The organism is Thioclava sp. JE_KL1, from assembly GCF_009296265.1.
Taxonomy (GTDB): Bacteria; Pseudomonadota; Alphaproteobacteria; order Rhodobacterales; family Rhodobacteraceae; genus Thioclava.
Map to the genome: position 1 here is coordinate 167,528 of NZ_WBJS01000007.1, position 56,351 is coordinate 223,878.

The 56,351-nt window shown below is 64.1% G+C and carries 54 protein-coding genes (2 of these 54 running past the window's edge); 30 read left to right on the plus strand and 24 right to left on the minus strand.

Going from position 1 to position 56,351, the window contains the following annotated elements; translation table 11 throughout:
- The 12 genes from tolB to F8R15_RS14930 form a co-directional block, all read left to right on the plus strand.
- Window positions 1-314, plus strand: the end of a protein-coding gene (gene tolB / locus F8R15_RS14875) for a Tol-Pal system beta propeller repeat protein TolB (protein WP_152845116.1). 1,009 nt of this gene lie to the left of the window's left edge; the window shows 314 of its 1,323 coding nt (coding positions 1,010-1,323); its start codon lies off the left edge, out of view; its stop codon occupies window positions 312-314.
- Between the two features lie 71 nt (window positions 315-385).
- Entirely contained in the window at window positions 386-919 is a 534-nt protein-coding gene (pal, locus tag F8R15_RS14880) for a peptidoglycan-associated lipoprotein Pal (RefSeq protein ID WP_078545208.1), read from the plus strand.
- A 5-nt stretch (window positions 920-924) separates the two neighbouring features.
- Window positions 925-1,758 carry a tol-pal system protein YbgF gene (gene ybgF, locus F8R15_RS14885; protein ID WP_306461405.1) on the plus strand — a complete coding sequence of 278 codons (834 nt, stop codon included), beginning with the start codon at window positions 925-927 and terminating at the stop codon, window positions 1,756-1,758.
- A 10-nt stretch (window positions 1,759-1,768) separates the two neighbouring features.
- Window positions 1,769-2,992 (plus strand): tRNA lysidine(34) synthetase TilS, encoded by a 1,224-nt coding sequence (gene tilS / locus F8R15_RS14890; protein ID WP_368731059.1) that lies wholly within the window; start codon window positions 1,769-1,771, stop codon window positions 2,990-2,992.
- Window positions 2,993-3,074: 82 nt separating this feature from the next.
- Entirely contained in the window at window positions 3,075-4,988 is a 1,914-nt protein-coding gene (gene ftsH / locus F8R15_RS14895) for an ATP-dependent zinc metalloprotease FtsH (RefSeq protein WP_078521918.1), read from the plus strand.
- A gap of 18 nt (window positions 4,989-5,006) precedes the next feature.
- The gene (locus tag F8R15_RS14900) at window positions 5,007-5,816 is read left to right on the plus strand and encodes a methyltransferase domain-containing protein (RefSeq protein WP_152845117.1); all 810 of its coding nucleotides are present in this window, start codon (window positions 5,007-5,009) and stop codon (window positions 5,814-5,816) included.
- Window positions 5,816-6,406 carry a sulfurase gene (locus F8R15_RS14905; RefSeq protein WP_078545210.1) on the plus strand — a complete coding sequence of 197 codons (591 nt, stop codon included), beginning with the start codon at window positions 5,816-5,818 and terminating at the stop codon, window positions 6,404-6,406. Before F8R15_RS14900 ends, F8R15_RS14905 begins: the two co-directional genes overlap by 1 nt.
- 81 nt (window positions 6,407-6,487) lie before the next feature.
- Window positions 6,488-8,155: a formate--tetrahydrofolate ligase gene (locus tag F8R15_RS14910; RefSeq protein WP_152845118.1), complete on the plus strand. Its 1,668-nt coding sequence runs from the start codon at window positions 6,488-6,490 to the stop codon at window positions 8,153-8,155.
- A 67-nt stretch (window positions 8,156-8,222) separates the two neighbouring features.
- Window positions 8,223-8,543 carry a chorismate mutase gene (locus tag F8R15_RS14915; protein WP_152845119.1) on the plus strand — a complete coding sequence of 107 codons (321 nt, stop codon included), beginning with the start codon at window positions 8,223-8,225 and terminating at the stop codon, window positions 8,541-8,543.
- Window positions 8,524-9,402, plus strand: coding sequence for a bifunctional 5,10-methylenetetrahydrofolate dehydrogenase/5,10-methenyltetrahydrofolate cyclohydrolase (locus tag F8R15_RS14920; protein ID WP_152845120.1), 879 nt, complete (start codon window positions 8,524-8,526; stop codon window positions 9,400-9,402). The genes F8R15_RS14915 and F8R15_RS14920 overlap by 20 nt, the downstream gene beginning before the upstream one ends.
- A 12-nt stretch (window positions 9,403-9,414) precedes the next feature.
- On the plus strand, window positions 9,415-10,317 hold the full coding sequence (gene folD, locus F8R15_RS14925; protein WP_078540244.1) for a bifunctional methylenetetrahydrofolate dehydrogenase/methenyltetrahydrofolate cyclohydrolase FolD: 903 nt from the start codon (window positions 9,415-9,417) through the stop codon (window positions 10,315-10,317).
- Between the two features lie 105 nt (window positions 10,318-10,422).
- Window positions 10,423-11,277 carry a LytTR family DNA-binding domain-containing protein gene (locus tag F8R15_RS14930; protein ID WP_152845121.1) on the plus strand — a complete coding sequence of 285 codons (855 nt, stop codon included), beginning with the start codon at window positions 10,423-10,425 and terminating at the stop codon, window positions 11,275-11,277.
- Between the two features lie 5 nt (window positions 11,278-11,282).
- Here the strand turns inward: F8R15_RS14930 and F8R15_RS14935 are convergent, their stop codons facing one another.
- From F8R15_RS14935 to F8R15_RS14995, 13 genes are all read right to left on the minus strand, one after another.
- Entirely contained in the window at window positions 11,283-12,593 is a 1,311-nt protein-coding gene (locus F8R15_RS14935) for an ATPase (RefSeq protein ID WP_078604314.1), read from the minus strand.
- A gap of 142 nt (window positions 12,594-12,735) precedes the next feature.
- The gene (locus F8R15_RS14940; RefSeq protein ID WP_078545220.1) at window positions 12,736-13,236 is read right to left on the minus strand and encodes a prepilin peptidase; all 501 of its coding nucleotides are present in this window, start codon (window positions 13,234-13,236) and stop codon (window positions 12,736-12,738) included.
- A 4-nt stretch (window positions 13,237-13,240) separates the two neighbouring features.
- The gene (locus F8R15_RS14945) at window positions 13,241-14,113 is read right to left on the minus strand and encodes a lipopolysaccharide assembly protein LapB (RefSeq protein ID WP_152845122.1); all 873 of its coding nucleotides are present in this window, start codon (window positions 14,111-14,113) and stop codon (window positions 13,241-13,243) included.
- A gap of 27 nt (window positions 14,114-14,140) precedes the next feature.
- Window positions 14,141-14,710: a tetratricopeptide repeat protein gene (locus tag F8R15_RS14950; protein WP_152845123.1), complete on the minus strand. Its 570-nt coding sequence runs from the start codon at window positions 14,708-14,710 to the stop codon at window positions 14,141-14,143.
- A gap of 4 nt (window positions 14,711-14,714) precedes the next feature.
- Window positions 14,715-15,722: a type II secretion system F family protein gene (locus tag F8R15_RS14955; RefSeq protein WP_152845124.1), complete on the minus strand. Its 1,008-nt coding sequence runs from the start codon at window positions 15,720-15,722 to the stop codon at window positions 14,715-14,717.
- A gap of 10 nt (window positions 15,723-15,732) precedes the next feature.
- A complete protein-coding gene (locus F8R15_RS14960) occupies window positions 15,733-16,692 on the minus strand; it encodes a type II secretion system F family protein (protein ID WP_078521894.1) in 960 nt (319 codons plus the stop codon).
- A gap of 12 nt (window positions 16,693-16,704) precedes the next feature.
- The gene (locus F8R15_RS14965) at window positions 16,705-18,159 is read right to left on the minus strand and encodes a CpaF family protein (protein ID WP_078540238.1); all 1,455 of its coding nucleotides are present in this window, start codon (window positions 18,157-18,159) and stop codon (window positions 16,705-16,707) included.
- A 19-nt stretch (window positions 18,160-18,178) separates the two neighbouring features.
- Window positions 18,179-19,450, minus strand: coding sequence for an AAA family ATPase (locus F8R15_RS14970; protein WP_152845125.1), 1,272 nt, complete (start codon window positions 19,448-19,450; stop codon window positions 18,179-18,181).
- Between the two features lie 261 nt (window positions 19,451-19,711).
- Window positions 19,712-20,341 carry an OmpA family protein gene (locus F8R15_RS14975; RefSeq protein ID WP_078545228.1) on the minus strand — a complete coding sequence of 210 codons (630 nt, stop codon included), beginning with the start codon at window positions 20,339-20,341 and terminating at the stop codon, window positions 19,712-19,714.
- 17 nt (window positions 20,342-20,358) lie between these two features.
- Complete coding sequence (locus F8R15_RS14980; RefSeq protein WP_152845126.1) at window positions 20,359-21,750, minus strand: type II and III secretion system protein family protein; 1,392 nt, start codon at window positions 21,748-21,750, stop codon at window positions 20,359-20,361.
- Between the two features lie 210 nt (window positions 21,751-21,960).
- A complete protein-coding gene (gene cpaB, locus F8R15_RS14985) occupies window positions 21,961-22,830 on the minus strand; it encodes a Flp pilus assembly protein CpaB (protein WP_152845127.1) in 870 nt (289 codons plus the stop codon).
- Window positions 22,831-22,945: 115 nt separating this feature from the next.
- The gene (locus tag F8R15_RS14990) at window positions 22,946-23,167 is read right to left on the minus strand and encodes a hypothetical protein (RefSeq protein ID WP_143595147.1); all 222 of its coding nucleotides are present in this window, start codon (window positions 23,165-23,167) and stop codon (window positions 22,946-22,948) included.
- Window positions 23,168-23,361: 194 nt separating this feature from the next.
- Window positions 23,362-23,631: a hypothetical protein gene (locus tag F8R15_RS14995; RefSeq protein ID WP_152845128.1), complete on the minus strand. Its 270-nt coding sequence runs from the start codon at window positions 23,629-23,631 to the stop codon at window positions 23,362-23,364.
- A gap of 354 nt (window positions 23,632-23,985) precedes the next feature.
- Between F8R15_RS14995 and F8R15_RS15000 the strand changes: the two genes are divergently transcribed.
- Window positions 23,986-24,876, plus strand: coding sequence for a lytic transglycosylase domain-containing protein (locus F8R15_RS15000; RefSeq protein WP_253732642.1), 891 nt, complete (start codon window positions 23,986-23,988; stop codon window positions 24,874-24,876).
- A 37-nt stretch (window positions 24,877-24,913) separates the two neighbouring features.
- Here the strand turns inward: F8R15_RS15000 and F8R15_RS15005 are convergent, their stop codons facing one another.
- The 5 genes from F8R15_RS15005 to tldD all read right to left on the minus strand — a co-directional run bounded on the left by F8R15_RS15005 (window position 24,914) and on the right by tldD (window position 31,940).
- Window positions 24,914-25,543 (minus strand): CoA transferase subunit B, encoded by a 630-nt coding sequence (locus tag F8R15_RS15005; protein WP_152845129.1) that lies wholly within the window; start codon window positions 25,541-25,543, stop codon window positions 24,914-24,916.
- 3 nt (window positions 25,544-25,546) lie between these two features.
- Window positions 25,547-26,251, minus strand: coding sequence for a CoA transferase subunit A (locus F8R15_RS15010; protein ID WP_078521876.1), 705 nt, complete (start codon window positions 26,249-26,251; stop codon window positions 25,547-25,549).
- Between the two features lie 232 nt (window positions 26,252-26,483).
- Window positions 26,484-29,087, minus strand: coding sequence for a type I DNA topoisomerase (gene topA / locus F8R15_RS15015; protein ID WP_152845130.1), 2,604 nt, complete (start codon window positions 29,085-29,087; stop codon window positions 26,484-26,486).
- 102 nt (window positions 29,088-29,189) lie between these two features.
- Window positions 29,190-30,320, minus strand: coding sequence for a DNA-processing protein DprA (gene dprA / locus F8R15_RS15020; protein ID WP_152845131.1), 1,131 nt, complete (start codon window positions 30,318-30,320; stop codon window positions 29,190-29,192).
- Window positions 30,321-30,515: 195 nt separating this feature from the next.
- Window positions 30,516-31,940, minus strand: coding sequence for a metalloprotease TldD (tldD, locus tag F8R15_RS15025; RefSeq protein ID WP_078540231.1), 1,425 nt, complete (start codon window positions 31,938-31,940; stop codon window positions 30,516-30,518).
- A 261-nt stretch (window positions 31,941-32,201) separates the two neighbouring features.
- Here tldD and coxB point away from each other — a divergent pair, with 261 nt between their 5' ends.
- From coxB to F8R15_RS15075, 10 genes are all read left to right on the plus strand, one after another.
- Window positions 32,202-32,987: a cytochrome c oxidase subunit II gene (coxB, locus tag F8R15_RS15030; protein WP_253732673.1), complete on the plus strand. Its 786-nt coding sequence runs from the start codon at window positions 32,202-32,204 to the stop codon at window positions 32,985-32,987.
- Window positions 32,988-33,021: 34 nt separating this feature from the next.
- Complete coding sequence (cyoE, locus tag F8R15_RS15035) at window positions 33,022-33,957, plus strand: heme o synthase (RefSeq protein WP_078540230.1); 936 nt, start codon at window positions 33,022-33,024, stop codon at window positions 33,955-33,957.
- Window positions 33,958-33,960: 3 nt separating this feature from the next.
- Window positions 33,961-34,155: a hypothetical protein gene (locus F8R15_RS15040; RefSeq protein ID WP_078540229.1), complete on the plus strand. Its 195-nt coding sequence runs from the start codon at window positions 33,961-33,963 to the stop codon at window positions 34,153-34,155.
- Entirely contained in the window at window positions 34,152-34,745 is a 594-nt protein-coding gene (locus F8R15_RS15045; RefSeq protein ID WP_078521866.1) for a cytochrome c oxidase assembly protein, read from the plus strand. Before F8R15_RS15040 ends, F8R15_RS15045 begins: the two co-directional genes overlap by 4 nt.
- Window positions 34,746-34,762: 17 nt before the next feature.
- Complete coding sequence (locus F8R15_RS15050) at window positions 34,763-35,566, plus strand: cytochrome c oxidase subunit 3 (RefSeq protein ID WP_078604304.1); 804 nt, start codon at window positions 34,763-34,765, stop codon at window positions 35,564-35,566.
- 72 nt (window positions 35,567-35,638) lie between these two features.
- Window positions 35,639-36,319, plus strand: coding sequence for an SURF1 family protein (locus tag F8R15_RS15055; RefSeq protein ID WP_172976238.1), 681 nt, complete (start codon window positions 35,639-35,641; stop codon window positions 36,317-36,319).
- A gap of 9 nt (window positions 36,320-36,328) precedes the next feature.
- The gene (gene thrC / locus F8R15_RS15060) at window positions 36,329-37,726 is read left to right on the plus strand and encodes a threonine synthase (protein ID WP_152845134.1); all 1,398 of its coding nucleotides are present in this window, start codon (window positions 36,329-36,331) and stop codon (window positions 37,724-37,726) included.
- Window positions 37,723-38,982, plus strand: coding sequence for a pitrilysin family protein (locus tag F8R15_RS15065; protein WP_078540225.1), 1,260 nt, complete (start codon window positions 37,723-37,725; stop codon window positions 38,980-38,982). Before thrC ends, F8R15_RS15065 begins: the two co-directional genes overlap by 4 nt.
- Complete coding sequence (locus F8R15_RS15070) at window positions 38,982-39,566, plus strand: GNAT family N-acetyltransferase (RefSeq protein WP_078604300.1); 585 nt, start codon at window positions 38,982-38,984, stop codon at window positions 39,564-39,566. The genes F8R15_RS15065 and F8R15_RS15070 overlap by 1 nt, the downstream gene beginning before the upstream one ends.
- 110 nt (window positions 39,567-39,676) lie before the next feature.
- Entirely contained in the window at window positions 39,677-41,080 is a 1,404-nt protein-coding gene (locus tag F8R15_RS15075; RefSeq protein WP_152845135.1) for an FAD-binding oxidoreductase, read from the plus strand.
- A gap of 123 nt (window positions 41,081-41,203) precedes the next feature.
- Here the strand turns inward: F8R15_RS15075 and F8R15_RS15080 are convergent, their stop codons facing one another.
- From F8R15_RS15080 to F8R15_RS15090, 3 genes are read right to left on the minus strand one after another with little or no spacing between them, the layout of a single operon-like run.
- Window positions 41,204-41,626: an NUDIX hydrolase gene (locus tag F8R15_RS15080; protein WP_368731062.1), complete on the minus strand. Its 423-nt coding sequence runs from the start codon at window positions 41,624-41,626 to the stop codon at window positions 41,204-41,206.
- Window positions 41,623-42,153, minus strand: a complete 531-nt coding sequence (locus tag F8R15_RS15085; RefSeq protein WP_152845136.1) for an adenine phosphoribosyltransferase — start codon at window positions 42,151-42,153, stop codon at window positions 41,623-41,625. The genes F8R15_RS15080 and F8R15_RS15085 overlap by 4 nt, the downstream gene beginning before the upstream one ends.
- A 7-nt stretch (window positions 42,154-42,160) precedes the next feature.
- Entirely contained in the window at window positions 42,161-43,033 is an 873-nt protein-coding gene (locus tag F8R15_RS15090; RefSeq protein ID WP_152845137.1) for an S-methyl-5'-thioadenosine phosphorylase, read from the minus strand.
- 137 nt (window positions 43,034-43,170) lie between these two features.
- Between F8R15_RS15090 and F8R15_RS15095 the strand changes: the two genes are divergently transcribed.
- A complete protein-coding gene (locus tag F8R15_RS15095) occupies window positions 43,171-44,049 on the plus strand; it encodes a DMT family transporter (RefSeq protein WP_152845138.1) in 879 nt (292 codons plus the stop codon).
- Here F8R15_RS15095 and F8R15_RS15100 read toward each other — a convergent pair.
- Complete coding sequence (locus tag F8R15_RS15100; RefSeq protein ID WP_152845139.1) at window positions 44,039-44,638, minus strand: flavin reductase family protein; 600 nt, start codon at window positions 44,636-44,638, stop codon at window positions 44,039-44,041. The two genes, F8R15_RS15095 and F8R15_RS15100, sit on opposite strands and share 11 nt — an antisense overlap.
- Before the next feature lie 77 nt (window positions 44,639-44,715).
- Here F8R15_RS15100 and F8R15_RS15105 point away from each other — a divergent pair, with 77 nt between their 5' ends.
- Both F8R15_RS15105 and F8R15_RS15110 read left to right on the plus strand, forming a co-directional pair.
- Entirely contained in the window at window positions 44,716-45,198 is a 483-nt protein-coding gene (locus F8R15_RS15105; RefSeq protein ID WP_078540219.1) for a GNAT family N-acetyltransferase, read from the plus strand.
- A gap of 48 nt (window positions 45,199-45,246) precedes the next feature.
- The gene (locus F8R15_RS15110; RefSeq protein ID WP_078545270.1) at window positions 45,247-46,002 is read left to right on the plus strand and encodes an EcsC family protein; all 756 of its coding nucleotides are present in this window, start codon (window positions 45,247-45,249) and stop codon (window positions 46,000-46,002) included.
- A 139-nt stretch (window positions 46,003-46,141) separates the two neighbouring features.
- Here the strand turns inward: F8R15_RS15110 and F8R15_RS15115 are convergent, their stop codons facing one another.
- Window positions 46,142-47,737 carry a GMC family oxidoreductase gene (locus F8R15_RS15115; protein ID WP_152845140.1) on the minus strand — a complete coding sequence of 532 codons (1,596 nt, stop codon included), beginning with the start codon at window positions 47,735-47,737 and terminating at the stop codon, window positions 46,142-46,144.
- Between the two features lie 168 nt (window positions 47,738-47,905).
- Here F8R15_RS15115 and F8R15_RS15120 point away from each other — a divergent pair, with 168 nt between their 5' ends.
- From F8R15_RS15120 to ptsP, 4 genes are all read left to right on the plus strand, one after another.
- The gene (locus tag F8R15_RS15120) at window positions 47,906-49,114 is read left to right on the plus strand and encodes a 3-deoxy-D-manno-octulosonic acid transferase (RefSeq protein WP_172976239.1); all 1,209 of its coding nucleotides are present in this window, start codon (window positions 47,906-47,908) and stop codon (window positions 49,112-49,114) included.
- A gap of 67 nt (window positions 49,115-49,181) precedes the next feature.
- Entirely contained in the window at window positions 49,182-49,616 is a 435-nt protein-coding gene (locus F8R15_RS15125; protein WP_078545274.1) for a DUF1178 family protein, read from the plus strand.
- Between the two features lie 156 nt (window positions 49,617-49,772).
- Window positions 49,773-51,026 (plus strand): aspartate kinase, encoded by a 1,254-nt coding sequence (locus F8R15_RS15130; RefSeq protein ID WP_078521836.1) that lies wholly within the window; start codon window positions 49,773-49,775, stop codon window positions 51,024-51,026.
- Window positions 51,027-51,066: 40 nt separating this feature from the next.
- Window positions 51,067-53,310: a phosphoenolpyruvate--protein phosphotransferase gene (gene ptsP, locus F8R15_RS15135; protein ID WP_152845142.1), complete on the plus strand. Its 2,244-nt coding sequence runs from the start codon at window positions 51,067-51,069 to the stop codon at window positions 53,308-53,310.
- 143 nt (window positions 53,311-53,453) lie between these two features.
- Here the strand turns inward: ptsP and F8R15_RS15140 are convergent, their stop codons facing one another.
- Window positions 53,454-56,351 carry the 3' portion of an efflux RND transporter permease subunit gene (locus tag F8R15_RS15140; RefSeq protein WP_152845143.1) on the minus strand. It continues 171 nt past the right edge of the window, so the window shows 2,898 of its 3,069 coding nt (coding positions 172-3,069); its start codon lies off the right edge, out of view — the gene reads right to left on this strand; the stop codon is at window positions 53,454-53,456.

The window sequence follows — 56,351 nt, forward strand, 5'->3', positions numbered from 1 at the left end:
GCGACGGGCGCTATTCGACCCCCGTTTGGTCGCCGCGCGGCGACATGATCGCCTTCACCAAGCAGAACCAGGGCCGTTTCCATATCGGCGTGATGCGTACCGACGGCTCGGAAGAGCGCCTGCTGACCTCGTCCTTCCTCGACGAGGGCCCGACCTGGTCGCCCAATGGCCGCGTGATCATGTTTACCCGGGAGAGCCCCGGCGCCGAAGGTTCGGCCTCGCTCTATTCGGTCGACATCTCCGGGCGCAACCTGAAGAAAGTCTCCACGCCGGGCGCCGCATCGGACCCGGCCTGGTCGCCGCTTCTGCCCTGAGGGCGGATTAACAAGCGTTAGAGAAACTGGTAGGCTCGCCCGCAATGGGCAGATCAACAAAGGCGGAACCAATGAATTTTGCAGTGAAGGCCGTGTTGGCCATCTCGATGCTGGGCCTCGCGGCCTGTTCGAACCCCGATCAATACGGCTCCGGCGCGACCGGTCCCGGCGGCGCGCTCGGCCCGGGCGGCGCTGGCATGGACGGCGTAAGCCAAGGCGGGATCAACGACCCGAACTCGCCGGCCTATTTCAGCCAGACCATCGGCGACATGGTGCACTTCATGGTTGACCAGTCGACCCTGACCGACACCGCCCGCGGCATCCTGACCCAGCAGGCAAGCTGGCTGGTGAGCCATCCGAGCTACACTGCAATCATCGAAGGCCACGCCGACGAGCAGGGCACCCGCGAATACAACCTCGCGCTCGGCGCACGCCGTGCCTCGGCCGTACAGGAATACCTGATCAGCCAGGGCGTGGCCGGCAACCGTCTGCGCACGGTCTCCTACGGCAAGGAACGCCCCCTGGCGATCTGCTCCACTGAGGAGTGCTACCAGAAAAACCGTCGCGCGGTGACGGTGATCTCGCAATCGGCGGTCGGGAGCTGATCGCGATGCTGAGAGCTTTGCTTCTCGGCGCGGCTGTTCTGGCAGCCGCGCCCGCGCTGGCTCAGGACGCGAACCGCGCCCAGACGCTGGCGGATATCAAGACCGAACTGGGTCAGCTTCAGACCGAGATCGACAGCCTGCGCCAAGAGCTGAAATCCTCTGGCCAGGCTGGGCTGCAGAAAGCGGGTGGCGATTCCGCTCTGCAGCGCATGGACTCGATGGAGCTGTCGCTGACGCATATGACCGACCGCGTCGAAGAACTGGAAAACAAGATCAACCGCGTCGTCGCCGATGGCACGAAGCGGATCGGCGATCTGAATTTCCGGGTCTGCGAGATGGAAGAGAACTGCGACATCTCGAAGCTGGGCATGGCCAAGCCGCTGGGAGGCGACGCACCGACCAATGCGCCCTCGGTCACCGGCCCTGCGCCGGATTCGACGCCCGGCCCCGATCTCGCGATCAACGAGAAATCGGATTTCGAAGCGGGCAAGAAAGCCTATGAGGATGGCGATTACGCCTCGGCGGCCGATCTTCTCACGACCTTCCGGCAGACCTATCCCGGTTCTCCGTTGACCAGCGACGCGATGTATTATCGCGGTCTCGCGCTGCAAAAGCAGGGCGACGAGGCGGGTGCTGCACGGGCATGGCTCGACGGGTTCTCCGCCGATCCGAAAGGGTCGCGGGCGGCGGACAACCTGCTGTCGCTCGGCAAGGCGCTGGGGCAGCTCGGTCAGCAGAGCGAGGCCTGCACCACGCTGGGTCAGGTGAGCGCACGCTTCCCGGGCTCATCGGCGGCGGGCGAGGCGCAGAGCGCGCAGCAATCGCTGGGATGCCAGTGAGCGCGCTCCGGTGACGCTGGACGACATCGCAAGACACGGTTTTGACCCCGATGCGCCCCGGCGCGTCGGGGTTGCCGTTTCCGGGGGCTCGGATTCGATGGCGACGCTGGTGCTGCTGGCTGAGCATTTCGACGTCGCCGCGGTGACGGTGGATCACGGGCTGCGCCCCGAGGCCGCCGACGAGGCTGCCTTTGTCGGGCGGTTCTGTGAGACACGTGGTATTACACACTCAGTTCTCCGCTGGGACGGCACCACCGCCGAGGGCAACCTGATGGATGCTGCGCGCCGGGCGCGTCTGCGGCTGATCGGCGCTTGGGCACGCGAAAACGGGATTGCCCATGTCGCGCTGGGGCATACCGCCAACGATCAGGCCGAGACCTTCCTGATGCGGCTCGCCCGCGAGGCGGGGTTGGAGGGGCTGTCAGGCATGCGTCCGCGGTTCGAGGCCGAGGGCGTAACATGGCATCGTCCGTTTCTTTGCCAGACACGCAAGTCGTTGCGCGACCATCTGCGCGCGGAAGGCATCATGTGGATCGACGACCCCTCCAACGCGAATGACCGCTTCGACCGGGTCAAGGCGCGTCAGGCGCTCGGGGTGCTCGCGCCTTTGGGCGTCGATGCGCAGGCGATCGCCGGGGTCACGGCGAACCTCTCGGCTGCGAATGCGGCACTGCACCGGCTGCTGTTGGCGGAGGTCGCACGTCACGTCTCCGAGCTGTCGGGCGATCTGCTGATCGATGCCACCGGCTTCGCCGCGATGGATCCGGAATTGCAACGTCGCCTGATCGTGGCGGCGCTGCGCTGGGTCTCGGGGGCGGAGTATGCGCCACGCGCGGCGAAGGTGCAGAGCCTGCTCTCGGAGATCGCACTGCCCGGCGACCGCACCCTGCATGGCTGCCGCATCACTTCCGGCAAAGACGCGATCCGCATCACCCGCGAGGCGCAGGCCGTGGCCGATCTGCACGTGGCTGTCGAAGCTGGCGCCGCGCTTTGGGACCGTTGGGAGCTCACCGGGCCCGCAGCCGACGTGGCGGAAGTCGCGGCGCTGGAGGAGGCGGGATTGCGCCAATGCCCCGACTGGCGCGACACCGGCCTTCCGCGTGCCTCGCTTGCCGCAAGCCCCGCCATTTGGCGCGGCGAGACGCTTGTCGCGGCGCCGATCGCGGGCTTTGGCGCAGGCTGGCGGGCGCGGATTTCCCGCGACGCATTCGCCACTTGGCTAATTCGACGTTGAACCCCGGCGCGTAATGCCTATTTTCACTGAGGAAGAGGCGGCGACCGCAGGTCAGCCGCCCGATACGATTGGAGGATATTCCTTGGGTAATGCGCGCAATCTGGCCTTTTGGGCGGTGCTGTTCCTGCTGATTTTAGCCCTGTTCAACCTTTTCGGTGATGGGCAATCTTCGATGAACTCGTCCCAAGCGACCTACTCGGAGTTCATGGACGCCGTCGATAAAGGCGAGGTGAAGAACGTTCGCCTCGATGGCGAAGAGGTGCGCTACCAGCTCGCCGATGGAACAAGCTTCACCACCATCAAGCCGATGGAAGATCAGATCGCAGAGAAGCTGATCGACAAGGGCATCGCGGTGAGCGTCGTAAAACAGCAGCAGTCGGGCTTCATGTCGCTGCTGGGTGTCTGGCTTCCCTTCCTCGTGCTGATCGGCATCTGGATCTTCTTCATGAACCGGATGCAGGGCGGCGGCAAAGGCGGCGCGATGGGCTTCGGCAAGTCCAAGGCGAAGCTCCTGACCGAGAAACATGGCCGCGTGACGTTCGACGACGTGGCGGGTATCGACGAAGCCAAGGAAGAGCTTGAAGAGATCGTGGAATTCCTGCGCAACCCGCAGAAATTCTCGCGCCTCGGCGGCAAGATTCCGAAAGGCGCGCTGCTGGTCGGCCCTCCGGGTACCGGTAAGACGCTTCTGGCCCGCGCCATTGCGGGCGAGGCGGGCGTGCCTTTCTTCACCATCTCGGGCTCCGACTTCGTCGAGATGTTCGTGGGTGTGGGTGCATCCCGTGTCCGCGACATGTTCGAGCAGGCCAAGAAGAACGCGCCCTGTATCGTCTTCATCGACGAGATCGACGCGGTGGGTCGTGCCCGCGGTGTCGGCATCGGCGGCGGCAATGACGAGCGCGAACAGACCCTCAACCAGCTTCTGGTCGAGATGGACGGCTTCGAGGCCAATGAAGGCATCATCATCATCGCGGCGACGAACCGTAAAGACGTGCTCGACCCCGCGCTGCTGCGTCCGGGCCGCTTCGACCGTCAGATCCACGTCCCGAACCCCGACATCAAGGGCCGTGAGAAGATCCTGACGGTTCACTCGCGCAAGGTTCCGGTGGGGCCGGATGTCGACCTGCGCACCATCGCGCGTGGTACGCCGGGCTTCTCGGGCGCCGACCTGATGAACCTCGTGAACGAAGCCGCGCTGATGGCGGCCCGCGTCGGGCGTCGTTTCGTCTCGATGGAAGATTTCGAGAACGCCAAGGACAAGGTGATGCTGGGTGTCGAGCGCCGCTCGATGGTGCTCACCCCCGAGCAGAAGGAAATGACCGCCTATCACGAGGCCGGTCACGCCATCGTCGGCCTGTCGCTGCCGAAATGCGATCCAGTCTACAAGGCCACGATCATTCCGCGCGGTCAGGCCTTGGGTATGGTCGTCTCGCTGCCCGAGATGGACAAGCTCAACTACCACAAGGACGAGGCCAAGCAGAAGATCACCATGACCATGGCAGGCAAGGCAGCCGAGATCCTGAAATGGGGCGAAGAGCATGTCTCGAACGGCCCCGCGGGCGACATTCAGCAGGCGTCGGCGATTGCCCGCGCCATGGTGATGCGCTGGGGCATGTCCGAGAAAGTCGGCAATATCGACTATGCCGAGGCACATGAGGGCTATCAGGGCAACACCGCTGGCTTCTCGGTTTCGACCAAGACGAAAGAGCTGATTGAGGAAGAGGTGCGCGGCCTCATTGAAGACGGCTACCAGGAAGCGCGCCGCATCCTGACCGAGCGGATCGAGGACTGGGAACGTCTGGCGCAAGGCCTTCTGGAATACGAAACCCTCACCGGCGACGAGATCAAGAAGGTCCTCTCCGGAGAGCCGCTGGGCGGCGACGACGATGACAGCTCCTCGGGGAGCCTGCCGTCGGTGACCGCGCTGCCCAAAACGTCCAAGAAAAAGGATCAGGGCGACGGCGGGGCGGAAACCACCCCCGAGCCTTCGGCCTGACCGCGAAGGTTCGCGAGAATGGTCACGCGTGACGCTTCAGTGCCGGGCGCAGCCGATTGGGACCCAGACGCTTATGCGCGGTTCCGCAATCTGAGGCTGCGCCCGGCACTCGACCTTCTGGCCCGGGTGCCGCACCTGCCCGAGCGCGGCAAGATCATCGATCTGGGCTGCGGCAACGGCGCGGTGGCCGAGGCGCTGAACCACCACTACCCGAAGCGCAAGATCGTGGGTGTCGACAATTCCGAGGCGATGCTGAAGCGCGCCGCGGCGACCGGCGCCTATCACCACTGCGATCTGGTCGACATTTCCGAATGGGTGCCCAACAAGCCGCCGGCGATGATCTTCTCCAACGCGGCGCTGCATTGGCTGCCCGATCATGCAACGCTCTTCCCGCGTCTTGCCGGAGAACTGCGCGAGGGCGGCGTTCTGGCGGTGCAGATGCCCGCCCAGCATGGCGCGCCGTCGCATCGCATCCTGCGCGAGCTGTCGCAGGAGATGTTCCCCGACCGGTTCAACTTCGCGGGCTGGGTGCCGCCCGTGGCCCCTGCGGTGGATTACGCGAAGATGCTCAGCCCCTTGGGCGAGGTCGACATCTGGCACACAGAATATCTGCAGGAGTTGGAACCCACGCCGGGCGCGCATCCGGTGCGCCGCTTCACGGAAAGCACGGCGATGCGTCCTTTCCTGCGACTCCTAGGCGACACTGAAGCGCAGGTTCTCATCGAACGCTATGAAACCGCGCTCGAGACGGTTTATCCTCTGCGGGACGATGGCAGCGTCTTTTTCCCGTTCCGTCGTCTGTTTGTCGTCTTGTCAAAGAGGGGCTGATGGCCGCGCTGAAACCCACGCAGTATCAAGGGGAGGTCGTCTGGCTCGGCCTGGTGACCACCGAGGGACAACTGACCTCGACCCCGGTCGAAGAGATCGACTTCACCTTCGACGGTCCCGTGGGAGAACTGCATGGCGGGCGCACGCGCCCTTCCTGCTCGCGGGTGACCGATCAGCATCCCAAGGGCACCGAGATCGCCAATGTCCGCCAGCTGACGATCCTCTCGGCGGAGGAACTGGCCGAGACCGCCTTCGCGATGGGCGTTCCGGAGATCGATCCCTCTTGGGTCGGCGCGACGATCGTGCTGCGCGGTTTGCCGGACCTGACCCATATCCCGCCCTCGGCGCGGCTGCAGAACGAGACCGGGCTGACCTTCGTGGTGGATATGGAGAACCGCCCCTGTGTCCTGCCGGGCCGGGTGATCGAAGAGCACCATCCCGAGAAGGGCAAGCGCTACAAACCGGCCGCCCAAGGTCGGCGCGGCGTCACCGCTTGGGTGGAGCGTCCCGGCCGTCTGGTCGTGGGCGAAACCCTGCGGCTGCATATTCCCGATCAGCGCGCCTGGGAGCTGATGGACGAGGTCCGCTGAGGCGATTTAATCCCGCAACGGTCGCTTCTTTCCCTTTCGCCCCGCCGTCAAATGGCTACCCTCCCTCAGCAGGAGGCCCAGATGACCAGTGACTTAGAGATTGCCCGTGCCGCGACGCTGCGCCCGATGCCGGAAATCGCGGCGAAGCTGGATATCCCCGAAGAGGCGCTGATCCCCTATGGCCGCGACAAGGCGAAGCTGGAGGCGGAGTTCATCGCTGGGCTGGACGCGCGCGAGACCGGCAAGCTGATCCTCGTCACCGCGATCTCGCCAACCCCGGCGGGCGAGGGCAAGACGACGACGACCGTAGGTCTGGGCGACGGGCTGTCCCGGATCGGCAAACGCGCCGCGATCTGCCTGCGCGAAGCCTCGCTCGGTCCGAATTTCGGGATGAAGGGCGGGGCCGCGGGCGGCGGTTACGCGCAGGTCGTGCCGATGGAGTCGATGAACCTCCATTTCACCGGCGATTTCCACGCGGTCGGGGCGGCGCATAACCTGCTCTCGGCGATGATCGACAACCATATCCATTGGGGCAACGCGCTCGAGATCGACGCGCGCCGGATCACATGGCGGCGCGTGCTCGACATGAACGACCGGGCGCTGCGCGACATCGTCGTCAGCCTTGGCGGCGTCTCGAACGGCTTTCCGCGCCAGACCGGCTTCGACATTACGGTGGCCTCGGAGGTCATGGCCTGCCTCTGCCTTAGTCGCGATCTGACGGATTTGCAGGAGCGGCTGGGTCGGATCGTCGTAGGCTATCGCCGCGACCGCTCGCCCGTGACCTGCGCCGAGATCGGGGCCGATGGTGCGATGGTGGTGCTGCTGAAAGACGCGCTGCAGCCCAATCTCGTGCAGACGCTGGAGGGCACGCCCGCCTTCGTGCATGGCGGGCCTTTCGCCAATATCGCGCATGGCTGCAACTCGGTGATCGCGACGCAAAGCGCGCTCAAGCTGGCCGATTACGTCGTGACCGAAGCGGGCTTCGGGGCCGATCTGGGAGCGGAGAAGTTCTTCGACATCAAATGCCGCAAGGCCGGGCTGAGCCCGAATGCTGCGGTGGTCGTGGCGACAGTGCGGGCGCTGAAGATGAATGGCGGTGTCGCGAAAGCGGATCTCGGCGCGGAGAACGTGGCCGCCGTCGAGGCGGGCTGTGCCAATCTCGCGCGTCACATCGCGAATATGAAGAAATTCGGCGTGCCGGTCGTGGTCGCGATCAACCGCTTCACCGCCGATACCGAGGACGAGATCGCTGCGGTGCGCGCCGCCGCCGAGGCGCAGGGCGTGGAGGCGGTCCTGTGCACCCATTGGGCCGATGGCGGCGCAGGCACCGAGGCGCTGGCGGAGAAGATCGTCGCGCTGACCGAGCGCCCGTCGCAATTCGCACCGCTCTATCCCGATGACATGCCGCTACTGGAAAAGATCGAGACCATCGCAACGCGCATCTACCACGCGAGCGACGTCTATGCCGATCAGAAGATCCTCAACCAGCTGCGTGACTGGGAAGCGGCGGGCTATGGAAACCTGCCGATCTGCGTGGCCAAGACGCAGTATTCCTTCAGCGCGGACCCGACGCTGCGCGGGGCGCCCTCGGGCCATACGCTGCCGATCCGCGAAGTGCGGCTCTCGGCGGGGGCGGGGTTCGTCGTGGTGATCTGCGGTGAAATCATGACCATGCCGGGCCTTCCCCGGCACCCGGCTGCGGAGACGATCGGCCTCGATGCCGAAGGCCGCATCACGGGTTTGTTCTAGGGGCGCGGTCTTGAGCTTGTTGGGCCAAGCTGCGATAGGGGGCGCGAGTGTTCCGGGAGCCTTGTCGATGAAATCTCCGTCAGACCTGCACACGATGGAAGAGCTGCGCGTCGCGATCGATGCGCTCGACCGGGAGCTGGTCGAGATGCTCGGTGCGCGCACCCGGCTGATCGCCCGTGCGGCGGAACTCAAACAAGAAAATGGCTGGCCGGCACGCATCCCCGACCGGGTCGAGGATGTGGTGGCAAAGGTACGCGCCGCCGCCGGTCCTGCCGGGCTCGATCCCGATCTCGCCGACCGTCTGTGGCGCGAGATGATCGAGCATTTCATCGCGCAGGAAGAACAGGTTCTGGGCAAGGGAGACCCCGATGAGCGCCACGATCATTGACGGAAAGGCGCTTGCGCAGGTCAAGCTGGACGAGACCTTTGCCGAGGCACAGAGGCTGTCGGAGGCGGGCTGGGCGCCGTGCCTCGTCTCGATCTCTGTCGGCGATGTCGCCGCCGCCGAACTCTATGTGCGCAACCAGAAGAAATACGCCGAGAAAGCCGGCGTGGCCTTCGAGGTGCGCAACTACCCCGAGACGATCAGCCTCGAACAGCTTCAGGGCGTGCTGGCCGGTCTGAACGCGGATCCGCGCGTCAACGGCATCATCATCCAGCGCCCGCTGCCCGCCCATATCCCGGTCAAGGTTCTGCAGAAGGCGGTGCATCCGCTCAAGGACGTGGAGGGGATGCACCCGTCCTCGATCGGCAACATCGTCTATAACGAGCTGGAACTGGGCCCCTGCACGGCCGTCGCGGCGGTGGAGATCCTGAAATCCCTGCCGCTCCAGACCGAAGGGCTCAATGTCTGCGTGATCGGCCACTCGGAGATCGTGGGCAAGCCGATCGCCTTCCTGATGATGGGGCTCGGGGCCACCGTCACCGTGTGCCACCACATGACGCGGCAGGTCTCGGTGCATTCGCGCGCCGCCGATGCCGTGTTCGTCGCGGTCGGTAAGCCGGGGCTGGTCCATGGCGAGATGCTCAAACCCGGTGCGGCGCTGATCGATATCGGCATCAACCGGGTCGAGGGGCGCACCGTGGGCGACGCAGATTTCGACAGCTGCGCCGAGGTGGCGGGCTGGATCACGCCCGTGCCGGGCGGGGTGGGGCCGGTCACGGTCTCGACGCTGATGAACAACGCGGTCCGCGCGACCCGCATGCAGATGGACCATTACCGCACGACCTTCGCGGCGGCGGAGTGACGGAGGAATGAAATGACGGCGACGATCATCGACGGGAAGGCCTTCGCAGCGAGCGTGCGCGAGAAAGTGGCCGAGCATGTCACCCGGCTGCAAGAGGAACACGGCATCACGCCGGGGCTCGCAGTGGTGCTGGTGGGCGAAGACCCGGCCAGCCAAGTCTATGTGCGCAACAAGGGCAAGCAGACGCTCGAAGCCGGGATGAACTCCTACGAGCACAAGCTGCCCGCGGAGACCTCCGAGGCCGATCTGCTGGCGCTGGTCGAGAAGCTCAACGCCGATCCGGCGGTGCATGGCATCCTCGTGCAGCTGCCGTTGCCCGATCACATCGACGAGGAGAAGGTGATCAACTCGATTACCCCCGCGAAGGATGTCGATGGCTTCCATATCCTCAATGTGGGCCTTCTGGGCACCGGGCAGAAGTCGATGGTGCCCTGCACGCCGTTGGGCTGCCTGATGATGCTGCGCGACCAACTGGGCAGCCTCTCGGGGCTGAATGCCGTCGTGGTGGGCCGCTCGAACATCGTCGGCAAGCCGATGGCGCAACTGCTGCTGCGCGACAGCTGCACCGTCACCATCGCGCATAGCCGCACCAAGGATCTCGCCGATGTCTGCCGGGGCGCCGATATCCTCGTGGCCGCCGTGGGCCGCCCGCGCATGATCCCGGGCGACTGGGTGAAGCCCGGCGCGACCGTGATCGATGTCGGTATCAACCGGATCGACGCGCCCGAGAAGGGCGAGGGCAAGACCCGGCTGGTGGGCGATGTCGATTTCGACAGCGCCAAGGAGGTCGCGGGCGCGATCACCCCGGTGCCGGGCGGCGTCGGCCCGATGACCATCGCCTGCCTTCTGGCCAACACGGTCACCGCCTGCTGCCGCGCGAACAACCTGCCCGAACCTGAGGGTTTGACTGCCTGACAAAGGTAGGTAAGGATTTCCACAGGTTGGGTGGGGTAAGCGGCCTTTGCCGTTGTCGGAACCGTAACGCTTGCGTTACCCAGGCGTCATTGGGGCGTGACGGCAATGGCAGGTTTCTGGAAAATATATTGGCGGGCATTGAAGATCCCGGCTCTGCCGGTGATCTGGGTCGTGGCATCGCTATTCGGCATCGTGGCCGGCCCGTTCAACACTCTCGAATCCATGTCGCTCGGTGCGCGCGTGATTTTCTGGCCGCTCAGTGTCGCGGTCGGCATCCTGATTGGCGCGGCGATCCGCATTTTTGTGCGGCGGAAGCTGGGTTTGCGCCGGTTCCGCTACGAGGCGCCCACGCTTGCCGGCCTTTCCGCTTTGGTACTGACTGTGCCGCTTTACCTGCTCGTTCTGCTGCTTGCGGCGAAGCCCAACTTCCGGGGGTTCGAGATATTCCACATGGCGGGCTATATCCTCGGCCTCTCAATGGCAGGCTCCACACTGCGGCACTGGATGGCGCCTCAGCAGGGGCGCCCGAAGCGGACGCAGGAGGCTTCAGTGGACGCTGCGGAGAAGCAGGCCCGCCGGGACGTTGAGGCAGCGGGTAAGGGGGCTCTGTCTTCGCCCACGCCGCGTTTGCTGTATCGGCTCGAGCCTGACCTGCGCGCACCGCTGATCCGCCTCGCGGTGAATGACCACTATGTCGACGTGGTGACCGAAGCCGGGGAGACGAGCCTGCTGATCCGGCTTGCCGATGCGATTGCCGAGACCGAGGGCGCGCCGGGCCTGCAGGTCCATCGCTCGCATTGGGTCGCGCGTGATGCGGTGCGCGGCATGCGCAAGGAGAAGGGGCGCGTCTTCCTGCAGATGGCCGATGGCGTAGAGGTGCCCGTCTCGCGCACCTACCAGCCACAGGTCGAGGCGGCGCGGTTCCGCGCGCCCGATACCGATGGGATGGCCGCCCAGTAGCGCCTTTAGTGGACGATCACCTCGTCTCTGACGAACATGTTGTCCCAGGCGCGATCCACCAGCTCCGGCGTCATCTGATAGGGGATGCCCTCGAATTCGCAGATCGAAATCATCTGGTCGATCAGGAAGACCGGCTGATAGTTCGCGTAGATATTGTCGATGGTGGGGTACTTCACCTTCAGCAGATGCAGCAGCGCCTTCTCGTCGAGCGGCATGTTGCGCTTCTTCGCCATCATCTGGAAAATTTTGAGATAGTCGGACTGGTTCGGCCCGTCGATCTTGATCTTGAAGAAGATACGACGCAGCGCCGCCTTATCGAAGATCTCGTTCGGGTGGAAGTTGGTCGAGAAGATCACGAGCGTGTCGAAGGGCACCTCGAATTTCTCGCCCGATTGCAGCGAGAGGATATCGCGGTTCTCTTCCAGCGGAACGATCCAGCGGTTCACGAGCTTCTGCGGCGGCTCGGCCTGACGGCCAAGGTCGTCCACGATGAAGACGCCGCCAGCCGATTTGAACTGCAGCGGCGCGGTATAGGTGCGCGCAGTTGCGTTGTATTTCAGGTCGAGCATGTCGAGCGAAAGTTCACCGCCGGTGATCACGGTCGGGCGCTCGCAATAGACGTAGCGCTGATCGAACTGCATCCCGCGCTTGCGCAGCGAAGTCGGGTCGTCTTCCTCGACCGGGACGGGGGTGTGTACGATCGGGTCGTAGACGGTGATGATCTGGCCCGCATATTCGATGGCGCGGGGGATGAAGATATTGTCGCCGATCGCGTCGCGGATGCCGTTAGAGATCGAGGATTTCCCGTTGCCGGGCGGGCCATACATCAGGATCGAGCGCCCCGAGGAGACCGCCGGGCCAAGCTGGCCGATCAGGTCGGGCGGCAGGATCAGGTGGCCCATCGCACCCAGAAGCTGCTGGCGAGTGAGCTGGATGTTGCGGATCGACTGGCGCTTCACCTGTTCGCGATAGACGGTCAGCGGCACCGGCATCGCGCCGTAATATTCCGACTGCGCAAGCGCATCGAGCGCGCGCGCCTTGCCGGTGTCCGACAGCTGGAAGCCCATCTCGCCGCCGGAATTGGCGTGCAGCGTGCCCATCGCCTCCAACAGGCCCTGCTTGCGGCACATGTCGATCAGGTCCTGCACCATCGTCATCGGCAGGCAGAGCAGCTTGGACAGCGCAGAGGCCGTGTCCGTATTGGTGCGGAACATCGTCTTGAGCAGGATGTCCCGCATCATCACGACGTTCAGCCCGGTTTCCTCCAGCGCGCGCGGCGGGGCCGGGGCGATGACATTCGAGGTCATCATGTTCATCTGGCGCGTCCTCTCGGCTGTGCACCCCGCTTTGGTCCTGCGCGGGGGCTAAGATCGGTCCGGGCCAATCTTGCCGGTGATTGTGGCCAAATGTTGGAAAAACCGGGTAATCGCCGCGATACCCGATCGGGAGGCTGAACAATCAGCCCAGCGCCACGAGCAGCAGATACGCCCAGAGCGTGCCGACCAGCGCCAGCCCCATCGGGAAGTCCTTGCGCTTCCAGCTCACCCAGTCGGGCGTGGCGTTCACCACGGCGGGGATTGCGCGAAAGATCCGGTGCGCGGCGAAGGCCGCAAGCAGGAAGGCGCAGAGCAGGAACATCGTCAACTGCACGTCGAACAGCTCATGCGAGAAGAACGGCGCGGCTGCGGCTGCGAATTTCGCGTCGCCCGCACCGAAATGCGCGATCTGGTTCAGGATGTAACCGATCACGAAGACGACCAGCGCATGGCTCCACCGCCAGGCATAGACGTCGATCGGCAAGAGGAACGGTCCCGCGAAAGCGAAGATCACCAGAAGCGCCAGCACTGCCTTGTTGCGGATTTTCATGTATTTGAGATCGGTGAAGACCACCCAGGCGCAAACCGGGGTGATCAGCACCAGAAAGATCAGCGCCGACAGGGGCGGGGCGAGACCGAGCATCCTCTTAGCCTTTCAGTGCGCTCGACGATCCCTGATCGAGCGCCTTAAGCGCCCGGTCGGCCTCCGCGAAATATTGCGGATTGGTGTCGATCGCGTCTTGCAACAGCGTCTTGCCGATATTGACGTCGCCGCGCTTCACCGCGGCCAGACCCGCCGTATACAGAAGCTGCGCGCGTTCCGTCTGGGTCATGTCGATAACGGGCAGGTCGTATTTGCCCTGGCTGGCCCGCGCGAGCACGAGGTTGTTCTTCGTGGTGAAGCGGGTCGGATCGTAGGTGAGCGCTTCCTTGAACAGCTTCTCGGCGCCTGCGGCATCGCCGCGGCTGAGCTTGGAGAAGCCCCAGTTGTTGTAGATGCCCGCGGGCTTCGTGGTCAGGCCCGCCGCGGTCTCGTAGAAGCTGTCGGCCTTCTTCCACTGTTTCTCGCTATCGGCCACCATCGCTTCGAGCCGGTAGCGATCATAGGTCTCGTGGGTCGGCGGCACGGTGTCCAGCGTGGCCTTCGCCCCGGACCAGTCATTGGAGCGGATCTGCGCCTCGGCCATCGACACGCGGTCGTCATTGGTCGCGCCCGGCATGGCGAGAACCTCTTGCCAGACCTTCACGGCCTGCACGGGCTTTTGCGCGCGCACCAGCGATTTCGCGAGGCCGCGCTTGGCGTCGATCCGATCGGGGTGGTCGTTGGACAGCCGCGTGAAATAGGTCACGGCCTCGTTCGGATCGGCGACCGTCAGCATGATGTCGGTGAGGTTGGTCTCATCAACGGCATTCACGCTTTTCATCGCGCGCGCGACTTCGGCGTCGCTGTTATTGCCCATACAGCCGGAGAGAGTCATCGCGCAGCCAGCCAAGGCTGCCAGAAAGATCGGGTGGCGCATGTTACCTGCGTCCTTTTTGCTCGAGCCTCAGTGCTTCGTCAGCAGCAGGTAGTCACCGACCCCTTTCCTGACGAGCGTGAACTGCTTGTCCTGTGGCGCAGCGTAACCCGGCTCTTCTATTTTTGCGAGCGCCCGCTTGAGGTTTTGCTTGATCGCGTCCGATTGGCCACTGTCCAGCGCGAAGGCGAGTTTGAAGACGCGCGCGGCTTCGGCGTATTTGCCGCGCTCCATCAGAACGACGCCAAGGTTATTCCATGCCGGCACGAAGGTCTGATCGGCCTCGGTCGCACGGCGCAGCATCTGTTCGGCTTGGTTCAGGCGTCCCAGTTTCAGGTCGGCCGAACCGATGCCCGAGAGGATTTCCGCCGTCGCGCCATGCTGGCCCGCCGCGCGGTAATAGGCCTTGAGCGCAAGCTCGTATTCGCCCGCGTCCATCAGCCGGTGACCGACGAGAAGCCCGTCGACCGCCTCCGCACCGGGTTTGGTGCCGGGGGCGAAAGCGCCCCGTTTCTCAGCCGAAAGGCCGCCCGGGTTGCAGGCGGCCAGTGTGCTTACTGTCAGCGCGGCCAGTATCAGGCCGCGGCGCTTTGGGGTCATACCGTCAAATGCCCATATTCCTGAAGTTCTCAAGCATATCATGGATCGACGGACCAACAAGAATGATCAGAAGCGGCGGCACGGTGAACATCATCGTGCCCAGCGTCATCTTGGTGGGGATCTTGTTGGCGGCTTCCTCGGCGCGCATGATCCGCTTGTCGCGCATGTCGGCGGCATAGAGGCGCAGGGCCTCGGCGATCGAGGTGCCGAATTGCTGCGACTGGATCATCACGGTCACGAAGCTCGCGATATCCGGCACGCCAGAACGTTCGCCGAAATTGCGTAGCACGGTCGACTTGTCGAGACCGGCCTTGATCTCGTGGGCGACCATCGCGAATTCCTCGGACAGGGCCGGGTAGGATTTGTTCAGCTCTTTCGAGACCCGGATGATCCCCTGATCGAGCGACTGGCCCGCCTCGACGCAGACGAGCAGCATGTCGAGCGAGTCCGGGAAACCGTTTTGCATCTCGTCGGTGCGCGCTTTCACGCGCTTGTTCACCCAGTATTTCGGGCCGTAATATCCGACGCCGCCGGGGCCGAGCACCCAGAGCACCGTGCCCAGCATCCCCATGCTTTGCCCCTCGGGCGCGCCGGAGTTGTAGAGCACGACATAAAGCGAGCCGAGCGCAAGCAGGCCGATGCCCGCCGCGAACTGGACCGCGTGGAAGGTGCGCACGGCATTCGGGCCGCGATAGCCGGCCGATTGCAGCCATTTCCGCGACTCCGACAGTTCCTCGGCGTTTTGCGGCTCGAGGAAGGCCGAATATTTCTGCAGCTTGTCGCTCTGAGTGTCGCGCAGCTTCTGGTTCGTTTTGTCCGTGTTGCCGCCGGTATTCTGGCGCGGCTGGCGCGGGGCTTTCCCACGGATCTTGTCGAACGGATCCTCGCGCTTCTTCAGGAGCGCAGGGATCGCGGCGAGCACCAGAAGCCCGCCGAGCGCCGCCAGAGCGATCATCGGCCCCATCGGCCCGAGCGCATCGGTCAGCATCTGGTTGATGGCAGCGAAATCCATTGGGCTCTCCTCAGACCTTGATGGTTGTCATGACCTTCATGAAGATCACGTTGGCGCCGAGCAGCAGGAACACCACGATGGCGGCTGGAATGAAGGCGGCGGTCGTTTTGACCTCGTCATAATAGTCGGGCGAGACGACCTGAATGATCACCATCACCACGACGGGGAAGGCCGACAGGAAGATGCCCGACCAGCGCGGCTCTGCGGTGATCGCCTTCACGCGGCGGAACAGCCGGAAGCGCGAGCGGATGACCTTCGACAGACCTTCGAGAACTTCGGCGAGGTTGCCGCCCGAGGTCTGCTGGATCGACACGGCGACCGCGAGGAAGCGCAGATCCTGCATATCCAGACGTTCGGCCATTTCCGAGATCGCTTCGGCCACGTTGCGCCCATAGGCGGCCTCGTCGGCGATGATGCCGAACTCGGTGCCCATCGGATCGGGGATTTCGCGTGCGACGGCCTGGATCGCGGAGGCCAGCGGATGGCCCACGCGCAAGCTGCGCACCATCAGTTCCACCGCATCGGGAAGTTGCTCCTCCATCAGCGCCATGCGCTTCTTGGCCTTTGAGCTGACCCAGAAGAACACGCCGCCCACGCCCATGAAGAGCGCGAGGAAAATACGGATGAAGAGTCCCGCCTGCGAGGCCACCGTGAGCGCGATGAAGGCGGCGAAACAGGCGAAGGCCATGATGCCGATCAGGGCCATCGGCGAGAAGGCGATATTGCCCTTCTGCGCCTTGTCGGCCAGCAGCGAATAGAGCGGGATCGAGCGCGCGTCGTTATGCTGCGTCGCTTCCTTGCGCAGACGTTCCAGCACCTCTTCGCGCCGCTCACCCTTGTTGAGCATCTCGAGGCGGCGATTGACCCGCTTGTTGAGCGAGATCGATTTGCCGAAGAACAGCAGATAGACGCCTTCGACGAGCAGCAGCACTGCGACGAAGATCAGCAGGTAGATAATGGGGGTCGCCATGGCGGGGTGTCCTTAGTCCTGCACGGGTTCGTAGATCGAAGCCGGCAGGTCGTAGCCCCATTGCCGGAACCGATCGGAATAATGCGAGCGCACGCCGGTCGCGGTGAAGCGGCCGATGATCTTGCCGTCGGGGGCGAGGCCGAGACGCTCGTAGCGGAAGACTTCCTGCATCGAGATCACGTCGCCTTCCATGCCGGTGACTTCCGTCACCGAGACCATGCGGCGCGAGCCGTCCTGCAGACGCGAGGCCTGCACGATCAGATTCACAGCCGACGCGATCTGGCTACGCATCGCCTTCATCGGCATCTCGATGCCCGACATCGAGATCATGTTCTCCAGACGCGCCACGCCGTCACGGGCCGAGTTCGCGTGGATTGTGGTCATCGACCCGTCGTGGCCGGTGTTCATGGCCTGCAACATGTCGATCACTTCCTCGCCGCGCGTTTCGCCGACGATGATACGGTCGGGACGCATCCGCAGCGCGTTCCTGAGACAGTCGCGCTGGGTGACCGCGCCCTTGCCTTCGACGTTGGGCGGACGGCTTTCCATCCGGCCCACATGGGTCTGTTGCAGCTGAAGTTCGGCCGTGTCCTCGATCGTCAGAATGCGCTCGGCGTTGTCGATGAAGGACGACAGCGCATTGAGCGTCGTCGTCTTACCCGAGCCCGTCCCGCCCGAGACGATCACGTTGAGACGCGTCGCGACGGCGGCTTGCAGATAGGCCGCCATTTCCTCGGTGAAGGCGCCGTAATTGACGAGATCGTCGATCCCGAGCTTGTCCTTCTTGAACTTACGAATGGAGACGAGCGAGCCGTCCACCGCGATCGGCGGTACCATCGCATTGAAACGCGAGCCGTCGGCGAGACGGGCGTCGACGTAAGGGTTGGATTCATCGACGCGACGACCCACGGCCGACACGATCTTGTCGATGATGCGCAGCAGGTGGCGTTCATCCTTGAAGGTGATGTCGCTCAGTTCGAGTTTGCCGTCGCGCTCGATGAAGATCTGCTGCGGGCCGTTGACCAGAATATCGTTGACGGTCTCGTCCTTGAGCAGCGGTTCGAGCGGGCCGAGGCCCATGACCTCGTCGTAAAGCTCCTGCTGCAGCGCCTGGCGGTCCTGCGCGTTCAGCGCGACCGAAAGCTCGGTCATCGCCTCGGCGGTGATGTCGGCGATCTCCGCGCGCAGCTCGCGTTCGGAGGCGTGCTCGAGCGCGGCGAGGTTCAGGTTCTCCAGCAGACGCTTGTGCAGCTCCACCTTGAGTTCCTGAAGGCGCTGCTTGCGCTTCTTTTCCTTGTCGACGGCCACCGGGTCGGCTGCGACCTTCTGAGGCGCCATCTTGCGATGCACCTGCGTCTTCGGCGCAGCGTCGATCGGCGGCGGCTTGGCGGCACCGGGCGCGGGCGGCGGGGGGGCGGCCTTGCCGTTGGTGGGCTTTGCCCCGTCTTTCTTGTAGCGCGAAAACATCTGGACGTGTCCTTTCGGGTCAGGCGGCCGCTTCGACGGCTTCGTTCAGCTCTACCAGCGAGCCGGCGAGCTTCTGGAATTCCTTGCGCAGCGGCACTTTCGGCGCCGAGAGCGCCAGCGGGAGCCCGTGGTCGTTGGCCTGCGTGATCTGCTTGCCGCCATCGCTCATCAGCAGTTCGAGCGAGATATCGAGGCTCTCAGCCAGACGCTTCACGCGGGCCTTGCCGTTGAGATCGGTGAATTTCGGCGCGCGGTTGAGCACGTAGCGCAGCTTCTCGGTCGGCAGCCCTTCGGATTTCAGAGCACGCTGCATCCGCAGCACGTTCTGGGCCGAGCGCATATCCAGCTCAATCAGCGCGAAGTAGAGATGCGCCTTGTTCAGCACCGTCTCGGTCCAGCTGACCACGGTCGAGGGCATGTCGATCACGACGAAATCGTAATGCGCGCGCGCCATGTCGATCAGGCGCTCCAGATCCTCGCCGCTCAGCAGATCGAGCGGCAGCATGTCGGTCGGTGCAGTCAGCACATCGAGCTTGTCGTTGAAGCTGAGCATCGCCTGCCGGAAGGTTTCCTTATCCATATGCTCGGTATCGGCGAGCATCTCGTAGATCACCTCGCGACGCGGCAGGTCGAGATAGGTCGCCGCAGCGCCGAATTGCAGGTCGAGATCGAGCAGGCACACCTTCGGCGAGGTAGAAGGCTCTTTTTTCTTCTTCTTTTTGCCGTCATGGATCGTCGCCATTTCCCAGGCGAGGTTCATCGCGAAGGTGCTCGCGCCGACACCGCCCGAAAGGCCGTGGACCGGAAGAACGACACCATCATGGTTGCCGGTCGCCGCAAAGGTCGGGGCGTGCATGGGGGGCGACATCTCGGGCGGCGGCGCGGCTTGGCCCAGACGCTCGATCGCATCGTGCAGCGCACCTTCAGGAAGCGGGTAGGGGACGAAATCATCGGCACCCAGACGCAGCAGCTGATGCAGCGCGATCGGGCTGACCTCGTCGGCGATCAGGATGACGCGAATATTACGGTCCTTCGCCTCGGTGATGATGCCGGAGATCTTGGTCAGTTCATCCTCGTCTTCGCCATCCACGGCGATCGCGATGAACTCGAGCTGTTCCGCATCGGGTTGGCTCAGGAAGATTGCCGCTTCGTCAAAGGTAAGGTCGCCCCAGCTTTCACCAAGCTCGGTCTCCATATCCTCGATCAACAGGTCGAAATTCGACACATCGCGTGACACGGTGCACGCCTGAATCGGGGCCGGCTCCGAAGTCATGATAGCTGCTGCAGTCATTGCCTCTGTCCTCTTTTTCGTGACCCGCGGCGGGGTTCGGTTAACTCTGTTGCTACGCCGCGGACCGGACGCGACTCGCTGGACGCGCCTATTCCGTCGAGGATCAATCTCGTTTCCAATCTGGGCGACATTGGGGCCAGACTGTTTCAATTGTGGGATAAAGAGAGACGATAAAGAAAAACGGCGGGCTTTGTTGAAAGCGCCCGCCGTTCGGTACTGTGTCGTCTCGCCGCAGCGAGACAAATAGGTGAATCCAGAGCCTTAGTTGCCTTCGCCCCCGGCGCTCGCCGAGGCGATGTAGTCGCGATAGATCACCGCCGCGTACTTGCCGTCGAGCAACATCGGTTTGCCCTTGGTCACGAAACCCGAGACCTCGGTGACGGTGCGACGATTCTGTTCGTTCGGGGCCTGCGTGTAGACCAGCGGATGTGTTTCGCCGTAGGATACGAGCGCCTCGAGCCGCGACCGGGAGATGCCCTGCGCGACGAGGAAATTCACCACGGCCCGCGCGCGCCGCAGCCCCAGAGCCTTGTTGTAAGCGTTGGAGCCGACGAGGTCGGTGTGTCCGTAGACGCGGAAGCGCACTTCCGGGTTCTGCCGGATCCAGTTCGCCTGCATCAGCAGCGCATTGCGCGCCTGCGCATCGAGCACCGAAGAGTTAAAGGCGAAATGCACCGTGTTCGGCACGTCAGCGGCGAATTTGCGCGTCATATTGATGACGTAGCTTTGGCTGCCGCTCATCATCGCCTGATTCTGCGCGATGGCCGAGCCGAAGCCGAGCGAGCCTTCCGTGGTCGAGCCGACCTCCGAGTTGAAGGTCTTGGTGCCTTCCGAACAGCCAGCCAGCACAGCCATGGTGCCGACGGTGATCGCGAGAGTGCGTAGTTTCATGTTTCCAGCCATCTCGCTCACTCCATCACATAGCCATAGGAGCCGGAGAAGTCCTGCTTGGCGACTTCCGCGGCAGGGCCTTTTTGCGGCGCTTTGCCGCCCGAGGTTCTGCCGTTGAGGAACAGCTCGGACTCGGTTGGCGGCTTCAGGCGATCCGTCGGCAGCGCCAGCGTGTCACCCTTGACGGGCGAGACAAGATGCGGCGTCACGATGATCACCAGTTCGGATTGCTTGCGTTCGAATTCGGTCGAGCGGAACAGCGCGCCGAGCACCGGAACATCGCCGAGCCACGGGATCTGGCCCACGGAATCGTTGAAGTCGTCCTGAAGGAGGCCCGCGATCGCGAAGCTTTCGCCGTCGCGCATCTCAACCGTGGTCGAGGTCGAGCGTTTCTTGAAGGCGCTGACGTTGAACGTACCGCTCGTATAGCCGTTCGCCGTATCGATCGAGGAGACCGAGGCGGCGATTTCGAGGTTGATCACGTCACCGTCCACCACACGCGGCGTGAAGGACATCTCGACGCCGAAGGGTTTGTACTGGATCGACACGTCGCCGTTGTTGAGCACCGGGATCGGATATTCGCCACCGGCGAGGAAGTCTGCGGACTGGCCGGAGAGTGCGGTCAGGTTCGGTTCCGCGAGGGTGCGAACGACGCCTTTGTTTTCCAGCGCCTGGATGAGAACGCCCAGTTGGAACGTGCCCCGGCCGATGCCAATGCCGATCCCGTTGTCATAGCTCTGCGCGGGTGCGGTTGTGGTCGTGGTCGTCGTGCCGCCGAAGCCCGCACCTGCGCCCAAAGTTCCATTTGGACCGATGCTGGCATTGATCGAGGAGCTGAGGCTTTTGGCGACCGAGCGCTGCATCTCGGCGAAGCGCACTTTCAGCATCACCTGCTGCGTACCGCCAACCATCATCAGGTTCGACACCCGGTCCGGCGCGTAGCGATTGGCCAGCTCCAGCGCGCGGCTGAGTTTCTGCGCCGAAGAGACCGTGCCCGAAAGGACGATCCCGTCATTCGCGGTGCGGACCTGGATGTTCTCGCCCGGCAGGATCTGCTTGAGGCGTTCCTTGAACTCCGCGAGGTCCGGCGTCACCTGAACGTCGACATTCGACACCAGCTTGCCGTCGGCACCAAGGATCGTCAGCGTCGTCCGGCCCGGCACCTTGCCCAGCACGTAGATCGAACGATCCGAAAGAGTCTGGATGTCTGCGATGCCGGGATTGGCGATCGAGAGCTCCGAAAACGGCGTGTCGCTTTCCACGACCACCGCGCGGTTCAACGGAACCGTCAGCGGAGCTTGAGTTGCCCCGGACAGAATCCGCAACGTGTCTGCTTGCGCCGGACTCATTACCGCGACGCTAAGCGCCATGCCGCATAGGCAGGCCTGCATTAAGGTTTTCAATTTCATCTGTGACCCTGCCTCTCCGATCACGCCACTCGCAAATCTTGTGTCTGCTTAGGGACTGTTTTGGTCCATTATTGCAAAGGAGAATGCGCCAAGACCTGTTTTTTTGCAAGAATCAATGGATTGAGCGCCGTTCTTGATGTGGATAAACGGTCACATGTAAAAGCGGGGCCCCGTAGGACCCCGCGCAAATGACTGATATTTGTCATTTATTTAGTTGGTGCAGGGGATCGGCGTCTCGATGACTTCCGTGCCCTTGCGGGTCTTGATCGTGCAGACCTGCGCTTTTTCTACCTTCTTGGCCTCTTGCTTCTGGATACCAAGCAGCTCGTCACGGTTGATTTCGATCTGGCCAAGCTGTGCGCTGTTGTCGAGGCCGACGAGCGAGAGCGTCAGGCGCCCGGTGTTCTGCGCGAGCGTCAGTGCCGCAACTTGTTCGGGGCTGACTTCGGCGGTGACCGAGCGGGCGATTTGGGTGGCTTTCGTGCGGTCAGGATCGGTGCTCTGATCGATCGCGATCAGTTTAAGGTTGCGGTCGATCAGCTTGGTCACCGGTTCACTGCCGATCTGGCCGGACCAATAGACATCGACCAGATCGCCCGGGCGCAGGAAGCCCGAGACAGCCGAGGTCGAGGACACCTGGATCGTAAAGGCGCGGCGACCGTCAGGAAGGCTCGCCATGATACCGGCATTCTGACCGGGTTGCGTCACGCGCGAGGCCAGGAGTACTTCGCCCGGCGTCAGTGCGCGCATCGAAGCCCGCTCGCGGGTGTCACCTTCGAAGAACGCGGCGCGTGCAGCTTCGGGGGTGCCTTCTTTTGCCGCGATGACGTTGAAGGCATTTTGCGGGACCGCATTAGCCTGCATCTTGATTACGGCCAGATCCTTCGGCCCGAATTGCTCGCCGTATCTCAACGGCTTGCGGACCACGACTACATCGGCAAGTTTCGGCGCGTCTTTTTGAAGCGCGGCCAGCTGATCGCGTTCGGCTTGAAACTGTGCAATTTGCCCCCGCGCCATCATGACTGCCACTCCCGCGAGGCCGACGCCTGCGACAAGGAAGAGAACAAAGATCAGTCGCATTGGTTCATCCTTCTGTTTTCTTAACGGCGACAATACCGCGACGAGAGTCGTTTAATTGCAGAGAAAAATGGCGAAACGTTGTCGCATGAACGGTCTCGGCGTGGAATTAGCCGGTCTAGCCGTCGCTGAGTTCTTCAACCGCGAAGGCCGGGACGACCTCTTGCTCGTCGATGAATTTCGAGATTTTGCCGGATGCGCCGGCGGTCTCCTGCCAAATCAATGCGGTTGCCATGAAGCCCAGGGCAACGAGAGACGATGTTAGCACGACCCAGTCGATCGTGACCGCGCCGTCTTCGTCGCGCAGCATGGGCTTTAATTTCCAAAACCGGTTGCTCATGTAATCCCCTCTCTGCGTGCTAAGAGCGTTGCGTTCAAATGGGTACCCAGACGTCATGTCCGAATTGCGGCGGCCGGAGGGATTTTTCACGAACGCGTCAGCGACGCACCCGCGCGCCCCCGAAGCATTGGGCTCTTTCGAAATGCAACGGGCCGCTCGAAGGCGGCCCGTAACGTCAATCTCAAGTCTGGCGATTAGCCGCCGGTCGAGTCGGTCGTGGTGGTCGTCGGAAGGTAGCCATCCGCCATGCCGCCGGACACTTCGCCGCTGTCGAACGACTTGGTGACTTCCGCACCGTCGAGGTATTGAGCGATCTTGCCCGACAGGCCAGCGGTCTGGGTGCGGACCAGGGCCAGCGCAGCAGCGCCGAGGCCGACGACAGCAGCGGTCAGCACAACCCAGTCAACGGTCACAGCGCCGTCTTCTTCGTCGTGGAACTTCTTGATTTTGAAAAACTTCATCATGGTGTCTCTCCTAAGGTTTGTCTCTGCCCCGCGGTCTCGGTTGGCGTCCGTGCCGGTTTCCGTCTCGCGGTATGGGGACATATGGCCCCCGGAACGTGGCGCGATTTGGGCGCATCGCAGGCGATTTCGCGAAAATGAAAATCCTGCCTGACGAAGGCGCTAAGTCATTGTTAATTAAAGAAACAAAAATCTGACTTTTTGTGAGATTTGCATTTTGCGTCCGAGTTTCGGCCGCCAAACCACGATTCGTCGGCCTGAAAACGGCGGATTTTCTGGAATTTTTCCGGGTTTTCGGGGATAGTCGGGCTAAAGCGGCCCTCGAGAGCCGCGCGAGGCAGTGAGCAGGTGGCGCAGATGCGCAAGGTTTTCGCAGGGATTCTCTGCAGTGCGATGGTGGCCGTGGTCGCGCCCGTGGGGGCCGAGCCTGCAGCCCCCGTCTTCAAGAGCGTGAAGCCCAAGACGGTCAAGCCGCCTGCGCCCGGCACCAAACGCTTCATCACGATCCAGATCGACCCCGAGGAGCAGAAGCGCCAGCTTGCCGCGATGGCCAAGCAGCCTTGGGAGCCGGAAACAGCCCCTGCCAAAGAGGACGGCGCGACGGGCGAGGCACCGGCCTCTACGCCCACGCCGCGCGCGCCTGCGCATTACGCGTGGTATTGGAACAAGGTCTCGCCGCGCCTTGGAGAGCGGGCGGGTCGGTTCGATCAGGCGATCTCCGCTCTGTCTCAAGGCCCGAAAGGCACACGGGTGCGCGAGCCGCGGCTCAACGATCTCGCGAAGATCGCGCGCGCCCATGGCACCGATATTCTGCGCTCCACCATCGGAACCGAAGTTTCGCCCGCGCTGGTGCTGGCGATGATCTCGGTGGAGTCGGGCGGGCGGTTCGACGCGCAAAGCCATGCGGGTGCAGTAGGGCTGATGCAGTTGATCCCGGCCACGGCCGAGCGCTTCGATGTTGCCGACAGCAAAGATCCCGCGCAGAACATCGCAGGCGGGGTGAGCTATCTCGACTGGCTGATGAAGGAATTCGACCGCGATCCGCTGATGGTCATCGCCGCCTATAACGCAGGCGAGAACGCGGTGAAGAAGAATGACGGTGTGCCGCCCTATGCGGAGACGCGCGACTACGTGCCGAAGGTTCTGGCGGCGTGGAACGTCGCGCGGGGGCTTTGTGCGACGCGTCCGCAGCTGGTGAGCGACGGCTGCGTCTTCCAGGTCACCCAAATGGCAAAGAGCGGCCCCTGAGGGCCGCTCTCTTCGTCTCTAGCCTATCGAGAGGCGATCAGTTGACGATCGTCGCCTCGGTCGCTTCGCGGATCTCGTCTTCGGTGACGCCCTCGGCGGTCTCGACGATCTTCAGCCCGCCCTCGACCACATCGAGCACACCGAGATTGGTGATGATGCGGTTGACGACGCCGGTGCCGGTCAGCGGCAGGGTGCATTCCTTCAGCAGCTTGCTGTCGCCATGCTTGTTGGTGTGGTCCATCACGACGATGACGCGCTTCACGCCCGCCACGAGGTCCATCGCGCCGCCCATGCCTTTCACCAGCTTGCCGGGGATCATCCAGTTCGCCAGATCGCCATTCTCGGCCACTTCCATCGCGCCGAGGATCGCCATTGCGATCTTGCCGCCGCGGATCATGCCGAAGCTCATCGAGCTGTCGAAATAGACCGTGTTGGGCAGTTCGGTGATGGTCTGCTTGCCAGCGTTGATCAGGTCGGGATCCTCTTCGCCCTCATAAGGGAAGGGGCCCATGCCGAGCATGCCGTTCTCCGATTGCAGCGTGACGTGCACGCCCTCGGGGATGAAGTTCGGGACCAGGGTCGGGATGCCGATACCGAGGTTCACATAGGTGCCGTCTTCGAGCTCCTGCGCCGCGCGGGCGGCCATCTGATTTCTATCCCATGCCATGGGTCAGGCCTCCTTCTTTTCGCGGGTGGTGACTTTCTCGATGCGCTTCTCGTGCTCGCCCTGGATCAGGCGGTGCACGTAGATGCCGGGCAGGTGGATGCAGTCGGGGTCGAGCGAGCCCACGGGCACGATCTCTTCGACTTCCATCACGCAGACCTTGCCGCACATCGCCGCCGGCGGATTGAAGTTGCGGGCGGTCTTGCGGAAGATCGCATTGCCGGTCTCATCCGCTTTCCACGCCTTCACGATGGAGACGTCGGCGAAGATGCCCTCTTCGAGGATGTAGTGCTCGCCGTTGAACACCTTCACCTCTTTACCTTCGGCGATCTGGGTGCCGTAGCCGGTCTTGGTGTAGAAGCCGGGGATGCCGTGGCCTGCGGCGCGCATGCGCTCTGCCAGCGTGCCCTGCGGGTTGAATTCCAGCTCGAGCTCGCCGCTCAGATACTGGCGCATGAATTCCGCGTTCTCGCCCACGTAGGACGACATCATCTTCTTGATCTGCTTGGTGTCGAGCAGCTTGCCAAGGCCGAACCCGTCCACGCCGCAGTTGTTCGACGCGACCGTGATGTCCTTGACCTTGCTCTCGACCAGCGCGTCGATCAGCATTTCGGGGATGCCGCAAAGCCCGAAGCCCCCGGCCGCGATCAGCATTCCGTCGAAAAGAAGCCCGTCGAGGGCCTCTTCCGCGGAACCGTAAATCTTGTTCATGGATATCCTCCGCTCATGTGCGCGTGAAGATGACGCCGGGGCGGGGGGGAGTCAATTGCTGCGATGCGGCGAAGGCGGGTGTTAGGATCAACTTCACGCGTAAACAGACCGGGGGAGGGGGCTCGGCCCCCGTCGCGCAGGGCGACAACGCTTAAGAGAGAGGGGGCTCCGCCCCCGCGCTGTCGCGCTCCCCCGGGATATTCTTACCAAGAGGAAGTGGGACGCGGGCGCCTCACTCCTCGTCGGTCTTCTTGGTCGCCGCCTTTTTCGCCGCGGGTTTCTTCGCGGCGGTCTTCTTGGCGGCCGGTTTCTTAGCAGCGGGCTTTTTCGCGGCTGTCTTCTTGGGGGCGGCTTTCTTCTTCGTGCCGCCCTTCTTCGCCGCTTTCGCCTCGATCAGCGGAAGCGCGTCTTCGAGCGTGACGGATTCCGGTTCCAGCTCTTTCGGCAGGGTCGCGTTGATCTTGCCCCATTTGACGTAAGGCCCGTAGCGCCCCGGCATGACCGCGATCGGGCCGCCCTCGGGGTGTTCGCCCAGCTCCTTGAGCGGTTTCGCGGCCGCGCCACGTCCGCCTTTGGCGGCTTTCTGAGCGATCACTTCCACGGCGCGGTTCATACCGATGGTGAAGACCTCGTCGACCTCGGGCAGGTTCGCGTAGATCCGGCCCTTCTTGACGTAGGGCCCGTAGCGCCCGATCCCGGCTTCGACCAGCTCGCCATCTTCCGGGTGCGGGCCGATCTCGCGCGGCAGGCTCAAGAGCAGCAGCGCTTTCTCGAGATCGAGTTCCTCGGGCTTCCAACCCTTGGGCAGCGAAGCACGCGGCGGCTTGGGCACATCCTCGGTCGGCTCGCCCTTCTGGACGTAGGGGCCGAAACGACCGACGCGCAGCGTGATCGCCTGATCCTCGTCATAGCCCAGTACCTTGCCGTCGAGCGCCTGCACCTCGTCATCGCCATCGGGCGCGGAGAGGGGCCGGGTGAAGCGGCATTCGGGATAGTTGCCGCAGCCGATAAAGGCCCCGCCGGAGCGCGCGGTCTTCAGATGCAGTTTGCCACTGCCGCAAAGCGGGCAGATGCGCGGGTCGGACCCATCGGGGCGCGGCGGATAGAGGTGGGGCGCCAGAACTTCGTCGATCTTGTCGAGTACTTCCGAGATGCGCAGCTCCGACGTCTCTTCCAGAGCCGCCGAGAAATCGCGCCAGAACCGCTTGAGCACTTCCTTATAGTCGCGATCGCCGGCCGAGATATCGTCGAGCTGGTCTTCCAGATCGGCGGTGAAATCGTATTCGACGTAGCGCTTGAAGTAATTCGACAGGAAGGCCGTCACGAGCCGCCCGGTATCCTCGGGCATAAGGCGGTTCTTGTCCTTGCGCACATAGCCGCGGTCCTGAATCGTCGTGACGATCGAGGCGTAGGTGGACGGGCGCCCGATGCCGAGCTCTTCCATCCGTTTGACCAGCGTCGCCTCAGTGTAGCGCGGCGGCGGTTGGGTGAAGTGCTGCTCGGGCGTGATGTCGCCCTTCTTCGCCTCTTCTCCCTCGTGGATCTGCGGCAGGCGGTTGCTGTCCTCGCCCTCGTCATCGTCGCGGCCCTGATCGTAGACTTTCAGGAAGCCGTCGAACACGACGACGGAGCCGGTCGCGCGCAGCTCGACCTGCTCGTCGCCGGAGCCGACGAGAACGGTCGTACGCTCGAACCGGGCCGCTTCCATCTGCGACGCGATCGTGCGCTTCCAGATAAGGTCATACAGCTTCCACTGATCGTCGGAGAGCTTCAGCTTGTCGGGCGATTTCGACATATCCGTCGGGCGGATACATTCGTGCGCTTCCTGCGCATTCTTCGCCTTGTTCTTGTACATGCGCGGGGACTTCGGAACGTAACTGTCGCCGAACTTGTCCTTGATCGCATCGCGCGCCTGCATCACGGCCTCAGGGGCCATGTCGATGCCGTCGGTCCGCATATAGGTGATGTGACCCGCTTCATAGAGACGCTGCGCCGCCGACATCGTGGCCCGCGCGCCGAAGCCGAACTTGCGGCTGGCTTCCTGTTGCAGCGTCGAGGTCATGAAGGGCGGGTAGGGGTTGCGGTTGGCGGGTTTCGCCTCGACCGAGGTCACGCTGAGATCGCGCGACGTGATCGCCTGCACTGCCATCTCGGCCGCGGTCTCGTTCTCGAGGTCGTATTTCTCGAGCTTCTTGCCGCCCAGAACGGACAGGCGCGCCTCGTATTCCTGACCGCGGGGCGTCGTCAGGATCACTTTCACCGTCCAGTATTCGCGCGGCTTGAAGGCTTCGATCTCCATCTCGCGCTCGACGATGAGACGCAGGCAGACCGATTGCACGCGGCCCGCCGATTTCGCGCCCGGCAGCTTGCGCCACAGGACCGGCGAGAGGTTGAAGCCCACGAGGTAGTCGAGCGCACGGCGGGCCAGATAGGCCTCCACCAGCGGGGCATCGACATCGCGCGGATGTTTCATCGCCTCTTGAATTGCGCTCTTGGTGATCGCGTTGAAGGTGACGCGGGAGACATTCTTGCCCTTGAGCTTCTTCTCCAGCGCTTCCTGCAGGTGCCACGAGATCGCTTCGCCTTCGCGATCGGGGTCAGTTGCGAGGATCAGCGTGTCGTCATCTTTCAGCGCGTCGGTGATCGCCTTGATGTGCTTTTTCGAGTCGCTCGCAACTTCCCATTTCATCTCGAAATCGTGCTCGGGATCGACCGAGCCGTCTTTCGGAGGCAGGTCACGGACGTGGCCGAAGGAGGCGAGAACGGTGTAGTCCGACCCTAGATACTTGTTGATCGTCTTGGCCTTGGCAGGGGATTCGACGACAACAACAGCCATAAGGTCCTCACTATTCAGTGCAAAAAGGGTCTGGGCGCGGAACATGTGGGCGTTTGGGGCGAATTGTCAATGCGTCCTGACCCTGAGGTAATCCCTTCCCCCTCAGAGCGGACGACTGATCAGGCCGCCCCGATGCCGCTCGATCTTGCCCTCGATTTCGAGAGCGGTGAGGGCTTGCGAGAAGGCCGCGGCAGGCACGTCGAGATCGCGGATCACCTGATCCTCGGCGGTGGGGGAGGGGCCGAGCCGTTCGAGAATCTTCGCGCCGAGATCGCCGCTTTTCACGGCGCGGCGCGTTGGCGGAGGGGGCGGCGCAGGGCGCGGTGCGGGAGGCGCTGCGCGGGCGTTCAGCGCGGCCAGCACATCCTCGGACCCGCGCACCAAGGTCGCCCCGTCGCGGATCAGCGCATTGCAGCCGCCCGCGCGCCCGTCCATCGGATGGCCCGGCACGGCCATGACCTCCCGCCCCTGATCGAGCGCGTCGCGCGCTGTGATCAGGCTGCCCGATTTCAGCGCCGCCTCGACCACGACGACGCCTGCGCTGAGCCCCGAGATGATCCGGTTGCGCGCAGGGAAGTGGCGCGCCTGCGGCTGGGTGCCGGGCGGGGCTTCGGTCAGCCGCAGCCCGGTCTCGGCCATTTGCTGGGCGAGGGCGGTGTTTTCCTGCGGATAGATCACGTCGATGCCCCCCGCCTGCACCGCGATCGTGCCCGTGGGCAGGGCGGCTTCATGGGCGGCGGCGTCGATCCCGCGCGCCAGCCCGGAGACTACGCAGATGCCCGCCTCGCCCAGACCTTCGCTCAGTCGCTTCGCCATGCGCAGGCCCAGCGAAGAGGCATTGCGCGCGCCGACCAGCGCGATCATCGGGCGGGTGAGCAATTCCAGCTGGCCGAGCGCCCAGAGCACGGGCGGCGCGTCGTCGATCTCGGCAAGCGCAGCGGGATAGCCCGGCCCTCCATGGATCAACAGCCGAGCGCCCGCCGCCTTGCCCGCCTTGATCTCGGCGCGGGCCTGTTTCTCGGGGCAGGGGGTGTAATCGGCGACGCCCGCCGCGCGGGCGACTTCGGGCAGGGCCGCGAGCGCTGCCGCCGCGGAGCCATGTTCACCGATTAATCTGTGGAAGGTTGTGGGCCCGACACGTCGGGAACGAATGAGGCGAAGAACCGGCAGTTCATCTTCTTCCGTGGTGGGTGGGGTGAAGGGGGTGGGGTAAGAAAACAAATCTGTTTCCATCCGACCCTCCGCCTCAATCGCTCACCCTTTCTGCCGCGTTATTCTTAATAACTCGTTACCAAACCCTGTATCGCGACGGGTTTGGGATAAATTTTTCACGTTTTGGTTGCAGATTTTTGGCGCTATCGATTTGCGGCTAGGGGCCACGGGGGAGGCCCTGCCGGATCATCTCCCCCACGCCCGTCGGCGAATCGTTTACGCGGCCGAGCCGCCCACGGTCAGCCCGCCGATCATCAGGGTCGGTTGGCCGACACCCACCGGCACCCATTGGCCCGCCTTACCGCAATTGCCGATGCCGGGATCAAGCGCGAGGTCGTTGCCGATGGCGCGGATATGCTGCATCGCGGTCGGCCCGTCGCCGATCAGCGTGGCCCCGCGCACTGGTGCGCCGACGACACCGTTCTTCACGCGATAGGCTTCGGTGCAGTTGAAGACGAACTTGCCGTTGGTGATGTCGACCTGACCGCCGCCGAAGCCGACTGCATAGATGCCGTCCTTCAGATCGGCGAGGATCTCGCCCGGATCGGCATCGCCGCCCAGCATATAGGTGTTGGTCATCCGGGGCATCGGGGCGTGGGCAAAGCTCTCGCGCCGCCCGTTGCCGGTGGCCTCCACGCCCATCAGGCGCGCGTTCTGGCGGTCCTGCATGTAGCCCACGAGCACGCCATCCTCGATCAGCACGTTCTTGCCCGAGGGCGTGCCCTCGTCGTCAATCGTGATCGAGCCGCGCCGGTCGGGGATCGTGCCGTCATCGAGCACGGTTACGCCTTTCGCCGCCACCTGCTGCCCCATCAGCCCGGCGAAGGCCGAGGATTTCTTGCGGTTGAAGTCGCCTTCCAGACCATGGCCCACCGCCTCGTGCAGCAACACGCCCGGCCAGCCCGGCCCAAGCACCACATCCATCACCCCCGCAGGTGCGGGCTCGGCGCGCAGGTTCACCAGCGCGATGCGCAGCGCCTCGCGCGCGACCGGCTGCCAATGCGCGGGCTCGATCAGGCCCGACAGGCCGAACCGCCCGCCGCCGCCATGACCGCCCGACTCGCGCCGTCCGTTCTCTTCCACGATGACCGAGATGTTGATCCGCGCCATCGGGCGGATATCCGAGACCAGCCCGCCCTCGGGGCGCAGGATGAACACCTCCTGCAGGCTCGCCGCCATCGAGGCCGAGACCTGCACCACGCGCGGGTCGAGGTCGCGGGCGAACGCATCGATCTCGCGCAGGATGTCGATCTTCGCGGCGAAGGGCGTATCCGAGACGGGATCGGTGTCACTATAAAGATGCAGGTTCGTGCCTTTGGGCGGGGGCGCCATCGTGCCGCCGCCATCGCCCACGGCGAGGCGTGCCGTCTCTGTCGCCCGCTTCAGCGCGGCTTCGGAAATCTCGGTCGAATGGGCATAACCCGCGACGTCGCCCTTTACTGCGCGCAGCCCGAATCCTTCGGAGGCGTCGTAAGAGGCGGTTTTCACCCGGCCATCGTCGAAGACCAGCGCCTCGGACCGGCGCTGTTCGAGAAACAGCTCGCCATCCTCAGCCCCTGCGGTCGCTTCACGCAGCAGATGCAGCGCGCGATCCTGGTCGAGCTTGTCCTCGAAAGGGGCGAAACGGTCGGGCTTGGTCATCTGGACTCCTGCTAAGGCGATCAATTTTGACAAAATGTCGCAGCTTTTGCTTGCGCCACCCTCCCAATATGATTTTAAAGTGAGAACACGCAACGGTGAACGGTTTGGGAGATCCGAACGCCGTCGGGCGGCAGGGAGAAACGCCGCCAAAAGGGAGACATGGGACTTATGCGCTTTGCAAGCAAGGGCCGCGGCATCGCGGCCGCTGTCACGTCGGCTGTTACGTTGACGCTCGTCGCCGGGCAGGCCTCGGCTCAGGACATGATCAAGGGGCTGCCGGTGATCGGTAAGCCGCATTTGGGCGGCACGGGGTTCCAGCCCGCGTCCTCGAACCTCGCGGAAGATCAGCAATGGCTCGACCATATGCTGCTGGTGATCATCGCCGCGATCTGCGTTTTCGTGTTCGCGCTGATCATCTACGCGATCCTGCGCTTCAACAGCCGCGCCAATCCGACGCCGCGCAGCTTCACCCATAACACGCCGCTCGAGATCACCTGGACCTTCGTGCCGATCGTGATTCTCGTGGCGATCGGGGCGTTTTCGCTGCCCGCGCTGTGGAATCAGCAGGAAATCCCGGAAGGCGACATCACCGTGAAGGTGACCGGCTACCAGTGGTACTGGGGCTACGAATACCCCGATGAGGGCGTGGCATTCGATTCGCTGATGCTCGCGAAAGACGAGCTCGCAGATCATGGCTATGCGCCCGACGAATATCTGCTGGCCGCCGACAACGCGATGGTGGTGCCCGCGGGCAAGACGATCGTCGTGCAAGTCACTGGCGCAGACGTGATTCACAGCTGGACCGTGCCCGCCTTCGCCGTGAAGCAGGACGCCGTGCCGGGCCGGATCGCGCAATTGTGGTTTAAGGCCGATCAAGAAGGTGTGTATTTCGGCCAATGTTCGGAGCTTTGCGGCACCAACCACGCTTACATGCCCATCGTGGTCAAAGTTGTCTCACCGGAAGTTTACGCTAACTGGCTTGAGCGTGCGAAGAATGACTTCGCCTCGGTCGAGACGGATGGCGCGGTTCGGGTCGCACAGAACTGAATTCATTGTGCGATAACACCCGAGGGACGCTTTCATGAGTGACATCAGCTATATCCGCCAACAGGACAACGAGGCGCGGTTCGGCGACTACATCGCGCTTCTGAAGCCGCGCGTGATGTCGCTGGTGGTCTTCACCGCCTTCGTCGGTCTCGTGGTCGCGCCGAATCCGGTGCATCCCTTCGTGGGCTTCGTCGCGATCCTGTTCATCGCGCTGGGCGGCGGGGCCTCGGGCGCGCTGAACATGTGGTATGACGCGGATATCGACCGCATCATGCGCCGCACCCGGAACCGTCCGATCCCGGCGGGCCGCATCTCGGAGCGCGAGGCGCTGGGCTTCGGCCTCGCGCTGTCGGGCATCTCCTGCGTGATGCTGGCGCTGGCCACGAATATCTTCTCGGGCCTGTTCCTCGCCTTCACCATCTTCTTCTACGTCGTCGTCTACACGATGTGGCTCAAGCGCGCGACGCCGCAGAACATCGTGATCGGCGGCGCGGCGGGCGCGTTCCCTCCGATGATCGGCTGGGCCGTGTCGACGGGCGGCATCTCGATCGAATCCGTGGCGATGTTCCTGCTGGTCTTCCTCTGGACGCCGCCGCATTTCTGGTCGCTCGCGCTGTTCATGAAGGCCGATTACGACGAGGCGAAAGTGCCGATGCTGACCTCGACCCACGGTCGGGTCGTGACGCGCAAGAACATCCTGTTCTACGCTTTCATCCTCGCCCCCATCGCGGTCGGCACCGGTTTCACCTCGATCGGCGGCCCGGTCTATTTCGCGACGGCCCTGATCATGAATGCGCTCTTCATCAAGGGCGCGATCGAGATCCACGCCCGCACCGAAGCGCAGGCGGAGGCCGACAAATACGCGGTCGAGAAGCGCTTCTTCTATTTCTCGCTCATCTACCTCTTCGCGCATTTCGCGGCTTTGCTGGCCGAAGCGGGGCTGAGCTATATCGGTTTGGGAGTCTGGTAAGCGATGGCAATCACCCGGGACAGTGACCTTCATATCCGTCGGTTCTCGCGCAATGCGGGGCTGGGCGCGGTTCTTCTCGGGTTCGTCGCAATCGTCTTCGGTCTGACCGTGGTCAAGGTCGAGAACGGCTCGAAGATGGAAGCCTACGACCACCAGCCGCGCGCCTCCGTGCTGCCGGCGGAAGGGGCTTCGCAATGACCCAACGCCCCGCAGATCGGTCGAACACGCGCGTGCTGCTCTCGCTGCTCGCGGTGATCGTCGTGATGGGGGCAGGGGCCTGGGCTGCGGTGCCGTTCTACAACTGGTTCTGCAAGACGACCGGCTATGGCGGCACGACCAACACCGCCGAGGTGCTGCCCGACAAGGTGCTCGACCGCGAGATCCTCGTGCGTTTCGACGCCAATGTCGCGCGCGGCATGCCGTGGGAGTTCAAGCCGGTCCAGACCGAGATGAAACTGAAGATCGGGCAGAACGGGCTCGCCTTCTACGAGGCCTACAACCCGACCGATCATCCGATCGCGGGCACGGCGAGCTACAATGTCTCGCCCGACGTGGCTGGTTACTATTTCGACAAGATCCAGTGTTTCTGCTTCACCGAACAGGTGCTGCAACCCGGGGAGAGGGTGCAGATGCCGGTGAGCTTCTTCGTCGATCCCGACATCGTCGAGGATGCCGATGCGAAGCGGATTCACGCGATCACGTTGAGCTATACTTTCTATGAAACCGACCTTCCCGAGCCGGAGGAAACTGCCTCGGTCCGTCAAAGGGAGACGGAGACGGTCAACTAGCCATCGGAGGGAGACGCATGGCCCACGCAAAGAACCACGACTACCACATCCTACCGCCCTCGATCTGGCCCCTCCTCGGGGCCGTTGGTGGCTTCATCATGCTCTTCGGGGCGGTGCTCTGGATGCAGAGCATTACCCATTACGTCTTCTTCGGCGGCCTGCTCGTGGTGCTCTACACCATGTATGGCTGGTGGTCGGACGTAGTCCACGAGGGCGAAGTGGGCGATCACACTCCGGTGGTGCGGATCGGCCTGCGCTATGGCTTCATCCTGTTCATCATGTCCGAAGTGATGTTCTTCGCGGCCTGGTTCTGGAGCTTCTTCAAGCACGCCATGTATCCGATGGGCCCGATGAGCCCCATTCAGGACGGCGTCTGGCCGCCCGAAGGCATCGTGACCTTCGATCCGTGGCACCTGCCGCTGATCAACACCGTGATCCTGCTCCTGTCGGGCGTGACGCTCACCTGGGCACACCACGCGCTGGTGCATGAAAACGACCGCAGCCAGGTCAAGCAGGGCCTGATCCTGACGGTGATCCTCGGCGCGTCCTTCACGGTACTGCAGGCCTACGAGTACAGCCACGCGGCCTTCGGTCTGGCGGGCAACATCTACGGCGCCAACTTCTTCATGGCGACGGGCTTCCACGGGGCGCATGTCATCATCGGGACGATCTTCCTGCTCGTCTGCCTGATCCGGATCGTCAAAGGCCAGATGACCCAGAACGAGCATGTCGGCTTCGAGGCCGCCGCCTGGTACTGGCACTTCGTCGATGTGGTCTGGCTCTTCCTGTTCGCGTCGATCTATATCTGGGGCAGCGCGTAAGCGCCCCCGGCCATCACACGCAAATGCACAGATCGGCGCGGGGGGCGACCCTCGCGCCGCTTTGTTGGAGGCTTGATGAAACGCTACATCTTTCCGCTGCTGCTGGGCATCGTCGGCTGCGCGATCCTGATCTCGCTCGGCATCTGGCAGGTGCAGCGCCTTGGCTGGAAAGAGGCGATGCTGGCCGAGATTTCCGCCAAGATCGAAGGCCAGCCGCAGGCGCTGCCGCCTGAAGGCACCGACACCAAGCCGCTGAAATACGAACCCGTCACGGTAAGCGGGCGCACGACGGGGCTGGAAACCCTCGTGCTCTCGGGCCAGAAGGGCGTCGGCGCGGGCTACCGGGTCATCGACGCTTTCGAGACGGATCAGGGCCGCAAGATCCTGCTCGATCGTGGCTTCATCCCCGAGGGCGAAAAGGGCACCGACCGCCCCGCCACGGAGCTCACCGTCACCGGCAACCTGCACTGGCCCGAAGAGACCGACAGCTACACGCCCGAGCCCGACGCCAAGACCGGCATCTGGTTTGCTCGCGACGTGCCCGCGATGGCCGCCAAGCTCGGCACCGAGCCGATCCTGATCGTCGCCCGCACCGTCGAAGGCGCCGCGCAGGGCATAACGCCGGTCCCCGTCACCATCACCGGCATCCCCAATGACCACCTCGGTTACGCGATCACCTGGTTTTTGCTCGCAATCGTCTGGGCTGGGATGACAATCTTTCTTCTCTGGCGTATCAGGCGGCAACAGGCCTGAGGATTGACGATGCGTTATGTTTCCACGCGGGGCAAAGCCCCGGTTCTGAATTTCGGCGATGCGATGCTGACGGGGCTTGCCCGTGACGGCGGGCTTTACGTGCCCGAGACCGTGCCGCAGTTCTCCGCCGATGAGATCGCCGCGCTCGCAGGGCAGCCCTACGAGGAAGTCGCGTTCCGTGTGATGAAGCCCTTCGTCTCCGAGACTTTCTCGGACGAGGAACTGCGCGGCGCCATCACGCGCGCCTATTCCGGCTTTGGCCATGTCGCCCGCGCGCCGATGGTGCAGCTGGCACCGAACCACTTCCTGCTGGAGCTGTTCCACGGTCCCACGCTCGCGTTCAAGGATTTCGCGATGCAGGTGATCGGTCAACTGTTCCAGATCGAACTGCAGAAACGCAACCAGAAGATCACCATCGTCGGCGCCACCTCGGGCGATACCGGCTCGGCGGCGATCGAGGCCTTCCGCGGGCTCGACAATGTCGATGTGTTCATCCTCTTCCCGCATGGCCGGGTGTCCGAAGTGCAGCGCCGCCAGATGACGACGCCCATCGAGAGCAATGTCCACGCGCTCGCGCTCGACGGCGATTTCGACGATTGCCAAGGCAAGCTGAAGGACATGTTCAACGACTTTGATTTCCGTGACGAGGTCGGTCTGGCGGGCGTGAACTCGATCAACTTCGCCCGCGTGCTGGCGCAGATCGTGTATTTCTTCTCCTCGGCCGTGGCGCTCGGTGCGCCGCAGCGCAAGGTCTCCTTCACCGTGCCCACCGGCAATTTCGGCGATATCTTTGCGGGCTTCCTTGCGAAGGAAATGGGCCTGCCGGTCGAGCGTCTGGTGATCGCGACCAACCAGAACGACATCCTGCACCGCTGCCTCGAGAAGGGCGATTACACCAAGCAGGGCGTCACGCCCTCGATCTCGCCGTCGATGGATATCGAGGTGAGTTCGAACTTCGAGCGCGCGCTGTTCTGGGCCTACGGCAAGGACGGGGCCGCGATCGAGAAGCTGATGGACGAGCTGAAAACCGAAGGCTCCTTCACCGTCTCCGAAAACGCCATCGGTGCGCTGCGTGACATCTACGACAGCGGTTCGGTCGGCGAGGCGCGCACGATGGAAGAGATCGGCGACACGCTGAAGGAAACCGGTGAACTGCTCTGTCCGCATTCCGCAGTCGGCGTGAACGTGGGCAAAACGTCGGTCGCGCGTGACCCGGCCACGCCGATGATCACACTCGCCACTGCGCATCCCGCCAAGTTCCCCGATGCGGTGGAAGAGGCGACGGGCATCCGTCCCGACCTGCCGCCGCGCATGGCCGACCTGTTCACCCGCGAGGAGCGCGTGACCCGCGTGCCGAATGACCTTGCAGACCTTGAAGCCCTGATCCGGGAGCGCCGCCGCACATGATCGAAATGACCACCCTGAAGAACGGTCTGCGCATCATCACCGAGTCGATGCCGGGCCTCGCCTCTGCCGCGATTGGCGTCTGGATCACGGCCGGTGGCCGCCACGAGCGCCCCGAGCAGAACGGCATCGCGCATTTCCTCGAGCACATGGCGTTCAAGGGCACCAAGACGCGCTCGGCGCTGCAGATCGCGGAAGCCATCGAGGATGTAGGCGGCTATATCAACGCCTATACCTCGCGCGAGATGACCGCCTATTACGCCCGCGTGCTGGCCGAAGACGTGCCGCTCGCGCTCGACGTGATTTCGGACATTCTGCTGAACCCGGTCTTCGATCAGCGCGAGATCGAGGTGGAGCGCGGCGTGATCCTGCAAGAGATCGGCCAGTCGCTCGACACGCCCGACGATGTGATTTTCGACTGGCTGCAAGAGGCCGCGTACCCCGATCAGCCGATGGGCCGCACGATCCTCGGCCCGGCGGAGAAGGTCCGCAGCTTCGCGCGCGACGATCTCTCGGCTTTCGTGACCGAACATTACGGCCCCGATCAGATGATCCTTTCGGCGGCGGGTGCGGTCGATCACGCGGAGATCGTGAAGCGTGCCGAGGATATCTTCGGCGACCTGCGCCCCGCGCTGAACCCCGCGCCCTATCCGGCGAAGTGGATCGGTAACGAGCGGCGCGAGATCAAACAACTCGAACAGGCGCATTTCGCGCTTGGCATCGAGTCGCCCAGCTATCGTGACGCCGATCTCTACACCGCGCAGGTCTATTCTGTGGCGATGGGCGGGGGGATGTCCTCGCGCTTGTTCCAGAAGATCCGCGAAGAACGGGGTCTGTGCTACACGATCTTCTCGCAGGCAGGCGCCTATGAGGATACCGGCATGTTCACCGTCTATGCGGGCACCTCCGGCGACGAGGTCCGCGGTCTGGCCGAACTGACCATCGACGAGCTGAAACGCGCCGCCGAAGACATGACCGAGGTCGAGATCGCCCGCGCCCGCGCCCAGATCAAGGCCGGGCTGCTGATGGGGCTTGAAAGCGCCTCGGCGCGCGCGGAACGTATGGCGCGCAGCCTCTATATCTGGGGCCGCGTGCCCGGGATCGACGAGGCCTCTGCCCGCATCGACAGCGTCACCCGTGATGCGGTGCGCGATTTCGGCGAACGGCTCGCCGTCGGCGGGCGCACGGCCATGGCGCTTTACGGCCCGGTCAAAGATGCGCCCGAGCTTGGGGAGCTGCGCGAAAGGCTCGCCGCCTGATGTTCGCGCGTCGTCGTCAGCTGCGGATCGATACGGATCGAATGATCCTGCGTCCGCCGCAGCATGGGGATTATCGTCCTTGGGCCAGCCTGCGCGAGGACAGCCGCGACTTCCTGGTGCCGTGGGAGCCGAGTTGGTCCTCCGACCACCTCAGCCGCAAGGCGTTCTCGAACCGGGTCTATTGGGCGGCGCGCGCGATTGCGAATGGCACCGCCGTTCCCGTCTTCCTGTTCTCGCGCCGCGACGACATTTTTCTGGGGGCGATCACGCTCGACAATATCCGGCGTGGGCCCGCGCAGGCGGGCACACTGGGCTATTGGATCGGCCAACGCCACGCGCGTCATGGCTATATGCGCGAGGCGATTGAGGCCGTGGTTCATTACGCCTTCACCAAGCTCGACCTGAGCCGCATCGAGGCAGCCTGCCTGCCGGAGAACGCGGCCTCGCGCGGGGTGCTGGAGAAATCCGGTTTCAAATACGAGGGCGTCGCGCAAAGCTACCTGCAGATCAACGGGCGCTGGCGCAATCACGTGCTCTATTCCAACCTGCGCTCGGATCGCCGGGGACGGACGGATGTCCGATAGGGACGCTTGCGCTCGCGCGACATGGTGCGGGGCGAACGGTCGAGGGGGCGCTGCCCCCGCTGGCGTAGCCAGCCCCCCGGGATATTTCAGCCAAGCCGAAGGAGGCAGAGATGCGCACCGCCGCTGATGAGAGTTTCGTCGAGACGCTGCGGGACGCGGTGCCGGGCCTGAGCCTCGGGGCGCCGGGCGCGTCCTATCTGGAAGAGCCGCGCGGGCGGTATCACGGTCTTGGCGGAGTTCTGGTGAAGCCGACGTCGACCGAAGAAGTCGCCGCGGTTCTGAAGCACTGCCATGCGGCGGGTGTGGCCGTGCTGCCCTATGGCGGGGGCACCGGTCTGGTCGGCGGCCAGATTACCGAAGACGGTCCCGCGCCGGTCATCCTGAGCCTCGAGAAAATGAATGCCGTGCGCGCGGTCACCGGCCATGTGCTGGAGATCGAAGCGGGCGCGACGCTGCTCGAGGCCCAGCAGGCGGCGGAAGGCGCGGAGCGGCTGTTCCCGCTGACGATCGCAAGCCAGGGCTCTGCCCGGATCGGCGGTGTGCTGGCGACCAATGCGGGCGGGGTGAACGTGCTGCGTTATGGCAATGCGCGCGAGCTGTGTCTGGGCGTCGAAGCGGTGCTGGCCGATGGCAAGGTGATCTCGGGGCTCAAGCATCTGCGCAAGGACAATACCGGCTACGATCTGAAGGATCTGCTGATCGGCTCCGAGGGCACGCTCGGTATCATCACGGCGGCGACCCTGCGGCTCTTCGCGCGCCCGGCGGAGGTCGGCACGGCGATGATGGTGGTCGAAAGCCCCGCCGCCGCGCTGGAACTTCTGGAACTGGCCGAGGCCCGGATGCCCGGGTGCGTGTCGGCCTTCGAGATGATCTCGGGGCAGGGGCTGCGCTTTCTCGACGAGGTCGGACCGGAGGTGCATCAGCCTTTTGAGACCCGCCCCGACTGGTCGGTGCTGATCGAGATCGGTCTGCCCGAAGGGCTGGCGCCGGAGGAGGCGCTGGCAGAGCTGTTCGAGGCGGCCGAGGGACTGGTCAGCGACGGGGTGATTGCAAGTTCCGAGAGCCAGCGCGCCCAGATGTGGGCCCTGCGCGAGAGCCTGCCGGAAGCGAACAAGCGGATCGGGTCGATCTCGAGCCATGACATCTCGCTGCCGCTGCCGAAGCTCGCCGCGTTCATCGAAGAGGCGCGCGGCGCGCTTCTCGACCTCGGCAATATCCGCATCAACTGCTTCGGCCATGTCGGCGACGGCAACCTGCATTTCAATGCGTTCCCCGCCGAGGGGCGCGACCGCAAGGAATACGAGAACCTGCGCCGCGCGATCCCCGAAACGGTCTACGATCTGGTCGACCGTTTCGGCGGCTCGATCTCGGCCGAGCACGGGATCGGGCGGCTCAAGGTGGGCGATCTGGAGCGTTACGGCGATCCGGGCAAGCTCGCTGCGATGCGCGCGATCAAGGCGGCGCTTGATCCCAAAGGCATCCTGAACCCCGGCGCGGTGTTGGCGGAGCGCTGAGGGCCAAGAGAAACGCGCCCCGCCAGGAGAGCAGGCGGAGCGCGGCGTTCTGGTTCACGTGTCATTGCAAGCAGCCGAACCATCAGGCCGGCTCAGGGTAAGTCGATTCGCGTAAGAAAGACGTTAACGCGGTCCCAGCGCGGCGGCCTGCCGGGCAATCCGTGCCACGTCACGGCTGAGGGGAAGGTCCCGCTCCATCCGGTCGATAGCGACCCAGCGTGCATCCAGCGCGTCGTCGTCCGCGACCGGCTCTCCGGCCTGCCACCGGCATTCGACAGCGACCAGCACGAAGTGATGCTCCAGCGTGCCCTTTCCATCATCCGCGAGGACGTCGAGCGCGTTGAAGGCATGGGTGGCCCGCGCCTGCACGCCGGTTTCCTCCAGCAACTCGCGCTCTGCCGCCGCAAGAAGCGTCTCGCCGAACTCGACCTTGCCGCCGGGAAAGCCCCAGAGCCCGGCATCTGGCGGGTTCGCCCGCTGGACCAGCAGCGCCTGCCCGTCGCGGATCACGACGGCAAGAATGGCGGGTGTCGGGCGGGGGCTCACGCCCCCTCGAATTCGCACAGAACGCTGACATTCATGCCGCGATCTTCGAGCAGTTTGCGCCCGCCCAGTTCCGGCAGATCGACGATGAAGGACAGGCCCACGATCTCGCCGCCGACGCGCTCGATCAGTTGGATGCCCGCCTGCGCGGTGCCGCCGGTGGCTAGAAGATCGTCGACGACCAGAACCTTCTCGCCGGGCTTGATCGCATCCTCATGCATCTCCATCACCGCCTCGCCATATTCCAGCTGGTAGGCCTGCGAAATTGTCTGACCGGGCAGCTTGCCCTTCTTGCGGATCGGCACGAAGCCTTTCGAGAGCTGATGCGCGATCGCGCCGCCGATGATGAAGCCGCGCGCCTCCAGCCCCACGACCTTGTCGATCTGCTGGCCCGCCCACGGGTGCAGCAACTGGTCGATCGCCATGCGGAAGCCGCGCGGATCGGCGAAGAGCGTCGTCACATCGCGGAACATGATCCCCTCATGGGGGAAATCGGCGATGGTGCGGATATAGTCTTTGACGTTGTTCATGGGATCCTCAGAGGTCGAGCACGCGGCCCGCGATGGTCTTCAGTTTGCGCGCCATCTCGGGGTCGCGCTTGTCGGGGGCGGTCATGATCGCGCTGTCGAGGGCGTGGGTGCAGCCGGTGGCGCAATCGCCCGCAGCGCCTTTCAGCAGAGCGGGCAGAGCCGCGATCAGATCGCGCGCCTTGTCGGCGTTCTTCATCGCGACGGCAACGACCTGCGCCACATCCACCGCATCATGATCGGGGTGCCAGCAGTCGTAATCGGTGATCATCGCGACGCAGGCATAGTGCAGCTCCGCCTCACGGGCGAGCTTGGCCTCGGGCATGCCGGTCATGCCGATCACGTCGGCGGCCCACTGGCGGTAAAGCTCGCTCTCGGCCTTGGTCGAGAATTGCGGCCCCTCCATCGCGACATAGGTGCCGCCCGTATGGACGCTCACGCCGGTCTTGCGCGCGGCCTCGGCGCAGGCGGCCGAGAGGTCGGAGCAAACAGGATGTGCGACCGAGACGTGGCCCACCATGCCGGGGCCGAAGAAGGTTTTCTCACGCGCGAAGGTGCGGTCGATATACTGGTCCACGATCAGGAAATCGCCCGGCGCATAGGCCTCTTTCAGGGAGCCCACGGCGGAGACGGCGATCAGATCGGTGACGCCCAGCTGTTTCATCGCGGCGATATTGGCGCGGTAGGGGACGGTGGTCGGCGTCTCGACATGGCCGCGCCCGTGGCGGGGCAGGAAGGCCATCTTCACACCGTCCAGCGTGCCGGTCAGCACCTGATCGGAGGGCGCACCGAACGGCGTCTCGACGGTGATCCATTCGGCCCCTTCGAGCCCGTTGATCTGATAGACGCCCGAGCCGCCGATCACCCCGATCATTCTGTCCATTCTGCGCATCCTTCGCCTGTCTTTTCCGCGTCGCGGCGAGCCTAAGCGCCACGGCCCCGGGAGGAAAGAGGGATTGCAGCCACTTGCCGCGCGGTCTATCGGCGCAGGGGGATATGGGAGTCCCCACGGGAGGATCTATGGAAAATATCCGCGGCTCGGTGCTGATGGTCGTCGCGATGGCGGCCTTCGCGATGGAAGACATGTTCGTCAAATCCGCCTCGACCCATCTCGCGGTGGGCGTGGTGCTGATGCTGTTCGGCCTCGGCGGGATGGCAGTCTTCGCAGGGCTCATCACCGCGCGCGGGCAGCGTCTGCTGCATCCGGCGCTTGCCTCGAAACCGCTCCTGATCAAGCTCGCGCTCGAAGTGGTGGGGCGTCTCGGCTACACGCTGGGGATCGCGCTGACGCCGCTGTCCAATGCCTCTGCGATCCTGCAGGCGACGCCGCTCGTGGTGGTTGCGGGCGCCGCGGTGGTGTTTTCCGAACGCGTCGGCATCCGCCGCTGGGTCGCGGTGGGGATCGGGTTCATCGGCGTGCTGATCGTGCTGCGCCCCGGCCTCGACGGCTTCGTCCCGGCTGCCCTTTGGACCGTGCTGGGGATGCTGGGGTTCGCGGGCCGCGATCTGGCGACGCGCGCCTGCCCGCCGGTCCTGTCGAATTTCCAGCTCAGCTTCTACGGCTTCATGATGCTGATCCCGACCGGCGTGCTGATCCTGCTGATCTTCGGCGGTGTGACGACGCCTGATCTCTTTGCGCTGCGTGACGTGGCCGGTGCGGTGGCCTTCGGCAGCCTCGCCTATTGGTCGCTGACCAAGGCGATGCGGATGGGCGAGGTCTCGGTCATCACGCCCTTCCGCTACACCCGCCTGATCTTCGCGCTGATCCTCGGCGCGGTGGTGTTCGGCGAGCGGCCCGATGCGGCGATGATCGTGGGCGCGGCGCTGATCGTGGCGAGCGGCCTCTACACGCTTGTCGAAGGCCGACGCAGCCGGGCGCGCGCACGGATCAGAGCTTAGGCCGCAGCATCTCGAAGGTTTCCGACACGGCCGCGTAATCGCCGCGATTGCCGAGCCGCACCAGACGGTCGGGCGGTGAATAGAGCCCGTCCTTCAGGCAATCGTCCGCAATATGGATGCCCGTCACCTCACCATGCACGAGGTAATTCCCCTCGCCCAGAAGCTTGATCACCTGAACGACTCGACATTCGAGCGAGGCCGGCGCCGCCGCCACACGCGGGCAATCTATCGTCTCGCATTCCGCCTTCTCGATCCCGCATTTGGCGAACTCATCTGTGCCGGCCGGGAAATTGGCGCAGGAGGCGTTCATCTGATCCTTCAGCGCATAGGTCACGAGATTGGCGCAGAACACACCCGCTTCGCGCAGCTGCGAGACGCTGTCCTTCGTGCCGTCGCGGTCGGGCTTCACCCCGGTCGAGGAGAACATCACCTGCGGTGGCGTATAGGCGACCGCGTTGAAGAAGGAGTAGGGCGCGAGGTTGTCGCCCATCTCGCTGCGCGTCGAAATCCAGCCGATCGGACGCGGGGCGACGATGGAATTGAACGGGTTATGGGCGAGAGGGTGGCCATCCGAGGTGCGATAGAACATGCTTTCTCCTGTTTGATCCCGAACTTAGCGCATGCTACCGCGCAGGAAAGGGGCAGCCTGAAAGGGGCGGCGGGCGTATGTATCAGCTCGAACAAGAGACGGCGGAAGACTGGTGGGAAGTCGAGGCGCTCTATGACCTCTGCTTCGCGCCGGGTCGCACGGCGCTGTCCTCCTACCGGCTGCGTGACGGGGTCGATCCGGTGCGCCCGCTTTGCCTCACGCTGCGCCAGGACGGCATCCTCGCGGCCGTGATCCGCTTCTGGCCGGTCAGGGTGGGCGGCAAGCGCGTGCTGCTGCTGGGGCCGATCGCGGTCCACCCGACGCGGCAGGGCGAAGGTCTGGGCGGAATCCTGATGCATGAAAGCCTCTCGCGCGCCGCCGATCTGGGCTGGGAGCGGGTGCTGCTGGTGGGCGACGCGCCCTATTACCAGCGCTTTGGATTTGCAAAGCTCGACGATGTCGAGATGCCGCCGCCCACCAACCCCGACCGCGTTCTGGGGCTCGAACTGGTGCCCGGTGCCTGGGAGGGCGTGCGCGGTCAGGTAGAGAAAGACGACTGATTGTCGAAGTGCCTCCGCCGCCCCATATCAGGGAAAGGCAAGGAGGCGATGATGGCAGATATTCTTCCCCCCGTGAGCGACCCGGCGATTCTGGGTCAGCTCGACTCGCTCGCGAAACGTCACCGCGCGGCGGGCGGCGTGGTGATGCAGGTGATCGGCTATATCGGAGGCTCTGCCGAGGGGCTCTTGGGCAAATTGCCCACCCCGGTCCGCAATGGGCTCGACGGGGCGACGGAACGCGCGTTGTCAGGCGCGATGACCGCGGCTGAGCGCTCGCGCGGGATCGTCTCGGACCGGCCCGACTGGATGAACCGCACGCTGACCACCGCGATGGGGGCTGCGGGCGGTGTCGGGGGCCTGGGCAGTTCGCTCGCGGAATTGCCTTTCACGGTCACCATGCTGCTGCGCGCGATCCAAGGCATCGCCGCCGAGCACGGCTTCGACCCGGCGTCCGAGGAAGTGCGGCTGGAATGCCTGCGGGTCTTCGCCTCTGCCGGGCCGCTCGAGGACGATGATGGGATGGATCTGAGCTTCCTTGCCGCGCGCGCCACCATCACCGGGCCGAGCCTGAAATCGCTGATCGCCAAGGTCGCGCCGCGCCTGTCGATCGTGCTGGGCCAGAAGCTTGCGGCTCAGGCGGCCCCGGTTCTTGGCGCAGTCGCAGGCGCGGCCGTCAACTACGCCTTCACCAGCTATTATCAGGAAATCGCTCGCGTCCATTTCGGCCTCAAGCGCCTTGCGCGCGACACCGGCACCGATGAGGGCGTTCTGCGCGAGGAGTTGGTGGCCCGCATCGCCAAGTGATCGAAGCGTCGCGCCTCTGGCCAATGTCGGATGCCTCCGGCGGGCATATTTAGACCAAGAGGAAGGAAAGCCGTTCTTCCTCTTGGCGAAAATATCCCGGGGGGCTCCGAAGGAGCGTGGCAGCGCCCCCTCCGAACCCTCAGCCCTTCGCGTCTTCGAGGATCATCTGCGCCGCCTTCTCGGCGATCATCATCGTCGGCGCGTTGGTGTTGCCCGAGGTGATCGTCGGCATCACCGAGGCATCCGCGATGCGCAGTCCTTTCAGCGCTTTCAACCGCAGCCGCGAGTCCACCACCGCGCCGTCATCGGAGCCCATCCGGCAGGTGCCGACGGGGTGGAAGATCGTGGTGCCGATATCGCCCGCCGCTTTCACGAGATCCGCCTCGGTCTGATAGTCCGGGCCGGGTTTGTATTCCTCGGGTTTGTATTTCGCGAAAGCGGGTTGCGAGGCGACGCGGCGGACCTGCCGGATCGCTTCGGCGGCGACGCGGCGGTCGCCCTCGGTCGAGAGGTAATTCGGCGCAATCTCGGGATGGGCGCGGAAATCGGGTGAGGTGATATGCACATGGCCGCGGCTTTCGGGGCGCAGGTTGCACACGCTCGCCGTCATGCCGGGGAACGGGTGGACCGCATCGCCGAACTTGTCGAGGCTCACAGGCTGGACGTGATATTCCAGATCGGGCGTTTCCTTCTCGGGGAAGCTGCGCGTGAAGATGCCAGCTTGCGAGGGCGACATCGACATCGGACCCGAGCGGAACAGCGCATATTCCATGCCGATCTTCGCCTTGCCCCAGAGGGTTGAGGACATGGTGTTGAGGCTTTTGACGCCCGAGACCTTGTAGATGAGGCGCAGTTGCAGGTGGTCCTGCAGGTTCTCGCCCACGCCATCGACCTCGGCCACCGGGGTGATCCCATGCTCGGACAGCACGTCACCGCGCCCGATCCCCGACAGCTCGAGGATCTGCACCGAGCCGACCGAACCGGCGGAGAGGACGGTTTCGCCCGCCTTCACGTCATGGCTCTGGCCGTTCTGATTGTAGCGGATGCCGACGACGCGGCCCTCCTCGATCAGGAGCTTCTCGACCTGCGCATTGGTCTCGATCCGCAGGTTGGGGCGTTTCATCGCGGGTCTCAGGAAGGCTTTCACCGCGCTCCAGCGCCAGCCGGCTTTCTGCGTGACGTGGAAATAACCGCCGCCCTCGTTGGTGCCGGTGTTGAAATCGTCGGTGCGCGGGAAGCCGGCCTCTTCGGCAGCCTCGAGGAAGGTGTCGAGAATCTCCCAGCGCACGCGGGCTTCCTCCACCCGCAATTCGCCGCCCGCGCCGTGCAGGTCGCTCTCGCCGCGATAGAAATCTTCCTGCTTCTTGAACAGCGGCAGCACGTCGTCCCAGCTCCAGCCGGGATTGCCCGACTGCGCCCACATATCGTAATCGCGCGCCTGACCGCGCATGTAGATCATGCCGTTGATCGAGGAGCAGCCGCCAAGGATACGCCCGCGGGGATAGAGCAACTCGCGCCCGTTCAGCCCGGCATCGGCTTTCGACTTATAGCCCCAATCGGTGCGCGGATTGCCGATGCAGTACAGATAGCCCACCGGGATATGCACCCAGTGGTAATTGTCGCGCCCGCCTGCTTCGAGCAGCAGCACCTTGTTCTTCGGATCCTCCGACAGGCGGTTCGCCAGAACGCAGCCTGCGCTGCCGCCGCCGACCACGATATAATCGTATTGCTCCATAAGCCCCTCCCGAACTGCGCCTCCGGGCAAGACTTTCGCAAGCTGCCGCCCGGGAAACAAGGCCATGGACCGTTCATTCGCGCAAAGTCGCTTTGCGAAAACGCAAGGAGGGGCTTGCCTGTGAGGGGGGTGATCCGTTCTATGGCGCAAATCTCGCCGGAGCCTTTCATGGTCCTTTACCGCCTTCTCGTCAGTATCGCGAGCCTGCCTGTTCTGGCGGCGCTGCTCTGGCGTGTGCTGCGCGGGCGGGAAAGCCGGGCCGCTTTGGTGGAGCGATTGGGCGGCGGGGAGGCCGCGCCGCGCCGTCTGTGGCTGCATGCGGCTTCGAACGGAGAGCTGACCTCCGCCAAGCCTTTGATCGATGCGCTGCTCGCGGCAGATCCCGCGTCGCAGCTGTTGGTGACGGTGAACACGGTGACGGCGCGCGAGCTGGGACAGGGCTGGGCCGATCCGCGCATCGCGATCCGCATGGCCCCGCTCGATCATCGCGCCGTGCTGCGGCGGTTTCTGTCGCGACACGATCCCCGCGCGCTGGTCGTGATCGAGAATGAGCTTTGGCCGAACCGCATGGCGCTGATGGCCGATGCGAAGCGATCGATCTTCGTGATCGGGGCGCGGATGTCGGCCCGCTCTGCGGCGCGCTGGGCGAAAATCGGGATGGCGCAGCCGATGATCGCCCAGATCACCGCACTCTCGGCGCAGGATGCGGGATCCGAGGCGCGGTTCCTCGACCTTGGTCTGCCGCGCGACCGACTTTTGCCGCCCGCCAATCTCAAGACGGCGATCACCGTCGCGCCCGGCACGCCGCTCGACTGGCCGCGCAGCGATACGGTGTTGGCCGCCTCGACCCATGAGGGGGAAGACGCGCCGATCCTTGCCGCCTTCGCGAAGGCGCGCGCGCGCCGCGCCGGCCTGCGCCTGATCCTCGCCCCGCGCCATCCGCGCCGTGCGCCTGAAATCGCGGCGCTGATCGCCAAGGCCGGGCTGCGCCATACCTCCCGCTCGAAGGACGAGCTTCCGACGGCGGAGGTCTATCTGGCCGATACGCTGGGCGAGATGGGTCGCTGGTATGCCAGCGCAGGCCTGTGTTTCGTGGGCGGCTCACTCGTCGAAAAGGGCGGCCATACCCCCTATGAGCCCGCAGGCTTCGGCTGCGCTTTGCTGCACGGTCCCGATGTCGCGAATTTCGCCGAGGCCTTTGCCGCGCTCGATGCGGCAGGCGGGGCGCGGCTTTGCGAAACCGAAGCCGATCTTGCGACCGCTTTCACCACGATTGACGCCGACGCGCAGGCCGAAATGGCGCGCGCCGCACTGGAAGCTCTTGGCCCGCCAGCCGATGTCGAAAGCCTTGCAAAGGCGCTCCTCGCACGGCTCTGAGCCACTGCGACGCGCTTGCATCGCGGCGCGAAACGCTTATTTCCATATGCATCCGGGAGATGCAGACATGATCCGTTATACGCTGCAATGCGAGAATGAGCACCGCTTCGACAGTTGGTTCCCCTCGGCCTCCGGGTTCGAGGCGCTCAAATCCGCAGGCCAGCTGGAATGTGCGATCTGCGGTTCGAAAAAGGTCGAGAAATCGCTGATGGCGCCGCCTGTCGCACAGACGCGCAAGACGGGCGAGCCCGCCGCCGAACGCCCCCTTTCGCAGCCGCAATCCGAGGCCGAACAGGCCCTCGCCGCGATGCGTCGCGAGATCGAGAAGAATTCCGATTACGTCGGCATGAACTTCGCCACCGAAGCGCGCGCCATGCACGAAGGCACCGCCAAGAAACGTGCGATCCACGGCGAGGCGAAGCCCGAAGAGGCACGCAAGATGCTCGAGGACGGGCTGCCGGTCCTGCCGCTGCCCTTCCTGTCGACTCGCAAGACGAACTGACCATTTTCGCTCTTTCCAAATATCCCGGGGTGAATTCGCAATAGCGAAGAGGGGCAGCGCCCCAGCGCCGATCTGAGACCCTCGAAACGCCAAATCTCTTGCGCGGCCCAACGGCTTGAGCTAGCAGAGGCCCGACTCTGCCCAAGGGGGATTTCCATGCCCATTCTGGTGATGAAATTCGGCGGCACTTCCGTCGCCGATCTCGACCGGATCGCCAACGCCGCCGAAAAGGTGAAGCGCGAAGTCGAACGCGGTTACGATGTCATCGTGATTGTCTCGGCGATGTCGGGCAAGACCAATGAACTCGTCAACTGGGTCGAGACGACCTCGCCGCTCTATGACGCGCGCGAATATGACGCCGTGGTCGCCTCGGGCGAGAATATCACGGCCGGTCTGATGTCGCTGCGCCTGCAGGAGATGGGTGTCTCCGCGCGCAGCTGGCAGGGCTGGCAGGTGCCGATCAACACGACCTCGGCGCATGGCGCAGCGCGCTTCGTGTCGATCCCGCGCGAAAATCTCGACCAGAAATTCTCCGAAGGCTTCAAGGTTGCGGTGATCGCGGGCTTCCAGGGGCTTTCGCCGGAAAACCGGATCACCACGCTCGGCCGGGGCGGCTCGGACACGACCGCCGTGGCTTTCGCCGCCGCCTTCGGCGCGGAGCGTTGCGACATCTACACCGATGTCGACGGCATCTACACCACCGACCCGCGCGTCTCCTCCAAGGCGCGCAAGCTCGACCGCATCGCCTTCGAGGAGATGCTGGAACTCGCGAGCCTCGGGGCGAAGGTTCTGCAAACCCGCTCGGTCGAGCTCGCGATGCGCTACAAGGTGCCGCTGCGCGTGTTAAGCTCCTTCGAGGAAACCACGGAGAATTCGGGCACTCTGGTCTGCGACGAGGATAAAATCATGGAATCGAAAGTTGTCTCCGGCGTCGCCTTTTCCCGCGACGAAGCGAAAATGACCCTCGTGACGGTCGAAGACCGCCCCGGTATCGCCAGCGCGATCTTCGGGCCGCTCGCGGATGCGGGGGTGAATGTCGACATGATCGTCCAGAACATCTCCGAGCGTCAGGCCGAACACGAGGTCAAGGTCACCGACATGACCTTCTCCTGCCCGGTCAATCAGGTCGCCCGCGCCCGCAAGGCGATGGAAGACGCCCGCGACGCCGGGCTGATCAAATTCGACGAACTGGTCGCCGACGAAGACGTGGCAAAGATTTCCGTCGTGGGCATCGGTATGCGCTCCCACGCGGGGGTCGCGGCGAAGATGTTCAAGGCGCTGGCCGCTGAAAACGTCAACATCAAGGTTATCGCTACGTCGGAAATCAAGATTTCGGTGCTGGTCGACCGCAAATATCTGGAACTGGCGGTTCAGGCCCTGCATGATGCCTTCGAACTCGACAAGGCCTGAGTAACCCGAAGGGCCGCAGCAACAGGGGCAACCTGCGCGGATGGTGGAACTGAGCGAAAGTGATAGTCGCACGCTGTTGCGACGCCTGCGCGATACGCTGGCCACGGAGGGCGACGGGCAGGACCGGCTCAATCACATCACGCAGATCATTGCGGATTCGATGGGCACCGAAGTGTGCTCGATCTACCTGTTCCGCGATCCCGAAACGCTCGAGCTTTGCGCAACCGAAGGCCTGAAGGCAGAGGCTGTCCACCACACGCGGATGCGGCTGGGCGAGGGTCTCGTGGGCCGCGTGGCGCGGTCGGGCCGTCCGATCAACTCTGCCGATGCGCCCTCCGAGCCGGGCTTCCGCTACATGCCGGAGACGGGCGAAGAGATCTATTCCAGCTTCGTCGGCGTGCCGATCCAGCGGGTGGGCGAGAAGCTGGGCGTTCTGGTCGTGCAGTCGAAGGACGAGCGCAGCTTCTCGGATGACGAGCTTTACGGGCTCGAGGTCGTCGCGATGGTGCTGGCGGAGATGACCGAGCTGGGCGCCTTCACAGGAGGCGAGAATTCCGAGATCGGCGCGACGCATCGCTTCCCGGTCATGTTCCGCGGTGCGACGGGTCAGGAGGGCGCCGCCGAGGGCCGCGTCTGGCTGCACGAGCCGCGCGTCGTCGTGACGAACCCGGTGGCCGAAGACCCCGAGGCCGAGGCTGCGCGCCTCGAAGAGGCGATCACCGAACTGCGCGGCAAGATCGACGAGATGCTGGCCAGCCCGACCCTGATCGACAAGGATCAGCGGCAGGTGCTGGAGACCTTCAAGATGCTCGCGGCCTCCAAGGGCTGGAAGCGGCGGATGCTTGAAGACATCACCGCAGGTCTTTCTGCCGAAGCCGCAGTCGAGAAAGAACAGAACGCGGCGCGCGACCGGATGCGCAAGGCGCCCGATCCCTACCTGCGCGAACGGCTCAACGATCTCGATGACCTGTCGAACCGCTTGCTGCGGCAGCTGACGGGGCAGGGCAGCGATACCGGGGCCGAGATGCCGGAGAACCCGGTGCTGGTGGCGCGCAATATCGGCCCGGCGGAACTGCTCGACTATGACCGCAAGCTCAAGGGTGTGGTGCTGGAGGAAGGCTCCGTCGGCTCGCATGCCGCGATTGTCACCCGCGCGCTCTCGATCCCGCTGGTGATCCATGCGGGCCGGATCACGGCGGAGGCGCTGAACGGCGACCCGATCCTCGTCGACGGCGATCAGGGCGTGGTGCATCTGCGCCCCGAGGAAAGCGTCGCGCACGCCTTCCGCGACAAGATCGCGATGCAGGCGGAGGCGCAGAAACGCTACGCCTCGTTGCGCGACCAGCCCGCGATAGACAAATCGGGCCAGACCGTCTCGCTGATGATGAATGCGGGGCTGATGGCGGATCTGCCTTCGCTGAAGGGCTCCGGCGCTGATGGTGTGGGCCTGTTCCGCACCGAGCTGCAATTCCTGACCCGCACCAAGGTGCCGCGCCGCAACGAGCTGGTGCAGCTCTACAAGCGGGTGATGGATGCCGCCGACGGCAAGCGGGTGAATTTCCGCACGCTCGATATCGGCTCCGACAAGGTCGTGCCCTACATGAAGCCGCAGGACGAGCCGAACCCCGCGATGGGCTGGCGCGCGCTGCGGGTGGGGCTCGACAAGCCGGGGATCCTGCGGATGCAGCTGCAGGCGCTGCTGCGCGCCGCCGACGGTCGCCCGACCTCAATCATGTTCCCCTTCATCGCGCTGCCCGAGGAATTCTACGCCGCGCGCGACACGCTGCTGCGGGTGCGCGACCGCGAGGCGCAGCTGGGCCGCACCGTGCCCGAGGAGCTGCGCATCGGGGCGATGCTGGAAACCCCGAGCCTCGGTTTCGCCCCCGACAGCTTCTACCGCGATTGCGATTTCATCTCGATCGGCGGCAACGACCTGAAGCAGTTCTTCTTCGCCGCCGACCGCGAGAATGAACGGGTGCGCCGCCGCTACGATACGCTCGACGGGTCGTTCCTGAACTTCCTCGAACGGATCATCGCGCGCTGCGCCGTTTCGGACACCCATCTCAGCTTCTGCGGCGAGGATGCGGGCCGCCCGATCGAGTCGCTGACCTTCGCGGCGCTCGGTATCCGCACGCTCTCGATGCGGCCCGCGTCGATCGGCCCGGTCAAACACCTGATCCGCCGCGCCGATCTGGGCGAGCTGCGGCAGGTGATCCAACAGGCGCGCAACGCTGGCCAATCCAGCGTGCGCCCCGCCGTGACGAGCTACCTCGCGCATCTCTGAGCGGGGCAGGTGCGTTGCCCCTCTTTCCTCCGAAATTCACGATCAAAATGAATTGGGCCAAGGCGAAGCTCTGACACTTCGCCTTGGCCCAAATATCCCGCGGGGGTCTGGGGGCGCGAAGCCCCCAGCCTTGTTTTCATGCGTCAGCCTGCGGCCAGACGCTTCGCTTCCTCTTCCTTGAAGGATTTATCCGAGGGCGCGATGAACGTGTAGAACATCGGCACCACGAACAGCGTGAACATCGTCCCGATCAGGATCCCCGAGAAGATCACGAGGCCCATCGCCTTGCGCGCCTCTGCACCCGCGCCTTGCGCGAGGATCAGCGGCACGACGGCCAGCGCCATTGCGGCGGTGGTCATCAGGATCGGACGCAGACGGGTCTGCGCGGCCTTCACGATGGCCTGCCGGCGGGTGAGGCCCGATTGCTCGCGCTGCTGATTGGCGAATTCGACCATCAGGATCCCGTGCTTCGTGATTAGACCAACCAGCGTGATCAGCCCCACCTCGGAATAGATGTTGAGCGTGCCCAACCCAAGGTTCAGCGGCAGCACCGCCCCGAAGATCGTCAGCGGCACCGTCATCATGATGATGAAGGGGTCGCGGAAGCTCTCGAACTGCGCGGCGAGCACGAGGTAGATCACCAGCACGGCCGCCGCGAAGGCGATCAGGATGGTGTTACCCTGCTGCGTCTCGATCCGCGACTGGCCCGAATAGTTCACGTAGAAGCCTTCGGGCATCACCTGCTTGGCGATGTCGACGATGGTCTGCACGCCCTCGCCGGTGGACCCACCGGGAAGCGGCAGCGCCGTGATCGTGGCCGCGTTCAACTGGTCGAACTGTTCGATCGAAGACGCGTTCACTCCGGTGTCGATCTTCACGAGCGACGACAGAGGGATCATCGCCCCCGAGGAGGAGCGCACGAAGTAGCGGCCCAGCTCTTCGGGGTTCGCGCGGAACTCCTGCGGCACCTGCGGGATGATGTCGTAGCTGTTGGAGTCGCGGTCAAACTGCGCCACCGACGCCTCGCCCACCAGCAAGCCCAAGGTCGAGCCGATATCAGAGACCAGCACGTTCAGCGCCGCCGCCCGGTCGCGGTCGATCGTGACATTGACCTGCGGGCTGTCGAAGTTGAGCGAGTTCTGCACGACGATGAACTTGCCCGAAGCCTGCGCCTTGTTCTTGATCTCCTCGGCCACCTCGGCGACCCGTTTCGCGGAGTGGATCGACTGGATCACCACCGAGATCGGCAGGCCGCCCCCAGTGCCCGGCAGCGACGGCGGCGCGAAGGCAAAGCCTTTCAACCCGGTCGATTTGCCGAGATCGCCCTGAATCTCCTGCTGGATTTCCTTCTGGCTACGGTTGCGGTCCGCCCAGTCTTTCAGTGCCCAGATATAGATGCCCTGAGAGCTGTCCCCGCCGAAGCCCGCGATCGAGAAATCGGTGCGCACTTCGGGAATATCGGCCGTTTCGCGCCCGACCTGGTCTATATATTTCTGGGTGTACTCGCTGGTCGCGTAGCGCGGCCCGTTCAGGATCGCGAAGAGCGCACCGTTATCCTCATCCGGGGCAAGCTCGGAATTGGTGTTCATCAGCATGAACCCGGTCACGCCCACGAGCGAGGCGACGATGAGAAGGGTGATCCCCCGCAGATCGAGCGAGCCATCGACGCGCCGCCCGTACCAGCCCGAGAGCCGGTCGAAATTGCGGTCGACGAAGGCCTGGAAGCCCTTGGACTCGCCATGTCTCAGCAGGCGGCCCGACATCATCGGCGTAATCGTCAGTGCGATGATCCCCGACAGGATCACCGACCCCGCCAGTGCGAAGGCGAATTCCCGGAACAACTGCCCCGTCAGCCCGCCGGTAAAGCCCAGAGGCGCGAGCACCGCGGCCAGCGTGATCGTCATCGCGATGACCGGCCCGGTGATCTCCTTCATGCCCTGAACGGCCGCCGGGATCGGTTTCATCCCCTCTTCGATATGTCGGTGGATATTCTCCACCACCACGATCGCGTCATCGACCACGAGGCCGATCGCCAGCACCATTGCCAGCAGTGTGAGAAGGTTGATCGAGTAACCCAGCGCCAAGAGCACCGCGAGCACCCCGATCAGCGAGAGCGGAATGGTCACGATCGGCATCGCCACCGAGCGCAGCGAGCCGAGGAACAGCAGGATAACCACGGTCACGATTGCGACCGCTTCACCGATGGTCTTGAACACCTCGTGGATCGAGGCCGAGATCGTCTCGGTCGAGTCGTAGACCAGTTGGATTTTCATCCCTTCGGGGAGCGAGGCGTTGATGTCGGGCAGCGCCTTGCGCACCGCCGCCGCCGTGTCGAGCGGGTTGGCGGCGGGCGTCGGGTAGACGCCGAGGAACGTGCCCTCCTTGCCCTCGAAAGTGACGATCTCGTTCTCGGAGGCCTTGGCGAGTTCGATCTTCGCGACATCGCGCAGCCGCACCACGTCGTCGCCTTTGCCCGAGATCGGCAGCTTGCCGAAGGCTTCGGGTGTCTGCAGCGTGGATTGCAGCGTGATCGACTGGGCGACGTATTCGTTCTTCGTCTTGCCCGGGGCCGAGAGGAAGTTCGACGCCTGAATCGCGCCCACGACTTCCGATGCCGTGACGCCGCGCGCGGCGAGCTTGTCCGGATCGATCCAGACCCGCATCGCGTAATCGGAGGCGCCGATGATCTGGGTCTGAGCCACGCCCGGAATCGTGGACATGCGCGGACGGATCACCCGGCGCAGATATTCGGTCAGCTGCTCGGGCGTCATGTTGGGATTGAGCGCCGCGAGATACATCAGCGCGAAGGTCTGGCCGGTGCCCTTCTGGATCACCGGGTCCTTCGCCGCGGAGGGCAGCTGGCCTTTGACCTGCTGCACCTTCGAGAGCACCTCGGTCATCGCCGCGTCGGAGTTCGACCCGAGCTTCATGTGGACCGAAATGACCGAGGCCGAGGGCCGCGACTGGGTGGTGACGTAATCGACGTTCTCAGTGGTCGCCACGGCGGCGGCCAGCGGCGAGGTGATGAAGCCCTGAATCAG

Bases quoted from the DNA above. Each gene is read 5' to 3' on its own strand.
- F8R15_RS15120 (WP_172976239.1), top strand. From the start codon at position 47,906: ATGGTCCTTTACCGCCTTCTCGTCAGTATCGCGAGCCTGCCTGTTCTG.
- F8R15_RS15125 (WP_078545274.1), top strand. From the start codon at position 49,182: ATGATCCGTTATACGCTGCAATGCGAGAATGAGCACCGCTTCGACAGT.
- F8R15_RS14900 (WP_152845117.1), top strand. From the start codon at position 5,007: ATGGTCACGCGTGACGCTTCAGTGCCGGGCGCAGCCGATTGGGACCCA.
- F8R15_RS15040 (WP_078540229.1), top strand. From the start codon at position 33,961: ATGGCAATCACCCGGGACAGTGACCTTCATATCCGTCGGTTCTCGCGC.
- F8R15_RS14905 (WP_078545210.1), top strand. From the start codon at position 5,816: ATGGCCGCGCTGAAACCCACGCAGTATCAAGGGGAGGTCGTCTGGCTC.
- folD (WP_078540244.1), top strand. From the start codon at position 9,415: ATGACGGCGACGATCATCGACGGGAAGGCCTTCGCAGCGAGCGTGCGC.
- F8R15_RS15110 (WP_078545270.1), top strand. From the start codon at position 45,247: ATGATGGCAGATATTCTTCCCCCCGTGAGCGACCCGGCGATTCTGGGT.
- ybgF (WP_306461405.1), top strand. From the start codon at position 925: ATGCTGAGAGCTTTGCTTCTCGGCGCGGCTGTTCTGGCAGCCGCGCCC.
- tldD (WP_078540231.1), bottom strand. From the start codon at position 31,940: ATGACCAAGCCCGACCGTTTCGCCCCTTTCGAGGACAAGCTCGACCAG.
- F8R15_RS14975 (WP_078545228.1), bottom strand. From the start codon at position 20,341: ATGAAACTACGCACTCTCGCGATCACCGTCGGCACCATGGCTGTGCTG.
- F8R15_RS15045 (WP_078521866.1), top strand. From the start codon at position 34,152: ATGACCCAACGCCCCGCAGATCGGTCGAACACGCGCGTGCTGCTCTCG.
- F8R15_RS15085 (WP_152845136.1), bottom strand. From the start codon at position 42,153: ATGAACAACGTCAAAGACTATATCCGCACCATCGCCGATTTCCCCCAT.
- topA (WP_152845130.1), bottom strand. From the start codon at position 29,087: ATGGCTGTTGTTGTCGTCGAATCCCCTGCCAAGGCCAAGACGATCAAC.
- F8R15_RS15050 (WP_078604304.1), top strand. From the start codon at position 34,763: ATGGCCCACGCAAAGAACCACGACTACCACATCCTACCGCCCTCGATC.
- F8R15_RS14945 (WP_152845122.1), bottom strand. From the start codon at position 14,113: ATGCGCCACCCGATCTTTCTGGCAGCCTTGGCTGGCTGCGCGATGACT.
- F8R15_RS15005 (WP_152845129.1), bottom strand. From the start codon at position 25,543: ATGGCATGGGATAGAAATCAGATGGCCGCCCGCGCGGCGCAGGAGCTC.
- F8R15_RS14970 (WP_152845125.1), bottom strand. From the start codon at position 19,450: ATGACTGCAGCAGCTATCATGACTTCGGAGCCGGCCCCGATTCAGGCG.
- F8R15_RS15000 (WP_253732642.1), top strand. From the start codon at position 23,986: ATGCGCAAGGTTTTCGCAGGGATTCTCTGCAGTGCGATGGTGGCCGTG.
- F8R15_RS14965 (WP_078540238.1), bottom strand. From the start codon at position 18,159: ATGTTTTCGCGCTACAAGAAAGACGGGGCAAAGCCCACCAACGGCAAG.
- F8R15_RS15115 (WP_152845140.1), bottom strand. From the start codon at position 47,737: ATGGAGCAATACGATTATATCGTGGTCGGCGGCGGCAGCGCAGGCTGC.
- F8R15_RS14910 (WP_152845118.1), top strand. From the start codon at position 6,488: ATGACCAGTGACTTAGAGATTGCCCGTGCCGCGACGCTGCGCCCGATG.
- F8R15_RS14940 (WP_078545220.1), bottom strand. From the start codon at position 13,236: ATGCTCGGTCTCGCCCCGCCCCTGTCGGCGCTGATCTTTCTGGTGCTG.
- F8R15_RS14920 (WP_152845120.1), top strand. From the start codon at position 8,524: ATGAGCGCCACGATCATTGACGGAAAGGCGCTTGCGCAGGTCAAGCTG.
- F8R15_RS14995 (WP_152845128.1), bottom strand. From the start codon at position 23,631: ATGATGAAGTTTTTCAAAATCAAGAAGTTCCACGACGAAGAAGACGGC.
- dprA (WP_152845131.1), bottom strand. From the start codon at position 30,320: ATGGAAACAGATTTGTTTTCTTACCCCACCCCCTTCACCCCACCCACC.
- F8R15_RS15095 (WP_152845138.1), top strand. From the start codon at position 43,171: ATGGAAAATATCCGCGGCTCGGTGCTGATGGTCGTCGCGATGGCGGCC.
- F8R15_RS15075 (WP_152845135.1), top strand. From the start codon at position 39,677: ATGCGCACCGCCGCTGATGAGAGTTTCGTCGAGACGCTGCGGGACGCG.
- F8R15_RS15105 (WP_078540219.1), top strand. From the start codon at position 44,716: ATGTATCAGCTCGAACAAGAGACGGCGGAAGACTGGTGGGAAGTCGAG.
- F8R15_RS15010 (WP_078521876.1), bottom strand. From the start codon at position 26,251: ATGAACAAGATTTACGGTTCCGCGGAAGAGGCCCTCGACGGGCTTCTT.
- F8R15_RS15090 (WP_152845137.1), bottom strand. From the start codon at position 43,033: ATGGACAGAATGATCGGGGTGATCGGCGGCTCGGGCGTCTATCAGATC.
- F8R15_RS14915 (WP_152845119.1), top strand. From the start codon at position 8,223: ATGAAATCTCCGTCAGACCTGCACACGATGGAAGAGCTGCGCGTCGCG.
- ptsP (WP_152845142.1), top strand. From the start codon at position 51,067: ATGGTGGAACTGAGCGAAAGTGATAGTCGCACGCTGTTGCGACGCCTG.
- F8R15_RS14930 (WP_152845121.1), top strand. From the start codon at position 10,423: ATGGCAGGTTTCTGGAAAATATATTGGCGGGCATTGAAGATCCCGGCT.
- F8R15_RS15070 (WP_078604300.1), top strand. From the start codon at position 38,982: ATGTTCGCGCGTCGTCGTCAGCTGCGGATCGATACGGATCGAATGATC.
- cyoE (WP_078540230.1), top strand. From the start codon at position 33,022: ATGAGTGACATCAGCTATATCCGCCAACAGGACAACGAGGCGCGGTTC.
- F8R15_RS15065 (WP_078540225.1), top strand. From the start codon at position 37,723: ATGATCGAAATGACCACCCTGAAGAACGGTCTGCGCATCATCACCGAG.
- cpaB (WP_152845127.1), bottom strand. From the start codon at position 22,830: ATGCGACTGATCTTTGTTCTCTTCCTTGTCGCAGGCGTCGGCCTCGCG.
- pal (WP_078545208.1), top strand. From the start codon at position 386: ATGAATTTTGCAGTGAAGGCCGTGTTGGCCATCTCGATGCTGGGCCTC.
- F8R15_RS15130 (WP_078521836.1), top strand. From the start codon at position 49,773: ATGCCCATTCTGGTGATGAAATTCGGCGGCACTTCCGTCGCCGATCTC.
- F8R15_RS14980 (WP_152845126.1), bottom strand. From the start codon at position 21,750: ATGAAATTGAAAACCTTAATGCAGGCCTGCCTATGCGGCATGGCGCTT.
- F8R15_RS14955 (WP_152845124.1), bottom strand. From the start codon at position 15,722: ATGGATTTCGCTGCCATCAACCAGATGCTGACCGATGCGCTCGGGCCG.
- F8R15_RS14960 (WP_078521894.1), bottom strand. From the start codon at position 16,692: ATGGCGACCCCCATTATCTACCTGCTGATCTTCGTCGCAGTGCTGCTG.
- F8R15_RS14950 (WP_152845123.1), bottom strand. From the start codon at position 14,710: ATGACCCCAAAGCGCCGCGGCCTGATACTGGCCGCGCTGACAGTAAGC.
- coxB (WP_253732673.1), top strand. From the start codon at position 32,202: ATGATCAAGGGGCTGCCGGTGATCGGTAAGCCGCATTTGGGCGGCACG.
- F8R15_RS14990 (WP_143595147.1), bottom strand. From the start codon at position 23,167: ATGAGCAACCGGTTTTGGAAATTAAAGCCCATGCTGCGCGACGAAGAC.
- thrC (WP_152845134.1), top strand. From the start codon at position 36,329: ATGCGTTATGTTTCCACGCGGGGCAAAGCCCCGGTTCTGAATTTCGGC.
- F8R15_RS14935 (WP_078604314.1), bottom strand. From the start codon at position 12,593: ATGAACATGATGACCTCGAATGTCATCGCCCCGGCCCCGCCGCGCGCG.
- F8R15_RS15100 (WP_152845139.1), bottom strand. From the start codon at position 44,638: ATGTTCTATCGCACCTCGGATGGCCACCCTCTCGCCCATAACCCGTTC.